Genomic DNA, 52,223 nt, shown 5'->3' on the forward strand with positions numbered 1-52,223 from the left:
TCCCACAGCACGGTGAGCAGGCCGAAGGCCGCCATGAAGGCCAGGCCGGAGAGCTTCACGGCGCAGCCGGCGCCGAGCAGCACCCCGGCCAGCAGCCGCCACGGCCGCCAGCCGAGCCACGGCCCGGTGGCCAGGGCGTGGTAGCCGCGCCGGGCGACGTCGTGCGCCAGGCGCCGCGCGAGCAGCCGCCGGCCGTGGGCGCGGTCCGCCAGGAGCGCGGCGAAGGCGGCGAGGACGAAGAACGAGAGGAAGATGTCCAGCAGCCCGATTCGGGACATCACCAGGTGGTGGCCCTCCACGGCCAGCAGCAGTCCGGCGACGGCGCCCAGGGACACGGAGCGCAGCAGGTGCTGGGCGATCAGGGCGGTCAGGAGCACGGAGAGGGTGCCGGCGACGGCGGCGCTGAACCGCCAGCCCACGCCGTTGTCCGTGCCGAAGGCGAGCATGCCCAGGCCGATCAGCCACTTGCCCAAGGGCGGGTGCACCACGTATGCGGCGGACTCGAGCGGCTCCGCCTCGCCGCGGACGAAGGCGTCGTTCGCGTCGTCCTCCCAGCGGCGTTCGTAGCCGGACTGCAGTAGGGAGTAGGCGTCCTTGGGGTAGTAGGTCTCGTCGAAGATCAGCTGGTCCGGGTGCGCCAGGTTCCAGAATCGCAGGACGCCGGCGAGCCCGGTGACCAGCAGCGGCAGGATCCAGTGCCAGCGCGTCAGGGGCGCGGCGGACACGCCCAGGCGCGCCCGCAGCGCGGCCACGCCGAAGGGGCCGTCGTCGACGGCGGAGGGGCGCAGGGCGCGGGCGGTGGCGGGCACGGGTCAGCCGAGATCGAAGGGCAGGCGGCTGCGGACGGGCCGGGGGAGCAGGCCGGCTGCGCGACGGATCCGATCCTTGTGGGGACGGAGCCGGTACTTGGCCGCGGCCAGCGTGTCGACACGGCGCTCGCGCCAGGCGCGGGCGGCGCCCTTCAGCGGGCTGCGGACCCGGACGTGGTACTTGTCCAGCAGCGGCTCGGGGACGAGCTCCTGGCCGATGTGGAACCGGTCGGCGAAGCGCGCGATGCCCAGCTCCTTGTCCGGGTAGCCCGTGAAGTGCATGACGAAGGCGTCCGTCAGGGAGTCTTCGTAGTAGTGGCCGCGGGAGTTGAGCTGCCGGTGGTCCACGATGCGCACCCGGTCGGCATGGCCGCCCGTCTGGATGGTCCACCACATCTGGTCCTGGTCGCCGTTGGTGAACAGCCCGTCGCGCTCGTCGTCCCACCATCGGCGCACCTCGGACAGGTCCGCGGTCGCGGTGGACTCCACGATCGCCCGCGCGGTCTCGTCATTGCGCAGGAGCATGACGCCGGTGTTGATGCGGGACCAGAACCCGTTGGGCTCCTTCGGTCCCTCGGCGATCACGACGCTGATGCCGTCCCGCTCGGCCTCCGAGATCAGGCGGACGATGTTGTCCGCCTCGAAGTCGGTGAAGAACGCGTCGTCGTCCAGCCACACCAGCCAGTCGTAGAGCGGGAGCAGCCGGCGCAGGATCGAGACCTTGTAGTCGAACTTGGTGACGATGTGCGGGTCGATGCCCGTCTCGAGGCGGTAGTCGAGGCCGTGCTCGCGCGCGTAGACGGCGTGGTTGACGTAGGAGCGCAGGCGGATCTCGTCGCCGCCGGAGGTGAGGCAGATGCGGGGTGCGGCGGACATGGCGATACCTTCCGACGGGACGGGCGGTTGAGGTGCCGGCCGGGCGGTGGCGGCACGCTCCCCATGCTAGGCGGCGGGAGGCACGCCGTAGGCTCGGGGCGTCCGCCTCATCCGTCGAAAGGTCGTCCCATGTCCGAGGGCCGCATCGTCCTGGCCGCCACCCCCATCGGCAACCTCGGGGACGCCTCCGCGCGGCTGCGGGAGCTGCTGGCCGAGGCGGATGTGATCGCCGCCGAGGACACCCGGACCGCCCGCCGGCTGTGCCAGGGGCTGGGCGTCACCCCGCGCGGGCGGCTCGTGGCGCACCACGACCACAACGAGGCCGCCTCGGTGCAGGGCCTGCTGGAGCAGGTCCGTTCCGGCGCCACCGTGGCCGTCGTCTCGGACGCGGGCATGCCGACCGTCTCGGACCCCGGGCATCGGCTCGTGGCCGCCGCGGTGGCCGAGGGACTCGAGGTGACGTGCGCGCCCGGGGCCAGCGCCGTGACCACCGCCCTGGCCCTGTCCGGCCTGCCGACGGACCGCTTCGCCTTCGACGGCTTCATCCCGCGCAAGGACGGGGAGCGGCGTCGGTGGCTCGCCTCCCTGCTCACCGAGGGCCGCACCGTGGTCGCCTTCGAGTCCCCCCAGCGGATCGCGGACGTGCTGGCGGTCGTCGCGGACGTGCTGGGCGCCGACCGGCCGGTGGCGGTGGCCCGCGAGCTGACCAAGCTCCACGAGGAGGTGGTCCGCGGCACCGCTGCCGAGGTGAACGCCTGGGCGCGGGAGCGGGCCGCGGGGGAGGGGATCCGCGGGGAGATCGTGCTCGTGATCGGGCCGGCGTCCCCGGACGCGGCGTCCGCCGGCGGCGCCACGGAGGCGGACGCCGTCGCCGAGGTCGGCGTGCTCGTGGACTCCGGGACGCGCCTGAAGGAGGCCGTGGCCACCGTGGCCGCCGCCCACGGGCTGCGCTCGCGGACCCTGTACCAGGCGGTGCTCGACGCACGGGGGTGAAGCGGCCGGTACACAGTTCCTCACGCGCGGCGCGGCGCCGGTCTCGGTGGCTACGATCACGTGCAGGACGCGCGGCCGCGCGCGGACCGTGCCGCACCGGCACGGAATAGCGCCGCGGGCCGGGCCGTTGACCCGCAGGAGCGAGGGCATCGCCCCCGATCCGATCCGATCCACAGGAAGAGGTGCTCCCATGACCGTGACCCCCGAGCGCGAGAAGGCACTGCTGGACTCGGTCCCCACGGGACTGCTGATCGACGGTGAGTGGCGTGACGCCTCCTCCGGCAAGACCCTGGACGTGCACGACCCGGCCACCGGCAAGGTGCTGGTCTCCATCCAGGACGCGAACTCCGAGGACGCGATGGCCGCGCTCGACGCCGCCGACCGCGCACAGAAGTCCTGGGCCCTCACCGCCCCCCGCGAGCGCGCCGAGATCCTGCGCCGCGGCTTCGAGCTGATCCAGGAGCGCGCCGAGGACTTCGCCCTCCTCATGACCCTGGAGATGGGCAAGCCGCTGGCCGAGGCCCGCGGCGAGGTCGCCTACGGCAACGAGTTCCTGCGCTGGTTCTCGGAGGAGACCGTGCGCCACTACGGCCGCTACTTCACCAGCCCCGAGGGCAAGAACAAGATGCTGGTGCAGCACAAGCCGGTGGGCCCGTCCCTGCTGATCACCCCCTGGAACTTCCCGCTGGCCATGGCCACGCGCAAGGTCGGCCCGGCCATCGCCGCCGGCTGCACCATGGTCCTCAAGCCCGCCAAGCTCACCCCGCTGACCTCGCTGCTGTTCGCGCAGGTCATGCAGGAGGCCGGCCTGCCCAAGGGCGTGCTCAACGTGGTGGCCGGCTCCTCGGCCTCCGCCATCTCCGGTCCGCTCATGAAGGACCGCCGCCTGCGCAAGGTCTCCTTCACCGGCTCCACCCCGGTGGGCGTGCGCCTGATGAAGGACGCCGCCGAGAACGTGCTGCGCACCTCCATGGAGCTGGGCGGCAACGCCCCGTTCATTGTGTTCGAGGACGCGGACCTGGACGCCGCTGTCCAGGGCGCCATGGCCGCCAAGATGCGCAACATGGGCGAGGCCTGCACGGCCGCCAACCGCTTCCTGGTGCACGAGTCCGTGGCGGACGAGTTCACCAAGAAGTTCGCGGCCGCCATGGAGAAGCTCAAGCCGGTGCGCGGCACCGAGCCGGACTCCACCCTCGGCCCGATCGTGGACGAGGGCGCCCGCGAGGACATCCACGCCCTGGTGACCGAGGCCGTCGGCGCCGGCGCCGAGGTGGTCACGGGCGGCGACAAGGTCCCGGGCGACGGCTACTTCTACCAGCCGACCGTGCTGAAGGTGGAGAACGACTGCCCGATCCTCGGCCAGGAGATCTTCGGCCCCGTGGCCCCCGTGACCACGTTCGCCACCGAGGAGGAGGCCATCGACCTGGCCAACTCCTCCGAGTACGGCCTCGCCTCCTACCTGTACACCCGGGACTACAACCGCATGTTCCGCGTCTCCGAGCAGATCGAGTTTGGCCTCGTGGGCTTCAACGCCGGCGTGATCTCCAACGCCTCCGCCCCGTTCGGCGGCGTGAAGCAGTCCGGCCTGGGCCGCGAGGGCGGCGCCGAGGGCATCGAGGAGTACACCACGGTGCAGTACATCGGCATCGCCGACCCATACGCGGCCAAGAAGGACTGACCTGCCGCGCGGGCGCCTGACGCCCGATCCGGCTCGGCCCCGTCACCGTCTCGGTGGCGGGGCCGAGGCGTGCCCGGCGTCCGGCGGGGCTCCCGGGGCAGTGTCCGATGAGCCCGCCCCCGGCCCCTCAGTCGAGCGGCGTGACGGGCCGGGGTCGGGCCGGGGCGCTGCGGAGGGTGCGCAGGGTCGTCAGGACGTCACCGCGTCGGGCCTCGGCGACGGCGGAAGTCACCCTGCTCGAGGAGAGGGCGCGGGGCCCGCGGCGGACGAGGGCGGGCAGCACCCGCCGGCGGCCTGAGACCGTGCCGGCGAGGCGCAGATACGCGTCGGCCACCTTCTCCGGCGCGTGCTCCTCGACGATGGCGTCCCGCATCGACAGGGCCTTGAGAGACCGCAGCTCCGTGGCGAGCTCCTGCGCATCCGGCCACCGCCCCCGGAGGTAGCCCGCAAAGTTGTCCCGGCGCAGAACGGCCAGGTTTTCCGGGGTGACGGTGCCGCTGTACCCCAGGTGGTCGAACGCCACGACCCGACGACCGCAGGCGAGCCCCTCCAGGGCGGAGCGCCCGATCCCGAACACCAGGTCGGCGTCGTCGATCGCGTTCTCCGGATCCGGGCGGGCCGTGTCGCCGCCCAGCACCTCGAGCTCGATGCCCGCCAGCGCGCACGCCTCCCGGATCGTCCCCAGGGCCCGCCCCTGGCGGTTCGACAGGAAGACCGCCTTCCGCACCACGGGGGCAGGTGGGGTGCGGGGGCGGAACCGGTCGACGTCGATGGGATTCCGGATGATCGTCGACCGCCAGGGGATGTGGCCGGCTACGTACTCGGACACGGCCGCATACGCGTCGGCGCCCGGCCGCGCCCATTCCTCCGCCGGCACCACACCGTGGGAGGTCATGATCCTGGTGCGGATGCGTGTGTGGCGCAGGTCCACCATGCAGGGGCCGTGGTTGACCAGCGCGAGGTCGTACGTCGCGCCGGGGTCGAACGGGACGTACTCCGGCGGAAGCTCGCCCGCGCGATGCGAGTGGACGTGCACCTCGTGCTCCGTCGCGAGCGCCCCGTGCATGGTCCGGACCCAGGACTGGGTGCCGCCGGGGTAGGCGAATCCCGCATTCGTCAACAGGATCTTCATGGCCTCGATGTAACCACAGGCCGGAGCGCCCCACACAGGACGCCCCCTAATGTGGAGGCCATGCCCGCCGAGCCCCACGTCGACCAGCCCGCCGCCCTCGCCCCCGAGGCCTACCGCGCCCCGGAGGCCGCCGCGCCCGCGGACGACGACGAGGCGGGCCCCCGCCGCGACGCGCGGGAGGAGAAGTCGGGCCGGAGGCGCCGCCTTGAGTTCCCCCCGGCGCCCGAGCCGCTGCCGGTGCCCGTGGTGGACAACCACACGCACCTGGACTTCCGCGACGGGCTGGTCCGCGTGGACGTGCACCAGGCCATGGACGCGGCCGAGGCGCTCGGCGTCGTGGGCGCCGTCCAGGTGGGCTGCGACGTCGACTCGGCCCGTTTCACCATCCAGGCGATCGAGGCCGAGCCGCGCCTGCTCGGCGCGGTGGCCCTGCACCCCAACGACGCCGCGCGCCTCGCCGAGCGGGGCGCGTTCGAGGAGGCGTTCGCCGTCATCGAGGAGCTGGCCGCCCACCCGCGGGTGCGCGCCGTGGGGGAGACCGGCCTGGACTACTACCGCACGCGCGAGGAGGCGGGGCACGCCGCCCAGCACGAGTCCTTCCGCCGCCATATCCGCCTCGCCCGCGAGCTCGGCAAGGCGCTGCAGATCCACGACCGCGACGCCCACGACGACGTGGTCCGCATCCTGCTCGAGGAGGAGGCCGCCGGCGGCCTGCCCCCGCACGTGGTGTTCCACTGCTTCTCCGGCGGCCCGGACCTGGCCCGCACCTGCGCCGAGCACGGCTGGCTGATGTCCTTCGCCGGGCCCGTCACGTTCAAGGCCAACGACGAGCTGCGCGAGGCCCTGCGAATCGCCCCGGCCGAGCTGCTGCTCGTGGAGACGGACGCGCCCTTCCTCACGCCGCATCCGTATCGGGGCCGCCCCAACGCGCCCTACCTGGTCCCGCTGACCCTGCGGGGCATGGCGGAGACGCGGGGAGACGACGTGGCGGCCCTCGCCCGTGCGGTGAGCGAGAACACCGCCCGGGTGTACGGCTCGTTCTAAGCCGATCCAGACCAGGCCCCTAGGATGGGCGACGTGCTGACCCGACTCCTCAAAGCCCGGCTGCCCGAGGGAACGCAGTACCTGGTGGACCGCCCCATGCGGATCCGCCTCGTGTTCGTGGTCCTCGGATCCGTCCTCGTGGCCGGCCTCGAGATGGTGGCGCTCGCCTCGATCCTCCCGCTGGTCAGCCTGCTGACCTCGGGGGAGCTGGGCTCGCCGGCGCTGGAAGGGCTGCTGGCCCGGTTCGGGGCCGTGACGGTGCCGGAGCAGACGGTGGCCTTCGCCGTCGTGATCGTGCTGGCCTTCCTGCTCAAGGCGATCCTGGTGCTCGCGTTCCGCTGGTGGACCATGGGCTTCACCAATCAGAACCTCATCCGCACGTCCGCCACGCTGCTGCGCTACTACCTGCGGGCCGACTACGGCCTGCACCTGACGCGCACGGTGGGCACGCTGGTGAACAACGTCACCGGCACCTCCAGCATGGCGTACACGGGCGTGGTGAACGCGTCCGTCACGTTCCTCACGGAGGCCGTGACGCTCGTCGCGGTGGCGGTCGTGGTGGGTGTCTCCATGCCGCTGACGGGGCTCGGGATGGCCCTGTACTTCCTCGCCGTCGCCTGGGTGATCAAGGCCGTCATCCGCCGCCCGGCCTCGCGTCTGGGCTGGACCCTGGTGACCACGGGGGAGCGGGCCAACACCGCGGCGCTGCAGGGCCTGGAGAACTACAAGGACGTGAAGATCCGCGGCAACGACTCGGCCTTCATGGAGGAGTACCGGGCCGCCCGCGCGGAGAGCGCCGCAGCCACGCGGCTCAAGATGATCCTCACGATGATGCCGCGCTACGTGCTCGAGGTCGCCTTCGTGGCCGCCATCGCGGCGCTCGTGGCCGTGGCCTTCATCCAGGGTCGCGGCGGGGAGGCGTTCGGCTCGCTCGCGCTGCTCGCGATGGCCGGCTTCCGCGTGCTGCCGTCCATGGCCGCGCTCATGGCCACCACCAACGAGATCCGCACCTCCTGGCCGGCCTTCGAGCGCACGACGGCGGAGCTCGCCGCCGCACAGCCGGTTCTGCAGGCCGCGGACCGGCCCTACGAGCGCCTCGCATTCAAGGAGTCCATCGAGGTGCGGGACGCGTCCTTCACCTACCCGGGCAAGACGGAGCCCGTCCTGCGCGACATCGACCTCACGGTCCCGTTCGGTTCTTCGTACGCGTTCGTGGGTGGCAGCGGTGCCGGCAAGACCACGCTGGTGGACCTGCTCATCGGCTTCCACCACGCCCAGAGCGGCGGCGTGTTCGTGGACGGGGTGGAGCTCGAGGCCAACCCGCGGGGCTGGTGGGACAACGTGGCGTTCGTGCCGCAGTCCGTCACCGTGGTGAACGGCACCGTCCTGCACAACGTGGTGCTGGACCTGGAGGCGGCCGAGACCGCGGACCGTGCCGCCGTGGAGCAGGTGCTGCGGGACGCGCAGCTGGGCGAGTGGCTGGACGCCCTCCCCGAGGGGCTGGACACGGTGGTCGGCGAGGGCGCCGTGGGCGTCTCCGGCGGCCAGCGGCAGCGGCTCGGCATCGCCCGGGCGCTCTACCGGCGCCCGCGGCTGCTCGTGCTGGACGAGGCGACTTCGGCCCTGGACAACCTGACGGAGCGCCGCGTCACCGAGGTGATCGAGTCGCTCAAGGGACGGATCACCGTGCTCGTGGTGGCGCACCGTCTCTCCACCGTGAAGCACTGCGACCAGATCGTCCTGATGGACCAGGGCCGGATCATCGGCCAGGGGACCTTCCGCGGGCTGCAGGAGACCAGCCCGGAGTTCCAGGAGCTCGTGCGGCTCGGCGACCTCTCGGCCTGAGAGCCCACGCCCCGAGCACGGTGCGGGCCTGCCCGCCCTATCGCGTCCGCCGCCCCCGATAGACTCGCCCGCATGGTCCCCACCCCCGACGCCCCAGCCCCCGCCCCGCTCCTGAGCGCCGCGGACGTGCGGCGCATCGCGGCCGAGCTGGACCTGCGCCCCACCAAGCAGTGGGGCCAGAACTTCGTGATCGACCCCAACACCATCCGTCGGATCGTGCAGGCCGCCGGCGTAGGGCCGGACGAGCACGTCCTGGAGATCGGTCCCGGCCTCGGCTCCCTCACCCTCGGCCTGCTGGACGCGGCCGCCGCCGTCACGGCGGTGGAGATCGACCCCGTGACCGCCGAACGGCTGCCGCAGACCGTCCAGGAGTTCCGCCCCGCGTCCGCGGACGCGCTGGCGGTGCTCCACGCGGACGCCCTGCGCATGACGACTGCGGACCTGGACGCCGTCCGCCCCGCCGCCGCCCCGGGAGGGCCCACCGCCCTCGTGGCCAACCTGCCCTACAACGTGGCCGTGCCCGTGCTCCTGCACGCGCTCGCCGAGCTCCCCGGACTGCGGCACGGCCTGGTCATGGTGCAGGAGGAGGTGGCGGACCGCCTCGCCGCCGGCCCCGGCTCCCGCGTGTACGGCGTGCCCTCGGCCAAGGCGGCCTGGTACGCGCAGGTGGACAAGGCCGGCACCATCGGCACCCAGGTGTTCTGGCCCGCCCCGCGCATCCACTCCGGGCTCGTCGCCTTCACCCGCCGCGAGCCGCCGACCTCCGCCGTGTCCCGCGCCGAGACCTTCGCGGTGGTGGACGCCGCCTTCGCCCAGCGGCGCAAGACCCTGCGCGCCGCCCTCGCCGGCTGGGCCGGCTCCCCGCAGGCCGCGGAGGACGCCCTCGTGGCCGCCGGGGTGGACCCCCGCGCCCGCGGCGAGGCCCTGGGCATCGAGGCCTTCGCCCGCATCGCCGAGCACGGCCCGCGCCGCGCGGCCGGGGAGGGCTCGGCATGAGCGAGGCCCGCGCCGGACTTTCCGGCACCGCCCGGCACGTCACCGTGAGCGCCCCCGGCAAGGTGAACCTCTCGCTGCGCGTGGGCCCGCCCGGCGCGGACGGCTACCACCCCGTGGCCACCGTCTACCTGGCCGTCAGCCTGCGGGAGACCGTCACCGCCATCGCGCGCACGGACGGCCGCGTGACCGTGGGCCCCTGCCCTCGGCAGGTCAGCCTCGTGGACGCCCACGACGTCCCGTGGGACGAGCGCAACCTCGCCCACCGGGCCGCCGTCCACCTGCGCACCACGCTCGGCCTGGACGAGGCGACGCACGGCGTCCACCTGGACGTGGCCAAGCAGGTGCCCGTGGCCGGAGGCATGGGCGGCGGGTCCGCCGACGCCGCCGCCGCGCTGCTGGCCTGCAGCGTGCTCTGGGAGACCGGCCACACCCGCTCCGAGCTCGCAGAGCTCGCCGCCCCGCTCGGCGCGGACGTGCCCTTCGCCGTGCTCGGCGGGGCCGCCGTCGGGCTCGGCACCGGCGCCGAGCTGACCCCCGTGGCTGCGCGCACCCCCGTGCACCTCGTGCTCGTGCCGGCGGACGCCGGGCTGTCCACGCCGGTGGTGTTCGGCACCCTGGACGAGCTCCGCCGGGACGGCCACGTCCCCGAGGGCCCGGCCCACCCGGAGGTGAACCAGGAGGTGGTCCGCGCGCTCACCGCCGCCGACCCGCTGGCCCTCGCCACCGCCATGGACAACGACCTGCAGACCCCCGCCGTCGCGCTGTTCCCGGACCTCGGAGACGTCCTGGACCTCGGCCTGGACGAGGGCGCCCTGCGCGGCATGGTCTCCGGCTCCGGCCCCACCCTGCTCTTCGTGGTGCCGGACGAGCACTCCGCCCTCAGCCTGGCCACGGCAGTGGAGGAGCGCACGGGCGTGCGCGCCCTGCCCGTGCACGGCCCGGTGGCCGGCGCGCACGTCCTCTGAGGCCCGGCCGCCCCCGTCGGCGGCCCGCCCGCACCCCCTCTCCCCGCCACCCCGTCCGTCAGCTCCCCGTCCGTCAGCCCCCGTCCCGGAAGGACACCCCGCCCCATGGCCCACCTGCTCGGCGCCGAGAACATCGGCATCGCCTTCGGCACCCGCACCGTCCTCGAGGGGCTGTCCCTCGGCGTGGACGAGGGGGACCGGATCGGCCTGGTCGGCCGCAACGGCGACGGCAAGTCCACCCTCATGCGGATCCTCGCCGGGCTCCAGGAGCCGGACACCGGGCGGGTCACCCGCCGCGGCGGCGTCCGCGTCGGCGTGCTCGACCAGCAGGACCGGCTCGACCCGACGCACACCGTGCGCCAGGCCGTGGTGGGGGACGTCGAGGACCACGTGTGGGCCTCCGACCCCAAGGTCCGGGACGTGCTCGGCGGCCTGCTGGACGGCCTGGACCTCGAGCAGACGGTGGAGGGGCTCTCCGGCGGCCAGCGGCGCCGCGTCGCCCTGGCCCGCCTGCTCGCCGGGGACGACGACGTCCTGTTCCTGGACGAGCCCACCAACCACCTGGACGTGGAGGGCGTCGCCTGGCTGGCCCGGCATCTGAAGGACCGCTGGCGGCCCACGGACGGCGGCCTCGTGGTGGTCACCCACGACCGCTGGTTCCTGGACGAGGTCTGCACCCGCACCTGGGAGGTCCACGACGCCACCGTGGACCCCTTCGACGGCGGCTACGCGGCCTGGATCCTCGCCCGCGCCGAGCGCGCCCGGCAGGCGGCCGTGGTGGAGCAGAAGCGCCAGCAGCTCATGAAGAAGGAGCTGGCGTGGCTGCGCCGCGGGGCCCCAGCGCGCACCTCGAAGCCGAAGTTCCGCATCGAGGCGGCCAACGCGATCATCGCGGACGTGCCCGAGCCCCGCGACTCCGTGTCCCTGGCCAAGACCGCCACCGCGCGCCTCGGCAAGGACGTGCTGGACCTCGAGCACGTCGGCCTGTCCCTGGGGGAGAAGCGGATCCTCGACGACGTCACCCTCCGCCTCGCCCCGGGCGAGCGCCTCGGCGTGGTGGGTGTCAACGGCGCCGGCAAGTCCACCCTGCTGCGCCTGCTCGACGGGCGCCTCGAGCCGGACTCCGGCCGCGTCAAGCGCGGCAAGACCGTGGTGACCGCGACCCTCACCCAGGACGTGAAGGAGCTGGACGAGGTGGCCCACCTGCGGGTCGCCGAGGTGATGGCCCGGGAGGGCTCCGCCTTCCAGGTGGGGGACAAGGAGATGTCCGCCGGCCAGCTGCTGGAGATGCTCGGCTTCGGCACGTCCCGGCAGTGGACTCAGGTCTCCGAGCTCTCGGGCGGCGAGCGCCGGCGCCTGCAGTTGCTGCGCCTGCTCGTGGGCGAGCCCAACGTCCTCATGCTCGACGAGCCGACCAACGACCTGGACACGGACACCCTGGCCGCGGTGGAGGACGTCCTGGACGGCTGGCCCGGCACCCTCGTGGTGGTCTCGCACGACCGCTACCTGCTCGAGCGCGTCACCGACCACCAGGTGGCCCTGCTCGGAGACGGGAAGGTGCGCGGCCTGCCCGGCGGCGTGGACCAGTACCTCGAGCTGCGGGCCGCCATGGACGCGGCGGGCGCCTCCGGCGGCGGGTTCCTCGACGGCGCCGCCCCGGGTCGCGACGGCGGTGCGGGATCCGGTGCCGCCGGTGCGGCCGCGCCGGAGGCGGGGCCGAGCGAGGCGGAGCGCCGCCAGGCGCGCAAGGACATGGCCCGGCTCGAGAAGCAGATGGACCGGCTCCGCGAGCAGCGGGCCGGGCTCGAGTCCCGGATGGCCGAGCTGGGGCAGGCCCAGGACTTCGACGCGCTCACCGCCGCCACCGCGGAGCTCGCCGAGCTGGACGGTCGCCTCGATGCCGCCGAGGAGGAGTGGCTCACCGCCGCCGAGGCCGTCGGCTGACCCGGGAGCGGGTGCCCGCACAGCGAGCGGGGATGACCGTCACAGGGTCCTCTGGGTTGCGCCTATAATCAGACTGTCCGACTGGTAAGTCCGGTCGGCGCGGTCGGAGGAGGGCTGGCCGTCTGGATCAGGAGCGAGGTGCGCCGCGTGCCCAGGAGCCACACCGACCTGCCGGTCACTCCGGCGCTGGGGTCCACGCCGCGCGGGCTCGTCCTCGGGCGGCCGTGGGAGCGGGGCCTTCCGCTGCTCGTGCTCCTCACGGACATCGCGGCCGTCCTCGGTGCGACGTTCCTCTCCGCCGAGCTGCGCTTCGGCGGCGCCCGCATCACCACCCTGCCCGGCGTGGACGTCGTGGACTACGGGATGATCAGCATCGTCCTCAGCGCCGCATGGGTCGTCACCCTCGGCATCCACGGCTCCCGGGACATCCGCATCCTCGGCGTCGGCGCCGAGGAGTACAAGCGGGTAATGCAGGGCACCCTCTACCTGTTCGGCACGGTGGCCATCCTGGCCTTCGTGATCGGGGCGGAGGTCGCCCGTGGCTACGTCGGCCTGGCCCTCCCGCTGGGTCTGGTCCTCCTTCTGCTCGGCCGGTTCCTCACCCGCGGCTGGGTGGCCCGCCGTCGCGCCCGCGGCCTGTTCCGCCGCAGGCTCCTGCTCGTGGGCGGGCCGAAAGCCGTGCAGCACATCTTCCAGGCGCTCGACTCCGAGGCCGGCGCCGGCTACGCCCCCGTCGCGGCCGCGCTGCCCGGGTACCGGGCGCGCGAGGAGGACTTCCTGCCGATCCCCGTCACCACGGACGTGGCCACCGTGGAGGAGCTCGTGGCCCACGTGGAGCACCGGGACATCGAGGCCGTCGTCATCACCTCCGGCCACACCCTCGTCCCCGCAGACGTCCGCCGGCTCGGCTGGGAGCTGCAGGAGCGCGAAATCTCCCTCATCATGGCGCCGGCCCTCGTGGACGTGGCCGGGCCCCGCCTGCACACGCAGCCGCTGGCCGGCCTGCCGCTCATCCACCTCTCCACCCCCCGTCTCTCCGAGGGCAAGGCGTTCGCCAAGCGGGCGTTCGACGTCATCGCGTCGGGTCTGGGTCTGATCGCCATCTCGCCGCTATTGATCGCCGTCGCGATCGCGGTCAAGGCCACAGACCACGGCCCGGTGCTGTTCCGGCAGGAGCGCATCGGCCTCGGTGGCAAGCCCTTCACCATGCTGAAGTTCCGCTCCATGGTGGTGAACGCGGAGGAGATCAAGCAGCGGCTGGTCTCGGACGGCGGGGACGCGGACGTGCTGTTCAAGATGAAGGACGACCCGCGCATCACGAAGGTCGGCAAATTCATCCGCCGCACCAGCATCGACGAGCTGCCCCAGCTCGTGAACGTGCTGCGGGGGGACATGTCCCTCGTGGGCCCGCGTCCGCACCTGCCGCACGAGGTCGAGGCCTACGAGCAGCACGTGCACCGCCGCTTCCTCGTCCAGCCGGGCATCACCGGGCTGTGGCAGGTCTCCGGCCGCTCGGACCTCTCCTGGGAGGAGGCCGTCCGCCTGGACCTCTACTACGTGGAGAACTGGTCCATCCTCGGCGACCTCGTGATCCTCGGCCGCACCGTCAAGGCCGTGACGGCCGCCGACGGCGCCTACTGACCCCGGGCCCGCCGCGGGCCGTGTGGAAGAATGGGCCGTCGTCGCCGCCCCCTTCGGGCCCGGCGCTCCGCCCTGGTGTAATGGCAGCACGCCGGCCTTTGGAGCCGTGCAGTCTAGGTTCGAATCCTAGGGGCGGAACCACGCCCCGTCCCCACCCCTCGAACCCCGTCCCCCAGGTGCAGGAGCCCCCATGTCCCAGCCGTCCGCCCGTCCCTCCGCCGTGATCGTGCTGGCCGCGGGCCAGGGCACGCGCATGAAGTCGACGACGCCGAAGATCATGCACCCCATCGGCGGGCGCTCCCTCGTGGGCCACGCCCTCGCGGCCGCCCACTCGCTGGCGCCGGAGCACCTGGTGGCCGTGGTCCGCCACGAGCGGGACCGCGTGGCGGAGCACATCGAGTCCGTGGCCGAGGGCCTGGGCATCGCCTCCCTGGCGATCGCGGACCAGGACGAGGTGCCCGGCACCGGCCGCGCGGTGGAGCTGGGCCTGGCCGCCCTGCCCGAGGACCTCGAGGGCACCGTGGTGGTCACCTACGGCGACGTCCCGCTGCTCACCCCCGAGACCCTCGAGCGTCTGGTGGCCGCCCACGAGGCGGACGGCAACGCCGTCACCGTCCTCACCGCCGCCCTCGAGGACGCCACCGGCTACGGCCGCATCGTCCGCGACGGCGAGGGCCTCGTGGAGCGCATCATGGAGCACAAGGACGCCCTGGCCCACGCCGAGTCCACCGGGGACTCCTCCTTCGTGGAGATCCGCGAGGTCAACTCCGGCATCTACGCCTTCGACGCCGCCCTGCTGCGCCGCACCCTGCCGGCGATCTCCACGGACAACGTGCAGGGCGAGAAGTACCTCACGGACGTGCTGGGCATGGCCCGCGCCGAGGGCGGCCGCGTGGCCTCCGTGGGCACGGACGACGTGTGGGAGGTGGAGGGCGCCAACGACCGCCGCCAGCTCTCCGACCTCGGCCGCCGCCTCAACGACCGCGTCCTGCGCCACTGGATGAAGGAGGGCGTGACGGTCGTCGACCCCGCCTCCACCTGGGTGGACGTCACCGTCACCCTGGCCTCGGACGTCACCCTCAAGCCCGGCACCCAGCTGCACGGCGCCACGCAGGTGGCCACCGGCGCCGTCGTCGGCCCGGACACCACGCTCACGGACACCCGCGTCGGCGAGCGCGCCGTGGTGAAGCGCACGGACGCCACCGAGGCCGTGATCGGCGCGGACGCCGCCGTGGGCCCCTTCACCTACCTGCGCCCGGGCACCGTGCTCGGCGAGGAGGGCAAGATCGGGGCGTTCTACGAGACCAAGAAGGTCACCATCGGCCGCGGCGCCAAGCTCTCCCACCTCGGCTACGCCGGGGACGCGGAGATCGGCGAGTACACCAACATCGGCTGCGGCAACATCACCGCCAACTACGACGGCGAGAAGAAGCACCGCACGGTGATCGGGGCACACGTGCGCACCGGCTCCAACACGGTGTTCACCGCCCCGGTGACCGTGGGCGACGGCGCCTACACCGGCGCCGGCGCCGTGGTGCGCGAGGACGTCCCCGCCGGTGCCCTGGCGCTGAACGCCGTGAGCCAGCGCACCATCGAGGGCTGGGTGCCGGCCAAGCGGCCCGGCACCTCGTCGGCGCAGGCGGCCCAGGCCGCCGACGCCCAGGGAGACGCCCCGCAGGGCTGACCCCGCGCGCCCTAGGATGGGTGCGAAGACCGGGCCCCGCGAGGCGGCCCGCCGGAGGCCGGCCGCCAGCCGGAGCCGGGCACGGACCGTGAGACCACCGAGGATGAAGAGGACGTCATGACGGAGCTGAGCCGCAGCGAGGACAAGCGACTGGTGCTGGCCACGGGCCGGGCCCACCCGGAGCTCGCGCAGGAGATCGCCGAGGAGCTGGGCACGGAGCTGCTGCCCATGAGCGCGTACGACTTCGCCAACGGCGAGATCTACGTGCGCTCGGGCGAGTCGGTGCGCGGCAAGGACGTCTTCATCATCCAGTCCCACCCGGCGCCGCTGAACAACCACCTCATGGAGCAGCTGATCATGGTGGACTCCATGAAGCGCGCCTCCGCCCGCCGTATCACCGTGGTCTCCCCGTTCTACCCGTACGCCCGCCAGGACAAGAAGGGCCGCGGCCGCGAGCCGATCTCGGCCCGCCTGGTGGCGGACCTCTACAAGACCGCCGGCGCCTCCCGCGTGATGAGCGTGGACCTGCACACCGCGCAGATCCAGGGCTTCTTCGACGGCCCCGTGGACCACCTCTTCGCCATCCCGCTGCTCGCCGACTACATCCGCACCCGGGTGGAGGGCGAGGAGGTCACCGTGGTCTCCCCGGACACCGGCCGCGTGCGCGTGGCGGAGCAGTGGGCGGACCGCCTCGGCGGCGTGCCGCTGGGCTTCGTGCACAAGAGCCGCGACCTCACCGTCCCGAACAAGGCCGAGTCCAAGACCGTGGTCGGGGATGTCGAGGGGCGCGTCTGCGTGCTGATCGACGACATGATCGACACGGGCGGCACGATCGCCGGCGCCGTGCAGATCCTCAAGGAGGCCGGCGCGAAGGACGTCATCATCGCCGCCACGCACGCGGTGTTCTCGGAGCCGGCCGCCCAGCGTCTCGGCGAGTGCGGTGCCCGTGAGGTCGTGGTGACCAACACCCTGCCCATCCCGGAGGAGAAGCGCTTCGAGACCCTCACGGTGCTCTCGATCGCCCCTCTGATCGCCCGCGCGATCCGCGAGGTCTTCGAGGATGGCTCGGTCACCAGCCTGTTCGACGGCGACGCCTGAGCATGGCCGAGCGCGTCGAGCCCGTTCGCGGGGAGGACGGCGACGACGGGTCCGTCGCCGCCCCGGAGCGTCGGCGGTCCCGCCTGCCGGGCTGGGCCTCCGTGCTGCTGAACGTGGTGGTGGCGATCGCCGTCGTCGCCGTGGTGCAGGCCCTGTGGGTGAAGGTCTACTCGGTCCCCTCCGGCTCCATGGAGCAGACCCTCGAGGTGGGGGACCGGATGCTCGTCAACCGGACCGCGTACCCCGACGGCATGGCCGAGGACCAGGACGTGGTGGTGTTCAACGCGAACGAGGACTGGGCGCAGCCCCTGCCGCCGGAGGGGCCCGTGGAGAACGCGGTGCGGACCTTCGGCGACATCACCGGCATCGGCCGCTCGCATGACCAGGCCCTGGTCAAGCGCGTCCTCGGCACCGAGGGGCAGACCGTGGAGTGCTGCACCTCCGAGGGCCGCGTGACCGTGGACGGGCAGCCCCTCGACGAGCCCTACCTCCACAACGACCTGCCGTTCGCCCCCGGCCGGCTGGACTGCGAGTCGGACGTCATGTCCGCGCGCTGCTTCGGCCCGGTCACCGTGCCGGAGGACTCGATGCTCGTGCTGGGCGACCACCGCTCCAACTCCGCCGACTCCGTGATCGGATGCCGCGGCCTCCCCGCCGAGCAGGCGGAGGGCTGCGCCCGCTTCGTCACCCGGGAGGACGTGGTGGGCGAGGTGTTCGTGACCATCTGGCCGCCGAGCAACTGGGGCGGCCACTGAGCCGGGACCCTGACGGGTCCAGGGTGCGTCAGGATCGCAGGGCGTCGGCCTCCGGGCCGGCGCCCTGCGGCGTCGTGACCAGGAGCCCGGCCGACTCCAGGGCCGCCACGGCCTCGGCCACGCGCTCGGCCGCGTCCGCCGGGACGGGACCGTCCTCTGCGAGTCGGGCCACGATCCGCTCCGGCGTGAGCGGCGACTCCAGGGCGAACCACACGGCGGGGCCGATGCCCTCCAGGACGGTGAGCGTGGTCCCGGCCAGCAACACGAGGCGCCCGTCCGTGGCCAGGATCCCGTCCGCCACCGCGGCGCGGCGCACTGCGCCCGGCTCGGCCGCACCCTCGGAGGCTGCAAGCTCCGCGGCGTCGAGGGGCTCCCACGCGGGGTCCACGGGCTGGGGCGCCGCGGCGAGCAGGCCGTCGATCACCGGGCGCAGGTCGTCCGCCTCCGCGTAGACGAGCCGCTGGGCGCCGCCGAGCGCGTCCAGCAGGGAGCAGAGCGCCACGAGCCCGCGCGGCAGCAGCGAGAGCGAGGACGTCTGCGGGACCAGGTGCTGCAGCGCCGTCACCACGTCCATCGGCTCGGCGCGGGCCGGCACCGGGGCGGCGGCCTCCCGGACCCGGTCCAGCACGGCGATCCGGGCGAGCACGGCGTTCGCACGGGTGGGGCCGAGGCCGAGCTCGTCGGGCCCCCGCTGCGTCTTGGGCCGCGATCCGCCCGGCTCGAGCACGGACAGCGGCTTGGGGTACGGCGTGACGGACCGGTCCGCCGGGTCGACGATCGCGGTCTCGTCCGTGAGATAGGCGTAGTGGGGGCCGAGCCGGCGGGTCGCCGTCGTCTTGCCGGTGCCGGAGGCCGCGGCCAGGGCGATCGCCGCCCCCGTGTCCGGGGCGGCCAGGCAGGCGGCGTGGAACATCAGGTGCGTCCCGCGGCCCGCGCCGATGGCGCGGGAGGTGGCCAGGAACACCAGGTCCTCGTGCCACTGCAGCCAGGACCGCGCGGCCTCGGTCTCGCGGCGGGCGTCGACGTCCTCGGTCAGCTCGACCGTCTCCACGCCACAGCGGGACCAGGAGCGCAGCACCTCGTCCCGCTCCTCGCCGGTCAGCCCGCTCACCGTGACGGCGTCGAGGCCCGCGCCGATGCGCAGGGCCTCGCGGACGGGGGCGGCGGAGGGGTCCGGCGGGGCGGCGGGCATGGCTCTCCTGACGGGGCGGGCGGGTCTTCCCGCAGTGTACTGAGCACCGCGCCGACGGCCACGGCCACGGGGGCCACCCCACCGGCCGGCACGGGTCCTCGCAAGACCCTCCCTATACTTGACACAGGTTCTCGGGCGCTGGGCGCGCCCTCCATCCGAGATGAGGGAGCAACCCACATGGCAGCGCAGTCGACCGCGGCGGCCGTCACGGTGGTGATCCCGCACTACGGCGATCCGGCCCCCACCCTCGCCCTCGTCGACCGCCTGCTGGCCGATCCCGGGGACGCGCTGGCCGCCGTCGTGGTCTCGGACGACGCCTCGCCCACCCCGTACCCCGAGGCGCACGATCCGCGCCTGACCGTGGTGCGCCGCGAGCGCAACGGCGGCTTCGGGGCGAACGTCAACACCGGGCTCTCCGAGGTGGACACCGACCTCGCGCTGGTCCTGAACTCGGACGCCCTGATCACGGGGGAGCAGATCGACGCCCTGGTGGCCGCGGCCGCCCCCTTCCAGCCGGCGGTGGTCAGCCCGCAGGTGGTCAACGAGGACGGCTCCCCGCAGTGGTCCGGGCGGCACTTCCCCACGGTGCTGCACCAGGGCGTGGAGTGGCTCACCCCGCTGGCCCGCTTCCGCCATCTGCCCCTGCTCCACGAGGCCGTGGGGCACGACGTCGCAGCGGCCCGGTCCGCCGCGCCCGTGGCCGTGGACTGGGTGATGGGCGCCGTCATGCTCCTGCCGATGGCGCAGGTGCGCGCCGTGGGCGGCTTCGACGAGGAGTACTTCATGAACTCCGAGGAGGTGGACCTGCAGCGCCGGCTGCGGGACCGCGGGGTGGCCTCGATCGTGGTGCCGTCCGTGCGGGTGGAGCACGGGATGCACGGCTCCTCGGATCCGCTGCGCCGCCGCGGCTGGCTGGTGGACTCCCGCTTCCGCTACGCCCGCAAATTCGGCCGCCCGCGCGCCCTCAAGGCCGTGCTCACCGCGGCCACCGGGGTGAACTACGCGGTGAACCGGGTGCGCCAGGCCCGCGGCACGGACGTGGACGCCGCCGCCGTGCTGCGGGACGAGCACGCCCTGATCTGGAAGGGGACTCGGCGATGAGCGGCACGGGCTACACCGTCCCCGCGCGGGGCGCCCGCGGCACCGGTCGGGCGGAGCGTCTGTTCCTGGTGTCCCCGGCGTTCCACGGGTACCACCGGTCGATCGCCCGGGCCTGGGCCGCGCAGGGCTTCGACGTCACGGTCCACTGCTACGACGCCTACGCCACCGTGCCCATGAAGCTACGGAACAAGGCGCTGCTGGAGCTGCCGCAGAAGGCGGGCGTGGACCGCACGGCCGCGCGCGTGGCCTGGGACACCGAGCGCGCCGTGGCCGCCCTGCGGGCCGCACGGCCGGACCGCGTGCTGGTGATCAAGGGCGACTCGCTCGGTGAGGCGTTCTGGTCCGAGGTGGTGGAGGCGGGTCTGCCCCGCTTGCTGTGGCTCTACGACGACCTCTCCCGGCACGACTACTCGCCGGAGTTCCTGCGGGCGATCGGGCCCGTGCTCAGCTACGCCCGCTCGGAGGCCGAGCAGCTCGCGGGGGAGGGCGTGGACGCCCACTACCTGCCCAACGGCTTCGACCCGGACATGGCCCTGCCGTCTTTGCCCCGGCGGGACGAGCTGGTGTTCGTGGGCTCCCGCTACCCCAACCGGGTGGAGCTGCTCACCACGCTCGCCGAGGCTGGTGTCCCGGTGCGCGCCTACGGCCGCCAGTGGAGCCACCACCCCGTGGACCGGCTGCGCACCTGGGAGGTGACCCGGCCCGCCCTGCCCGCCGAGCGGGACATCCCCCTCGAGGAGGCCTACGCAGTGCAGGCCGCGGCCGCCGGCGCCATCAACATCCACGGTCTGCAGGCGGGCCACGCCATGCGCACCTTCGAGGTCCCGGGCATGGGCGGGCTGCAGCTGGTGGACCGCGCCGACGTGGCGGAGTTCTACGAGCCGGGCGAGGAGGTGCTGGTGTTCGAGGACCCCGAGCACCTCGTGGAGCTCGGCCGCCGCGTGGTGGCCGAGCCGTCCTGGGGCGAGCGCATCCGGGAGGCCGGCCGGAGCCGGTCCCACGCCGAGCACACCTTCGCGCACCGCGCCGCCCTGGCCCAGGAGTGGTGGACATGAGCGGGGTGGACGTGAGCGTGGCGGGCAGCGGCGACGTCCCCCTGTTCTGGCGCCCCGAGGACCTGCCCGCCTGGCAGCGGTGGCAGCGCGCCCAGTGGCCCGCGTCGCGTCGCCTCGCGGACACGGCCCGTCGCCTGGCCCGGGCCGGCCGGGGTGCGCTCGCGCCCGGCCGCGGCGCCGCACCGGCCCCCGAGTCCGGGCTGCGCCTGGTGCTGCCCGCCGGGGACGTCCACACGCTCGTGGGCGTCGAGTCCGCCGGTCCGACGCAGCGGGCCGCCCTGGTCGAGCCGGTCCGGGCCCTCGCCACGGGCCGCGCCGGGCAGGCCGCCGACGACGCCGCGCGGACCGCGGCCGGGGTCGGCTGGGTGGTCCCGGCCAACGTCGTGGAGGCCCTGGTGCCGGACCTCCCGGGCTCCGACGCCCTCTCTGTCCACGCGGTGGACGAGGTCCTGGTGGCCGAGCGACTGGGCGGCCTGCGCCGCGTCCTCGTGGCGGGGGAGTACCTGCCCGCCGGCCGCGCCGCCGTGCGCTGGGCCCGGGAGCGCGGCGCCCGCGTGGGCGTCGTGCAGCACGGCCTGCTCGCCGTCTCCACCCCGCCGGTGCCTCGGGATGCTGCGCTGTACGCCTTCACGGACCACGACGCGCACTGGTGGACTCAGGGCCGCACGGACGTGCAGGCCGTCGCGGTGGGCTCCGCGCTGCTCGAGGCGGCCCGCCGCACGGCGTCCCACGCCATCGCGGACGCCGTGCCCCGCGCTGCCGGGCCGGGCGTGTTCCTGGGCCAGCTGCACGGCGCCGAGCTGCCGCGGGCCGACTTCGCCCGCGCGGCGCAGGAGTACGTCCGCGCCACGGGGGCGGCCTATCGGCCCCACCCGGCCGAGCGGGACCGGCTCTCCCTGGCCCAGCACGAGGCCTGGCGGAAGGCGGGCCTGCGGATCGATGCCACGGCGGGACCGTTGGCGAGCACCGCCGGGCCCGTGGCCGCCGTCTTCTCCACCGGGATCCTCGAGGCCGCGCAGGCCGGCAGACCCGCGTGGGCCGTCCACCCAGACCCGCCCGCGTGGCTGGAGGGCTTCTGGGATCGCTACGGCATGAGCCGGTGGCGGCCCGGCCACACCCCGGAGCCCACCCCGCCCCTGGCCTCGCCGAGCGCGGACCCCGCGGCCGCGATCGCCGAACACGTCTGGAAGGAGTCCGCGTGAGCATCCTGTGCGTCATCCCCGTGCGCGGCGGGTCCCGGGGGCTGCCCGGCAAGAACATCCGCCTCCTGGGCGGCCACCCGCTCGTGGCCTGGACCATCCAGGCCGCCCTCGAGGCGGAGGAGGACCTGCACGTGGTGGTCTCCACGGACTCGGCCGAGATCGCCGAGGTCGCCCTCCGCTACGGCGCGGACGTCCCGGGCCTGCGCCCGGCCCACCTGGCGCAGGACTCGACCCCCACCGAGCCGGTGATCGAGCACGTGCTCGCGGCCGAGCGCGCGGCCGGCGTCGAGCCCGAGGGCGTCATGCTCCTGCAGGCCACCAGCCCCCTGCGCCTGCCCGGCACCCTGGACCGCGCCATCGCGCAGTTCCGGGAGACGGGCGTGGACTCGCTCGTCGGCGTCGTCCCGGCGTCCCCGTTCCTGTGGCGCCACGCCGAGGCCCCCGACGGGGAGCCGATCCCGGACTTCGACGTAGCCGGCCGCAAGCGCCGCCAGGACATGGACCGCACGGACCTGCGGTTCCGCGAGAACGGCTCGCTGTACCTGACCCGCCCGTGGGTGTACGACGAACTGCACAACCGCCTGGGCGGGCGGATCGGGATGTTCGAGCTCGACGACCTCGAGGGCGTGGACATCGACACCGAGCTGGACTTCGCCCTCGCCGAGCAGCAGATGGACCAGTACCTGGCGGTGCACAAGGTCCTCCAGCGGGTGCCGGACCGGACTCAGCTCCACGGCACCTCCACCACCACCCTGGGAGACGCCCTGTGATCACCGAACGCCACCTCACCCCCTACCTCGTCTTCCCGGAGGACTCCCTCCTCGTGGCCCTGCAGAAGATGACGGACAACCGCGAGCGGATCGTCTTCGTGGTGGACTCGCACGGCTTCCTGGCCGGCTCGCTCACGGACGGCGACTTCCGCCGGTGGCTTCTGGCCAATCCGGGAGCCTCCCTGGAGGTGGCCGCCGTCGAGGCCGCCAACCGGACGCCCGCCACCGGCCCCGTGGGCGCGTCCCCCGCCGAAGTGCTCGCCGCCCTGCCCGCCGGCGCCCTGCACCTGCCCCTGCTGGACGAGCGAGGCCGACTCGCCGCCCTGGCCATCAACCGGGAGTCCGAGCTGCGCATCGGCGAGCACCGGATCGGCCCCGGCCGCCCGGCCTTCCTGATCGCGGAGATCGGCAACAACCACCAGGGCGATGTGGACCTGGCCCGCCGGCTCGTGGACCTGGCCGTCGAGGCGGGCGCGGACGCCGTGAAGTTCCAGCTGCGGGACATGGACGCCCTGTACCGGCAGTCCGGTGCGGCCACCGCCGGCGAGGACCTGGGCGCGCAGCGCACCCTGGACGAGCTGGCCAAGTTCTCGCTCTCCGCCGAGGACATGGTGCGGGTGTTCGACCACGTCCGGGACGCCGGCGTCGCCCTGATGTGCACCCCGTGGGACGCCCCGTCCATGCGGGTGCTGCGCGAGTACCCGGTGGACGGCGTGAAGATCGCCTCGGCGGACCTGACGAACCACGGGCTGCTGCGGGACGCGGCCGCCTCCGGCCTGCCGATGGTGCTCTCCACCGGCATGTCCCGGGAGGAGGAGATCCGCGAGTCGGTGGCCCTCGTGCGCTCCTTCGGCGTCCCCTTCGCGATGCTGCACGCCCAGTCCACCTACCCTGCCCCCTACAAGGATGTGAACCTGGCCTACCTGGACCGGTTGGCGGAGATCGCGCAGACGCCGGTGGGCTACTCGGGCCACGAGCGCGGCTTCCACGTGGCCCTGGCCGCGGTGGCCCGCGGGGCCTCGATCATCGAGAAGCACTTCACCGTGGACCGCGGGCTCGAGGGCAACGACCACAAGGTCTCCCTCCTGCCGGAGGAGTTCGCGCAGATGGTCCGGCAGACGCGGGACATCGAGGAGTCGATCGGCGTCGGGACCGAGCGCGTGGTCTCCACGGGCGAGGCGATGAACCGCATCAACCTGGCCAAGTCCCTGGTGGTGGCCCGTCCGCTGCAGGCCGGCGCCACGATCACCGAGGCGGACGTGACCGTGAAGTCCCCGGGCCGCGGCCTGCAGCCCAATGAGCTGCCGCGCCTGGTCGGCCGCACGCTGCACCGCGACATGGCCGAGGGCGACTTCTTCTTCGCCGGCGACCTCACGGACACGGTGCCCACCGGGCGCCAGTTCGAGTTCCGGCGCCCCTGGGGTCTGCCGGTGCGCTATCACGACGTCGCGGCGCTGACGAAGGACTGCACCCCGGACTTCCTGGAGTTCCACTTCTCCTACAAGGACCTCGAGATCGACATCGACTCGGTGTTCAGCGAGCCCATGCCGATGGGCTTCACCACCCACCTGCCGGACATCTTCTCCGGCGACTTCCTCGTGGACCTGGCCAGCGACGACGACGCCGTGTGGGAGCGCTCCATCGCCGAAGTGCAGCGCACGATCGACATCACCCGGGACCTGAAGCGCTGGTTCCCGAACGAGGAGGAGCCCATCATGGTCATCACCATGGGCGGCTTCACCCTGGATCGGCACATCGCCCCGGCCGAGCGCCAGGCCAAGTACGACCGCATCGCCGAGGCCGTGAAGCGTCTGGACACCTCCGGCATCCGGATCGCCGCGCAGACGCTGCCGCCGTTTCCGTGGCTGATGGGCGGTCAGCAGTACCACAACCTGTTCATGGACCCGGACGACACCGTGGCGTTCGTGGAGGCCACGGGGGTGCCCCTGTGCCTGGACATCTCCCACTCCAAGCTCTCGGCCACGTTCCTGGGGATCCCTTTCTCGGAGATGGTGGAGAAGCTGGCCCCGCACACCATCCACCTGCACCTCGTGGACGCCACCGGTGTGGACGGGGAGGGACCGCAGATCGGCGAGGGCGACGTCGACTGGCCCGTGCTGTGCGAGCAGCTGGACCGCCTGGCCCCCGGGGTGAGCTTCATCCCGGAGATCTGGCAGGGCCACATCAACAACGGCGAGGGCTTCTGGACGGCCCTGGACCGCCTGGAGCAGTGGCTGTGATCCCCGAGGCCGCGACGACCACCCCGGCCCCGCTGACGCTCTGGGTGGTGCCGGTCGCCGACCTCGGCGGTGTGGCCCGGCACGTCCTCGACGTCGCGCGCGTGGGCCTGCCCGGCCTGCGTCTGGCGGTGCTCTGCCCCGAGGGACCGCTCGCCGAGCGCCTGCGCGAACAGGGCGCGGCGGTGCTCACCGGCGCCTTCGGTCCCGACGCCGGCCTGGCGGCCTCGGTGCGCACCCTGCGGCGCGCGGTGCGCACCCTGCGGCGCGCGGTGCGCACCCTGCGCCCGGCCGCGGTCCACACGCACCTGGCCTACGCCGACCTCGCGGCGTTCACCGCGCTCGGCCCGGGGCGGGCCCGGCGGAGGGCCGGTGCGCCGGCGCTGCTCAGCACCGAGCACGGGATCGCCCCGGACGATGGGCTGTACAACCGCGCCGCGGCGGCCCGGGTGAAGAACGCCGCGCACCGCGCCCGGCTGCGCGGCACGGACCTCGTGATCGCGGTGGCGCAGTCCACCGCGGATGTGCTCCGGCGCAAGTGGGGCACGGGGGCGCCTATCACCGTGGTGCGCAACGGGGTGGATGTGTCCGCGGTGCGGGCCGCAGCCGCGGGGCAGCGGCGCACACCGGGGGAGGGGCTGCGGATCCTCTCCCTGTCTCGGCTGGCGCCCGAGAAGAACCTCGACCGGCTGATCGCCGCGCTGCCCGCCCTGCTGGAGCGGGACCCCGGGACGCGGTTGACGCTGGCCGGCGCTGGCCCCCTGGAGGGGGAGCTGCGCGCCCAGGCCGAGGCGCTCGGTGTCGCGGATGCGGTGGACCTGCCCGGCTTCGTGGAACCGTGGGGGGCCATGGCCGAGCACGACGTGCTGGTGCAGCTCTCCGCGTGGGAGAACCTCAGCTACACCTTGCTCGACGCCGCGGCTGCGGGCCTGCCCGCCGTCGCCACGGACGTGGGCGGCAACGGGGAGATCCTGCCGCCCGAGCGCCTGGTCCACGAGACCACTCCGGCGGCCATCGCCGACGCCGTCATGTGTGCCGCGGTCGAGGGTCCGGGCGAGGTGCGCGTGGGCGATGTGGAGACCATGGCCCGGGCGACCGCCGAGGCGACCCTCGAGGTGCTCGGGCGCCGGGTGGGGAAGACCTCGGGATGACCGGTCGCATCTGGATCCTGGCGAATCAGGGCGAGGTGGGTGGCGGCGAGGTGATGCTGCACCATCTCGCCACGGCGTTGCGCGAGCTGGGGCGGGACGTGGGCGTCGTGGCTCCGGCCCACCCGGCCGAGACCGCCGATCGCCTGGCCGCGGACGGCTTCGACGTGGTCCGCGTGGGTGGGCCCGGACGACTGGGGTATATGCGCGCTCTCCGGGCCTGGGACCGCGGCCGCGGCGACGCCGACGTCGCCTGGTGCAACGGGCTGCTGCCGGCCACGGCGCTGGCCGGCCGGCCGCGCCGGATCGTGCACCTGCACCAGGTGCCCGAGAAGCCGCTTCTGCGCGTGTTCTCCGCCCTGGCGCGTCCCGGCGCACTCGCGGTCCTCGCGCCGTCCCGATTCGCGGCGGACCGCATCCGCGGGGCCCGCGTGCTCCACGACTGGGTCCCGGGTCCGACGACGCCGCAGGCAGGGCGGGCCCGCGATGCCGATGAGCCGGTGACCGTGGGCTTCCTCGGCCGGCTGTCCGAAGACAAGGGCATCGTGACCCTGCTCGAGGCCGTCGCGCTGCTGCGGAAGACCGACCCGGGTGCTTTCAAGTTCCGCGTCGCGGGGGAGAGCCGGTTCGTGGCGGAGGACGAGGCCGAGCGGCTTGCCACCGCCCTGAAGGCGGCCGGTGAGGACGTCCAGGTGCTCGGCTGGCAGGACACCGCCGAGTTCCTGGCTTCCGTGGACGTGCTGGCCGTGCCGTCGCAGTGGGCCGAGGTCTTCGGCCTGGTGACGGCCGAGGCGATGGCCGCGGGCGTTCCGGTGGTGGCCTCCGATGCGGGGGCCGTTCCCGAGGTGGTCGGCAGCGAACACCCCTTCGTTTTCCCGCAGCGGGACGCTGCCGCGCTCGCGGACTGCCTGCAGGCCGTGCGCGCGGGCGATCTGGACGCGGTGGCCCACTCCCAGCAGCGCCGCTGGGCGTCGCTGTTCTCACCCGAGGCCGGCCGCGCCGCCGTCGCCGAGCTCCTGGACGACCTGTCCCTATGACACCTGCGGAGGACTCATGACCGAGACGCCCCTGACCCCCGAGGCCAGCGTGATCGTGCCCAGCCGGGGCGGCGCTCAGCGGTTGCCGCGCCTGATCGGCGCCCTCGCCGCGCAGGAGGACGCCCCGTCATTCGAGGTCCACGTGGTCGTGGACGGGGACGTGGACGGGTCGGAAGCGGTGCTCGCGCAGTTGGCCGCCGAATGCCCGGGCCTGGACCTGAGCTGGACCGTCTTCGGCGAGAACCGCGGACGGGTCGCCGCGCTCAATGCCGGCGCCGACGCGACGTCCGGCCGCATCCTCATCCGCGCCGACGACGACCTGGAGCCCGGGCCGTACTACATCCGGGACCACGTGTCCGCGCACTCGGGCGGGCCTGGCGGAGCGATCGGACTTTACTTGAACGTCCTGGAGCCCACCCCGTATCAGCGCGCCTACGGTGACGCCCAGGACGTCCTGCACCGCGAGCACGCGTATGCGCTGCCGGCGGATCAGCAGTGGCGGCACTGGGCGGGCAACGTGTCCGTCCCCCGTGCCCTGCACGAGCAGATCGGCGGCTACGACCCGGACTACCGCCAGTACGGGTGGGAGGACATCGACTACGGCTACCGGCTGTACGCGGCAGGCTATCCGGTGGTGATCCGTCCCGAGCTGGAGACGCGGCACCACGCTGCCGCCGTGACCACCCACTCGAAGGCGGTGCGGGCCTTGCACGGCACGGCCGCGCGGAACCTGTTCGTGGGCAAGCACGGGGCGGCACCGCTCGGCACCATCGGTGCTCCGCGAGGCGTGTGGGGTGCCGCCGTACGCCTGGTGGCGTGGGGCACCACCGAAGCCACGCTCACGCGCTCCAGTGCGTTGATCGACGCCGTCGCGGACTACCTGCCCCGGGGGCTCGCCCGTCGACTCATCGCCCTCCAGGTGGAGGGTGCGGCCGAGGCCGGACGGGCCCACCCCCACCGTGCGCAACGGGCCATCTGAGGGGAGCACGATGTCGGAACAGACTCCCGCAACGATCGCCATCGCCCACGACTACCTCACCCAGAAGGGCGGGGCGGAGCGGGTGGTGCTCGCCCTGCACCGGATGTGGCCGGACGCGCCCATCTACACGACGTTCTACGACCCCGAGGGCACGTTCCCCGAGTTCAAGGACGCGCGCATCATCACCTCACCCCTGAACCGGGTGGGGCTGCTGCGGAAAGACCCGCGGCGGGCCCTGCCGCTTCTGCCGCTGGCGTCCTCACTGCTGCACGTGAAGGAGCCGGTCGCCGTCGTCTCGACGTCCGGCTGGGCGCACGGCTTCCGCTACGACGGCGCCACACTGGTCTACTGCCACACCCCGGCGCGCTGGGTCTACCTGCTGGACGACTACCTGGGCGAGGGCGGCCGGAACAGCATCAAGGGCCGGATCGCCCGCGCGCTGCGCCCGGGCCTGCAGATGTGGGACCGCGCGGCCGTCCGGCGTCGATCACGCTATGTGGCCAACTCCACGGTGGTGAAGGAGCGGATCGAAGACGTCTACGGGCTCGACGGCGTGGACCTGGTGTTCCCGCCGCACTCCGTGAGCACGGATGGCCCGCATGAGCCGATCCCCGGTGCCGAGCGGCTGGCGGAGGACGGTTTCCTGCTGTCGGTCGCGCGGCTCATGCCGTACAAGCATGTGGACGTGGCGATCGAGGCAGCGGCCCGCGCGGGGTGGCCGCTCGTGGTGATCGGCAAGGGCCCGGAGGAGGCCCGGCTGCGGGCGATGGCGGGGGAGGACGTGGTGTTCGGCCAGGACCTCACCGACGCGCAGCTGCGCTGGGCGTACGCGCACGCGACGGCACTTATCGCCGCGAGCCACGAGGATTTCGGCATCACGCCGCTCGAGGCGAGCGCGTGGGGCGTGCCCACCGTGGCACTGCGGGCCGGCGGTTACCTGGACACCATCGTGGACGGCGTCAACGGGGTATTCGTGGACGAGGCGACGGTGGAGGCGGTGGCCGAGGGGGTGGAGTGTCTGCTGGCGCATGCCTGGGACCGGGCGGCGATGCAGGCGCACGCGGAGCGGTTCTCCGAGGAGGAGTTCGGGCGGCAGATCCGTTCGTTGGTCGCGGAGTTGCCCGACGACTGAGGTCTCAATGGCGCGAGGCGAGCAGCTCCAGCAGGTACCGCCCGTACCCCGACTTCACGAGCGGCTCGGCGCGCTCGCGCAGCTCGTCGTCGGTGAGCAGTCCTTGACGCCAGGCGACCTCCTCGGGCGAGCCGACCTTGAGGCCCTGACGGGACTCGATAGTGCGGATGAAGTTGGACGCGTCGTTCAGGTCGTGGAAGGTGCCGGTGTCCAGCCATGCGGTGCCGCGGGGGAGCACCTCAACGTTGAGTTTGTCGCGTTCCAGATAGGTGCGGTTCACGTCGGTGATCTCGAGTTCACCGCGTGCCGACGGCTTGAGGCTCTTCGCTATCTCGACGACGTCGTTGTCGTAGAAGTAGAGGCCTGGCACTGCGAAGTTGGACTTCGGCTGGGCAGGCTTCTCCTCGAGGGAGACCGCCTTGCCGTGCTCGTTGAACTCCACCACGCCATAGGCCGAGGGGTCCTTGACCCAGTAGCCGAACACGGTGGCTCCGTCGACCCGGGTATGACGGCGCAGCTGCTGGCCCATGCCGGGGCCGTAGAAGATGTTGTCCCCCAGGACGAGCGCGACATGCTCGTCGCCGATGTGGTCTTCCCCAAGGATGAACGCCTGCGCGAGGCCGTCCGGGGAGGGCTGCTGAACGTAGTTGAGCGAGATCCCAAACTGGGAGCCGTCGCCCAGGAGCCGCTGGAACTGCTCGGCGTCGTGCGGGGTGGTGATGACCAGGATGTCGCTGATGCCCGCCAAAATCAGTGTGGACAGCGGGTAGTAGATCATCGGCTTGTCGTAGACCGGCACGAGCTGCTTCGAGATGCCATGGGTGATGGGGTGCAACCGAGAGCCGGTGCCGCCAGCGAGGATGATGCCCTTCATTCGTCGGATTCTAGCCGTGGGATCACCGGCGGCGGAGGCGTCCCCCACAGGCGGTAGCGCAGGTGCCCCTCGAGCAGCCCGACGTTCCAGCCCCAGCCCGAGGCCTGCTCTGTGGTGGCGGTCCCGAGGAGCACGCGCAGCCCCGAGGGCACGTTGCGCAGAAGATTCCGCACGGCCCCGCGCAGACTCACCCCGTGGGGGTCGACCGTCTCCGGGTGGCGAGTCCATAGCTGGATCGCAGTGCGGGCGTAGGAGCGCCGCTGCCGGACGGCGGTGCGCGCGTCGGGCCGCTGGACGTAGTCGATGCGGGCTGAGGGCACGAACACAGTTGGCCAGCCAGCCGTGTCGGCACGCCAGGCCAGGTCAGTTTCATCGTGCCCGCCTGCGAAGGACTCGTCGAATCCGCCGACCGCCCACAGGACGTCGCGATGCAGGCCCATCGACGCGCCCAGCGGGTATGCTGGCCCGCCAAAAATCTCGTGCAGACCCAGGTCCGGGCCGAGGCGGCGGCCGGTCGCGTCGACCGGGGTCGCCGCGCCACCGGCCACGCCGCCGTTGGCCAGGGCCGCGCGCAGCGCGTCGACCCAGCCGGGGTGGACCGCGTCGTCGGCGTCGCAAAAGAGGATCACGTCGTGGCGCGAGGTGGCGGCGCCCGTGTTGCGGGCGTGGTTCGCCCCGGCCCGTTCCTCTGCCGAGACGACGCGCACACGTCCGTCCTGGGCCGCCGCGGCGTCGAGCACGGCCCGTGTGGCGTCGGTGGAGCGGTTGTCCACTAGGACTAGCTCGTCGTCCGGCCGCAGCTGGGTCAGCACAGCACAGATCTGGCGGCTGACTGTGGCGGCGGCGTTGTGGCAGGGGATGACCACACTGACAGCTTTGCTCATCCGTAGACCTCCTCGAGGCGGGCGCGGAAGCGCTGTTCTCCGTATTCCTCGGCCACGGCATGGGCCGTGCGGCGAGCATGGTCATTGGCGGCGTCAGGATCTCGGAGCACCCGGGTGACGGACGCCGCGAAGGCCCGGGGGTCATCGGCCACGAACGCGGCGTCGGCGGGGTGGATGCCCTCGTTTCCCACGGTGGTCGTCACCGTGGGCACTCCGCGGATGAGTGCCTCCACCACCTTGAATTTCACGCCAGCGCCGTAGCGCAAGGGCACGATGACGGCGGCTGCCTCCCGATACACGGGCTCCAGATCGTCCACGAAGCCGAGCACCTCCACGTCGTGAGAGGTCAACTCCTCGACCACGTGGTCACGCAGACCGCCGCCAGCCACGGCCACGCGGACATCCGGCCGGGCCGCGCGGACCTCGGGGAGGATCTCGGTCACGAACCAGTGCATCGCATCCTCGTTCTCCCATCGCGCCATGAAGCCGACGAACAGCAATAGTGGAGTGGACGACACTGAATCTCGCGCCGGCCGCAGGTCACCCGTGATGGCGGGAGGGACCACATGGACCCGGGCGCCCCGGCGCGCGGCCGGGAGCAGCGCGGCGTCCTTGTCACTGAGCACGACGATGTCGTCGGCCGCACGCAGCAGAGCCCGTTCCAAGGCCCGCGCCGCCAGCCGGCGCGTCTCCCACACCGCCTTGCGGGTCGGGCCTTTCTGGAGGTCACGCTGTCGTTCGAAACGCTGGGAGAGGACGTCGTGCAGGGTCACCACGGTGCGAGCACGCGGATTCAACCGACGCAGCGCGGGCAGGAGGAGCGCGTTCTCCTCCCACTGCAGGTCCACCACGTCGGCGTCGGCGATGACACCCCGAACCTCCCGCAGGTCGCGGGGCGAGAGGGCTGGGGAGAGACCGAGGGCACGCTCGAGCCGACCGAGCCGTCGGGGAGACCTGGTCACGAGCCGGTGGGGCGGGACGCCCCCGCGCTCCAGAGCCCGGCGGTTCGCTGGGCCGTCGCCCGTCAGGAGCGTGAGGTCGGCAGACTCCGAGAGGACGTCGACGACGTCGTGGACCAGGCGTTGGCCGGCCGACTCGTGGCGGTCAGCGGAGGGGAGGATCGGGGAGACCATGGCTACACGGCCCCTTCGCCCGCCTGCAATCGGTGCGACACCCTGGGGGGAAGCTCCGCCGACAGGATCGACGACCGCCGACTCGACTGCGGCGAGCACGCTGCGTCCCCAGGCCGTCCAATTCACACGCCGTGATGCGTCGTCGAGCGCCGCCCGCGAAGCGACGTTCACGGCGTCGCCGTCGACTTCACTGAGGACGTGGGCTGCCTGGGCGACCGCGCCTGAGGCGTCCACGAGCCAGCCGGTGACGCCGTCCTGGACGATGGTCTCCACCCCGCCCACGCGCGTGGCCAGCACCGGGAGGCCGGAGACCAGGGCATCGGTCATCACGACGCCGGCGGCGTTGGCAGAGGCCAGGTCCACGAGCACGTGGTGCTCCGCGTAAAGCTCTGCCAGGCGGCCCCGGGGGACGAACCCCTCGTGGCGGACCCAGGACGGCAGCCCGTCCGGGGCTCGGCCCACAACCGTTAGCTCCAGGGGACGGTGCGCACGCGCTCGGTCCACGGCGGCGATCACGTCGTCACCGCGCTTGCGCTCCCAGTCCGCGATCACCGCGATGACCTTGAGTGGGCCGTCCAGGTCGCGCACCATGGGTGCGGGCGGGGCTGGAGTGCCCGGGCCGAAGGGCGCGACGGAGACCCGGGCGGGCGGGACGCCTACGTCGTGGACGAGGCTTTTAGCAGCCCAGTCGGAGGCGACCACGTAATGAGACGTTACCGCCGCGCCGGCTCGCTCCACGGCGAGCCCCTGACGCTCATTCCGTGCGCCGAGCCCCGTAGCCAGGGGGTAGAAGCCTGTGATTGCGGGGAACGTCGCATCCGTGATCTGCACGAGCGGGAGGCCCTCGGGAAGTGCGAGGACGTCTGTCGACCCGGCGATGGCCACGAGCGCGTCCATCACCGGCCCCGTTCGCTCGGCCAGTCGCTCAGCCAGTGCCGAGCTGCGTCGCTGGGCGGTGGCCATCGTATGGGTCGGAAGGCTCCGACGCCCTCGCATGCCCCTCAGTCGGGTGCGCAGCCGTTCCGGCAAGGCATCGGAGACCCCGACAGCAGGAATGAATTCGACGTCCGCGAAGTCCCGCAGCGTCTCGACCATGGGCAGCACGACGCCGGACCATGCCGACGGGTCGGCCGTGTTCCACGGGCTGTACACCCCGATGCGCAGGGCCACAGTGGGACGCCTCCTCGGATGGCGGGACTCTCGACGACTCGAGTCTATGGTCTGAGGGGCACTGGCCCAGTGTCGGGCGCGTGTAGAGTCCGGATCCATCCAGGCCTCCTCTGCTCTTCCAGGACGTGGACTGGACCCGCGACTCGCGAAAGGATCCCGTGAATACGCGCTGCCTCGTCCTGACATCCGGCCGGGCCGCTGACGGCCCCTATGGCGTCGACCGGCTCGCCCAGTTCGGCTACGACCTTACGGAGGTCGAGCCGGCCTCGAACCGCATTCACCGCAAGCTGCGCGACGTCGTTGAGCACCGCTCAGGCCGGCCCATTGACAAGACGGCGCGGTCCGCGTGGATGGCGAGTCGGGCAGACCTCGTCCTGGCGTTCCTCGAGCGGGAGGCGCTTTCAGCCTCCTGGGCGAAGCGGAAGGGCATCCCTCCCTATGCCGGCCGGCCCCTCGTGATGATCGCCTGTTGGCTCGCAGACGAGATCCTGGCGATGACGGCCGCCCAACGGGACGCGGTCGTCCGGCGCTACAGCGGTGTTGACCTCACCCTCGTCCTTTCCCGCAATCAAGTGGGGATTCTGGTCGAGGCTGGGTTCGACCCCGCGCGTGTCGAGGCCGTCACCTTCGGCTATGACCCTGGACAGTTCCCGGTGTCCAATGATGCTCGTAGGTACGGGATCGTCTCCGTGGGGGCCGACCGCGGGAGGGACTTCGGCACCTTGATCGCCGCGATGAACGGCTCGGGGTTGTCTTTGGACCTGTACACCGGCGGAGGGCACGTCCAGCGCGAGACGCTGCCGCCCGAGGTGAAGTTCCACGGAAGGGTGCCGTACGCGGAATATCGGCAACTGATGGCGACGGCCTCGGTAGTGACGATCCCGACCCACGTCCAGGCCTATCCCACCGGTCAGACCGTGGCGCTTGAGGCTGCAGGAACCGGGGCCTGTCTCGTCCTCACCGACACCCCGGCCATGCGGGAGTACTTCACGGACGAGACAGCAGTGTTCGTCCAGCCCGGCGACGTCGAAGGCTGGCGTGATGCGCTGACCACACTGGATGCGGATCCGGTCAGACGCCGTCAGCTTGGCCGCAACGCCGCAGCGCTCGTCTCCGAGCGGTTCACTTACGACGAGATGTGGCGTCAGGTCGACGCGGCCATACGACGGCGGGGATGGGCGCGTCCCGGCGCGGGCGCCGCCGCCTAGGCACACGCCGGGGTGGGCGGGGGAGGCCACGTGCCTGCATCCGGGGTCACGGACCGGTGGGGCCCCACCCGCCAGGTATGTCATCGATCCGACGCCAGTGGTGGCGGAGCTGGGTGGCCATGCCTCCGTCCTGAGCACGCGAGAAGAACCAGGGCGCGGTCACCTCCCGACCAGGGTGGGCGACGTCGCCGATGTATCCGCCCCAATAGGAAAAAGTCGAATTCGGCAGGACCAATCGGCGCGCGTGGATCAGATGTCGAAGATCGTGAGCGACGTCGCCGTCCTGGTAGAGCGTCGTGGCGATCGGGTCGAGGACGCCAGAAAGGTGTTCGCGGCACCATGTCATGCCGTCCGAGATGACGATGATCCGATCGGGACGGCCACCATCGGCAACAGACGCCGCGACAGCGGCCCGGACGTACTCCCTCTGATTCATCCCGTACTCAGCGTTGTATTCGGGAACCGAGTAGTAGTCACCCCGACGGACGTTCACAACTATCGAGTCATCGATGCCGGGGACGTCTTCGGTGAGCGGGCTTCCATGGAGCAGTAGATCTTCGATGAACTGCGCGTCTGGCTCGGGATCGGTGAACTCATTGCGGGGCGCGTCCTGCTGGCCGGACCACGGCATGACCCGCTGATCCGTGAACCGCACCTCCTCGGGGGTGATGAACAATCCCTCGCGAAGGGCCGGGAACAGCCCGACCGTCTTCTCATGCTTTGGATGCAGGAGTACCCGACGCCCAGCGTCGCGATCGTCGTAGGCCCACTTGCCCATGTACAGCAGGTTGCCGAGATTCATCCAGTCGGGCACCCACGCGACGGGGCGTCCGTGACGGACCAGGCGCAAGACGGAGGACTTTGCGTGCCGGAGCATGTTCACAGTCCGAATGCTATCGAGCCGGCGTCCAAGTGACCTGCGAAACCCGCGTCGGCGGCTGGCATGTCTACCCGTGCACAGGCGCGTCCATCCAAGGCGGCCCATCAGACGAAAAACCTTCGGGCAACTTAGCTGTCGATGGCCCTTGCGGATGGCTGCTGCGACGCAACTTTTCAAGATGGCTTCGGCCAGGCAAACGTACCTCTGCGCGACGTGGTCCGCCGAATTCTCCTCCCTCATTGCGGCCCGGAGGTTCCTGGCAGGGTCATATTCAGTCCGAAGAACCCTGGCCACGTGCTGCGGTGTCGGCCACGTGCCGGCCACATGTCCTCCGCAGTCGGACCTCCGCAGTTAGGAGAGATTCTCTTCAGTCGCCATTCCATGGAAGCCCTTATGGTCAAAGCAGAGCACATTGCGTCCCCCGCCAGCGCCTCCACGGTGACCCGCGCGATGCCCACGACGATGTCTGCCCATTGGTACACCTGCTGGGGATCGGCCACTGCAGTCTTATTGCCGACGACGCGGAGTCCCAACCCTGCCAGCGTGCACGCTGCTTCGATGATCTCCCCGCGCTGTCACTGGCGATTGGACACGAATGCGACACGGCGCGGCAGTTCGGGCAGTGCCGTCTCAGAGACAGAGACGTAGGCATCTGCACCGAGAACGGGGATCTCCTCGTCAGGGATGACGCCGTGGCTCGTGAAGATCCGCTCTTCGATCCGTGCGTGCCGCAGAGCCTGCATGCTCGTCCAGTGGTTGATCAGCCCAATGTCGTACCTGGCGCCGGCGTCAAACGGCGCTATCGCGTTTTCAATGCCGTCGCCCGAGTAGACGTGTACCTCGTGGTCTCGTGAGAGGGGGGCGGTGCATCTGGCAGATCCAGGCTTGGGTACCGTCGGGGTAGGCCATGCCGCCGTTGGCGAGGAGGATGCGAAGGCGCATGGGTCGGGGCTTAAGCGAGCCGATTGCCCGCCGCCGGTCGCCCTGGACACCATATTGAACGGACCACTCAGTATCCTGTCATCATGCGCATCCTCGTCACCGGCGGCGCCGGGTTCATCGGCTCGAACTTCGTCCATCACGTCGTGCGCGAGACCGGGCACGACGTCGTCGTCCTGGACAAGCTGACCTACGCCGGCAATCGCGAGAACCTCGCCGGCCTGCCCGAGGACCGCGTCACTCTCGAGGTGGGGGACATCTGCGACGCGGCCCTGGTGGACCGCCTGGTCGCCGAGTCGGACGCCGTCGTGCACTACGCGGCGGAGTCCCACAACGACAATTCGCTGAACGATCCCTCCCCGTTCATCCAGACAAACATCGTCGGAACCTTCGTCCTCCTCGAAGCGGCCCGCAAGCACGGCAAGCGCTTCCACCACGTCTCCACGGACGAGGTCTACGGCGACCTCGAGCTGGACGATCCGGCGAAGTTCACCGAGACCACCCCGTACAACCCCTCCAGCCCCTACTCGGCCTCGAAGGCCGGCTCGGACCACCTGGTGCGCGCGTGGGTCCGCTCCTTCGGCGTGCAGGCCACGCTGAGCAACTGCTCCAACAACTACGGCCCGTACCAGCACATCGAGAAGTTCATCCCGCGCCAGATCACCAACCTGATCGACGGCGTCCGCCCCCGCCTCTACGGCCAGGGCGTCAACGTCCGGGACTGGATCTACACGGAGGACCACTCCTCGGCCGTGCTGCGCATCCTCGAACGCGGCGAGATCGGCCGCACCTACCTGATCGGCTCGGACGGCGAGAAGAACAACAAGGAGATCGTGGAGATCCTCCTCGAGCTCTTCGACCGCCCCGTGGACGACTTCGACCTCGTGGCCGACCGCCCCGGCCACGACCTGCGCTACGCGATCGACAACACCGCCCTGCGCACCGAGCTGGACTGGACGCCCCGGTTCACGGACATCCGCGCCGGCCTCGCCGAGACGGTGGCCTGGTACCGGGAGAACGAGTCCTGGTGGCGGCCGGCCAAGCAGGCCGTCGAGGCCAAGTACGCGGCCGCCGGCCAGTGATCCACCTCCAGTGACCCACCGCCAGTGACGGGAGCGCACGCATGAAGATCACCGAGACCGCCATCCCCGGCCTGCTCGTCATCGACCTGGACGTCCACGGGGACAACCGCGGCTGGTTCAAGGAGAACTGGCAACGCGAGAAGCTCCGGGCCGCCGCGGCCGAGGCGGGCGTCCGCCTGCCGGACCTCGGCCCCGTGCAGAACAACGTGTCCTTCAACGACGCCGTGGGCACCACCCGCGGCATCCACGCCGAGCCCTGGGACAAGTACGTCTCCGTGGCGCACGGGCGCATCTTCGGCGCCTGGGTGGACCTGCGCGAGGGACCGTCCTTCGGCGCCGTCGCCACCGTGGAGCTCGGCCCGGAGAAGGCCGTGTTCGTGCCCCGCGGCGTCGGCAACTCCTACCAGACCCTCGAGCCGGACACCGCCTACACCTACCTCGTCAACGACCACTGGTCCGCTGGCGCGCAGGGCCAATACACGTTCCTCAACCTCGCGGACCCGACGGCGGCCATCGCCTGGCCCATCCCGCTCGAGGACGCCGAGCTCTCGGCCAAGGACCGCGCCCACCCGATGCTCGCGGACGTCACCCCCATGCCGCCCGCCCCGATCCTCGTGCTCGGCGCCGGCGGGCAGCTCGGCCGTGCCCTCGTGGCCCGGGCCGAGGCCGCGGGCATCCCCGTGGAGGCCCACGGCCGCGACACGTGGGACATGACCGATCCGGCGTCCTGGCCGCGCGAGCACTTCCGCGGCCTGCGCGCCGTGGTCAACGCCTCCGCCATGACGGCCGTGGACGCCGCCGAGACCCCGGGGGGCCGCGCCCAGGCATGGGCCGTCAACGCCACCGCCGTGGCCGAGCTGGCCCGCCGCTGCGCGGACGCCCGCGTGCCGCTCGCGCACGTCTCCACGGACTATGTGTTCGACGGCACCCTCCCCGTGGGCCGGGAGCACCCGGTGGACCACCCGCTCGCGCCGCTGGGCGTCTACGGCCAGTCGAAGGCCGCGGGGGAGGCCGCGGTGCGCACCGTGCCGCGGCACTGGATCGTCCGCACCTCCTGGGTGATCGGGGAGGGGCGGAACTTCGTGGCCACCATGGCCTCGCTCGCCAAGCGAGGGATCGACCCGGCCGTCGTCGACGACCAGCACGGCCGACTCACCTTCGCCGAGGACCTCGCCGACGCCCTCCTGCACCTGGTGACCACGCAGGCGCCCGCGGGCACGTTCCACATGACCAACGGCGGGGACGTGGTCACGTGGCACCAGGTGGCCCGGTGGGTGTTCGAGGACACCGGGCACGACGCCGGCCGCGTGCGTCCGGTGACCACGGCCGAGTACCTGGACGGCAAGGAGGGCATCGCCCCCCGACCCGCCAACAGCGCCCTGGACCTCGGGCCGCTGGTCGCCGTCGGCTACCGCGCCCCGGACCAGCGCGCACGGCTGCGGGAGCACCTCGCGCGCGGCTGACCCGGCGCCGGTGGTATCCTCGGGGGGTTGCCCAGGCGAGGGAGTCTCCCACTCCGTGATCGACGAGGCCGCGACCGCGCATGAGGTGAGCCCCGCTCCCCGCGCGTCGCACCCTTCCTGGCCACACCCGCGCCCCCCACCGGGGACGCGGCCGCACACCAGAGGAGGACGCATCATGTCTGACAAGATCAAGGTCACCCGCCGCACCGACTTCGGCAAGGGCGCCGCCCGCCAGGCCCGCCGCGCCGGCCTGATCCCCGCCGTCGTCTACGGCCACGGCCAGGACCCCATCCACCTGCTGCTGCCGGCCCAGGAGACCACCCTGGCCGTCCGCAACCCCAACGCCCTGCTCACCGTGGTGAACGAGGCCGGCGAGGAGCACCTGGTGCTCCCCAAGGACATCCAGCGCCACGCCCTCAAGGACACCGTGGAGCACCTGGACCTCATCGAGGTCCGCCGTGGCGAGAAGGTCGTCGTGGACGTCACCGTGCACGTGGAGGGCGAGGTCGCCAAGGGCAACGACTACGTGCTGGACCACGTCACCGTGCCCGTCGAGGCCGAGGCCACCCACCTGCCCGAGTCCGTCACCATCTCCGTGGAGGGCCGCGAGGCCGGCGAGCACGTGTACGCCACCGACGTGCAGGTCCCGGCCGGCACCACCCTGCAGCTCGAGGACGAGATCGTCATCGCGACCGTCTCCGAGGTCGTGGAGCAGGACCTGGGCGACGAGTCCGTCCAGGAGGAGCAGGCCGCCGAGGGCGAGGCCGCCGAGGGCGAGTCCGAGGGCTCCGAGGACTGATCACGCCATGAGTGCGGGGACCACGCTCATCGTCGGGCTCGGCAATCCCGGGCCCGAGTACGAGCGCACCCGGCACAACGTCGGCCAGATGGTGGCGGATGAGCTCGCCTCCCGCATGGGAGCCGGGTTCACCCGCCACCGGGCCGGCGCCGTGGTGGCCACGGGCCGCCTCGGCATCGGGGGACCGCGGGTGGTGCTCGCGAAATCCACCGGCTACATGAACGTCTCCGGCCGTCCGGTCTCCGCCCTGGCGTCCTTCTACGGGGTGGGCCCCGAGGACCTGGTGGTGGTGCACGACGAGCTGGACATCCCGTTCGACGCCCTGCGCCTCAAGCGCGGCGGCGGCGAGGGCGGCCACAACGGGCTCAAGTCCATCACCGCCTCCCTCGGCACCAAGGACTACGCCCGCGTGCGCGTGGGCATCGGCAGGCCTCCGGGCCGCATGGACGTGGCCGACTTCGTGCTGCGCTCCTTCTCCAAGCCCGAGCAGGACGCCCTGCCCCTGCACGTGGACCGCGCGGCCGACGCCGTCGAGAAGCTCGTCACGGACGGGCTGGAGGCGGCCCAGCAGGCCTTCCACTGAGCCCGGCCTCCGGCCGGGCGGGTCGCGACCTCACCGGTTGACGACAGCAGTCGGCCCCGGCCCCTCGATGGGGCCGGGGCCGACGCGTTGCGGGGGAGGGGGCGGGTCAGGCGCCTGCGGCCCCGCCGTCACGCCCGATCCACGAGGTCAGGGCGCGCGCCTGGCGGTTCACGACCTTGCCGACCATGGGCTCGGCCTTCGCGGCGAGCTTGGAGCCCACGAGCGGGATCTTGCAGGTCACGGTGCCGTCCACGGAGTACTGCGAGCCCTCGCCGGCGGCGGTCAGGCGCTGGGCGCCCTCCGCGGTGGCCTTGGCGGCCGGCACGGTGATGGTGGTGGTGCCCACGCGGGAGCCGTCCGCGGCCGGGGCCTCCCACCGCTCCACCTGCTCCACCTGCAGGGAGGAGCCGATGAACTTCCGGGCCATCTCCGGCAGGCGGTCGGCCGGGGCCGAGCGCACGGTGGTGACGGTCATCGGGCCCTCGGGGGAGCCCTCCACGCGGAAGGAGACCAGGGAGCCGCCGAGCTGCTCCACCACGGACCGGTGGAACTCCTCGGACGCCAGGGCCGCGGCCACGGCGGCCGGCGGGTGCGGGATGGACTGCTGAGCGGAAAAGGCCACGGTGTCTCCTCGGGATCGCGGAACGGCCCGCCCGGCGGGGCGGCCTCGCGGCTCCGCGCCGGTTCGCCGACGGCGATGGGCGTCGATGTCCCACCTTATATGCTGGCCTCCGCGACCCCGGCCGCCCGCTGCGCGCCCGGCCGAGCCGCGAGATCCCTGCGAGAACCCCCTTCTGGAAGGTGCGTCCGCCATGCCGGCACTCTGGGCCGTGGCCCTCATCCTGCTCCTGAGCGGGACGGCCAAGCTCCGCTCGGGCGAGGACGTGCAGGCCACGTTCACGCGTCTGAAGGTGCCCCGTCCGCTCGCGGCCCCCGCCCTGGCCCGCGCGTTCCCGTGGCTCGAGCTGCTGCTCGCCGCGGCGCTCGTGCTCCCGTTCACCGTGCTGCGCCCCGTGGTGGGCCTGGCCGCCGTCGCCCTGTTCGCCTCGTTCCTCGTCCTCGTGGTCCGCGCGAAGGGCGACGGCGTCTCGTGCGGCTGCTTCGGCGAGGCCTCGGCCGCCCCGATCTCCCGGTGGACCGTGGTCCGCAACGTGGTCTTCCTCGCCCTGGCCGTGATGGCCCTGGTGGAGGGGATTGTCTCGCCGGCCGTCCACGGCGCCGGCGTCGCGTGGCTGCCGCTCACCGCCTTCGGCTCGGGCGCGTGGGCGTGGGCGCTGCTCGTGTCCGTGCTGCTCGCCGTCTCCGCCTTCCTCGTGGGCCGCGAGTCCGTGCCGGCCGCGGACCCCGTGCTGGCCTCGGGCCCCGTGGCCGCCACGGGGGCGCACCCGGACATCGTCGCCGGCACGCCCGGCGCGGTCCCCGCGCCGCCCGCCGGCTCCACTGCGGCCGAGGCCGTCGCCGAGGACCCGGACGGGCCGGAGCGTCTGCCGTTCCCGGACGCCCTCGTGATCGAGGACGGCCGCTACACCGGCCTGCACGCCCTCGCCTCCCGGGGCGCCGTGGTGGCCCTGCGCCTCTCCGCGGGCTGCGGCTCGTGCTCCCAGGTGATCGCACGCCTGGACGAGTTCCGCGCGTCGCTCGGCCCCGTGCGCCTCCGGGTGCTCATGCCGCAGCACGAGGCCGGGGCCGCGCCCTCGGCGTCGACCGGCGCCATCCCCGCGGACCTCGTGGCGGACGACCCGAACGGCGCCGCGGCCCGCGGGCTGGGCCTCACCTCCTACCCCATGGCCGTGCTGCTGGGCACCGACCTGCTCACCGCCGGCGGCCCCGTGGGCGGCGCCGACGACGTCCTGGCCTTCCTCGAGGAGATCCGGGACATCATGGCCGCCGAGGCGCCCCCCGCGCCCGCCCCATCCCCCGCATCCGACACCCCGACCCCGGAGGTCCGCGCGTGAGCGCATCGCACACCGTCCCCGTCCTCGCCCCGCTGCTGGCGCGCCTGCGCGCCGAGCGCGCGTTCGAGGCCGCCGCGGCCTCGGCCGCCCGCCCGCTCGAGGCCCGCGGCGCGGAGCTGGAGATCGGGCTGCCCGACGGCGCCCGCGCGCCCCTGATGACCGTCCTCGCCGAGGCCCTCGCCACGGGGCACGGCGCGCATGCCGCCGTCCTCGTGGTCACCGCGACCACCCGCGAGGCCGAGGACCTCGTGACCGACCTGGCCGCCTGGGCCCCCGCCGGTGCCGCCGCGCTGTTCCCGTCCTGGGAGACGCTGCCCCACGAGCGCCTGTCGCCGCGCTCGGACACCGTGGGCGCGCGGCTGGCCGTGCTGCGCCGCCTCGCCCACCCCGAGGAGCACGCGGAGGGTCCGCTGCGCATCGTCGTCGCCCCCGTGCGTGCCGTGCTGCAGCCCCTCGTGGCCGGGCTCGGCGAGCTGAGCCCCGTGACCCTGCGGACGGGGGAGGAACGCGATTTCGACGGTGTGGTGGCCGCACTCGCGGACGCCGCCTACTCCCGCGTGGACATGGTCAGCCGGCGCGGCGAGTTCGCCGTGCGCGGCGGGTTGATCGACGTGTTCCCGCCCACCGAGGACTACCCCGTGCGCATCGAGTTCTTCGGCGACGAGGTGGAGCAGATGCGCTGGTTCTCCGTGGCGGACCAGCGTTCCCTCGAGGACACCACGGAGGACGGCTCGGGCCACCCCACCGAGCTGTACGCGCCCCCGTGCCGCGAGCTGCTCATCACGGACCACGTGCGCCGGCGCGCGGAGGAGCTGATCCCGGCCATGCCCGCCGCCGCGGACATGCTGGACCGGATCGCCGAGGGCGTGGCCGTGGAGGGCATGGAGTCCCTCTCGCCGCTGCTGGCCGAGGCCATGACGTCGCTGCCCCGCATGCTGCCCGCCGGGTCGCTGACCGTCCTCGTGGAGCCCGAGCGGCTGCGCGGCCGCGCCGACGACCTGCTGGCCACCAACGAGGAGTTCCTCCAGGCCGCGTGGGCCGGCGCCGCGCAGGGCGCGACCGCGCCGGTGGACGTCGGCGGAGCGGACCAGTCCGCCGCGGGAGGCTTCCTCACGGTGGCCGAGCTCCGTGCGGCCGCCCTCGAGCAGGACCAGGGCTTCTGGTCCGTCACCGCGCTGGTCTCGGACGATGAGCTGCTGCCCGACGCCGCCACCCTGCGCGCCACCCTCGGCGTCCCGCAGACCTTCTCGGGCGACATCGAGGCCATGCTCGCCCACACCCGCGTCCGGCTCGCGGAGGGGTGGCATGCCGTGGTCCTCACCGACGGCCCCGGCTCCGCCCGCCGTCTCGCCGAGCTCACCACGGAAGCCGGTCTCACGGCCGCTGTGGTGGACGGGCCCCTGCCCGCGGACCTCGCCCCGGGGCGGGTCTCCATCGCGACGGCGCCCGTCGGCTCCGGCTTCACGATCCCAGACGCGCAGATCGCCCTGATCACGGAGCACGACCTCTTCGGCCGGCACCGCACCGCGGGCACGCGCGCCCCCGGGGCGCGGCTGGCCCGGAAGCGGCGCAACGCCGTCGACCCGCTGACCCTGCAGCCCGGTGACCACGTGGTGCATTCCCAGCACGGCATCGCCCGCTTCGTGGAGCTGCAGCGCCGCAAGGTCACCGGCGGCCCGCGCACCGCCCCCGGCGCCGAGGAGTCCTACCGCGAGTACCTCGTGCTCGAGTACGCGCCCTCGAAGCGCGGCGCCCCGGGCGACCGGCTGTTCGTGCCCACCGACCAGCTCGACCTGATCTCCACCTACGTGGGCGGGGAGACGCCGTCGCTGTCCAAGATGGGCGGCTCGGACTGGGCGCAGACCAAGTCCAAGGCCAAGCGCGCCACCCGCGAGATCGCCGGCGAGCTCATCCGCCTGTACTCGGCCCGCATGGCCTCCCGTGGCCACGCCTTCGCCCCGGACACCCCGTGGCAGGGCGAGCTGGAGGAGGCGTTCCCCTTCATCGAGACGCCGGACCAGCTGACCACCATCGAGGACGTCAAGAAGGACATGGAGGCGGCCGTCCCCATGGACCGGCTCGTCTCCGGAGACGTCGGCTTCGGCAAGACGGAGGTGGCCGTGCGCGCCGCGTTCAAGGCCGTGCAGGACGGCAAGCAGGTGGCCGTGCTCGTCCCGACGACGCTGCTCGCCCGCCAGCACCACCAGACGTTCTCCGACCGCTTCGCCGGCTTCCCCGTGAAGGTGGCCGCGCTCTCCCGGTTCCAGACCGCCAAGGAGTCCAAGGAGGTCGTCGAGGGGCTCGCCCACGGTGAGATGGACGTGGTGATCGGCACCCACCGGCTGCTCTCCGACCAGGTGCAGTTCAAGGACCTGGGCCTCGTGATCGTGGACGAGGAGCAGCGCTTCGGCGTGGAGCACAAGGAGGCGCTGAAGAAGATGCGCACCAATGTGGACGTGCTCGCCATGTCCGCCACGCCCATCCCGCGCACCCTGGAGATGTCCCTCACCGGCATCCGCGAGACCTCCACCCTGGCCACCGCCCCGGAGGAGCGCCACCCCGTGCTCACCTCCGTGGGCCCGTACTCGGACCAGCAGGTCACCGCCGCCATCCGCCGCGAGCTGATGCGCGAGGGCCAGGTGTTCTACGTGCACAACCGCGTCACCACCATCGACAAGGTGGCCAAGCGCATCGCCGAGCTGGTGCCGGAGGCGAGGATCGCCGTCGCCCACGGCAAGATGGGCGAGGCCCGGCTCGAGCAGATCATGGTGGACTTCTGGGAGCGGAAGTTCGACGTGCTCGTCTCCACCACGATCATCGAGACCGGCCTGGACATCGCCAACGCCAACACCCTGATCGTGGAGGACGCCCACCGCTACGGCCTCTCCCAGCTGCACCAGCTGCGCGGCCGCGTGGGCCGCGGACGCGAGCGCGCCTACGCCTACTTCCTGTACGACGCCCAGAAGCCCCTCGGCGAGGTCGCCCTCGAGCGCCTCAAGGCCGTGGCCACCCACAACGAGCTCGGCGCCGGCATGCAGCTGGCCATGAAGGACCTCGAGATCCGCGGCGCCGGCAACCTGCTCGGCGGGGAGCAGTCCGGCCACATCGCCGGCGTGGGCTTCGACCTCTACCTGCGGATGGTCGGCGAGGCCGTGGCTGACTTCAAGGGCGAGGAGGACACCGCGCCCGCCGAGGTGAAGGTGGAGCTGCCGGTCAACGCCCACCTGCCGCACGACTACGTGCCGGGGGAGCGGCTGCGCCTGGAGATGTACCGCAACCTCGCCCAGGCCGCGGACGACGCCGCCGTGGACGCCGTGGTGGAGGAGCTCAAGGACCGCTACGGCCCGCTGCCGGAGCCGGTGGAGGCGCTCGTCGCCGTCGCCCGGTTCCGCAACCGGGCGCGGGCCGCGGGCGTCACCGAGGTCATGCTGCTGGGCCAGAACGTGAAGTTCGGCCCCGCCGCGGACCTGCCCGAGTCCCGGCAGATGCGCCTGGCCCGTATGTACAAGGGCGCCCAGGTCAAGCCGGCCCTGAACGGCGTCCTCATCCCGCGTCCCAAGACCAAGCCGGTCATGGGTCAGGACCTCGTGGACGTCCCGCTGCTCGAGTGGGCGCAGCAGGTGATCGACGTGATCTTCGCGCCGGAGGGCTGAGACGGGTCACGCCGTCCGCACGCGGACGACGACGCCGTGCGCCTCGAGCATCTCGAGGAAGACGTGGACGTCGGCCGCGACGTCCTCCGGGGCCAGGCCGAATGCCGCGGCCGTCTCGGAGGCCACGGCCTCCTCGGACAGGGGTGACGGCGGCGCGGCGGTCAGGTCGTCCTCCGGCGTGCGGCCGCCCACGAGGACGTCCCACACGGCGTGGCCTGTGGGGCTGAGCAGCAGCGGGACGCCGTGCTCCAGGTGCATGACGGCGGCGTCGCCGCCGTCGGTCAGAGCCCAGGCGACGCCGGGCGCGACCACCCAGGCGGAGCCGCGCTCCGACGTCGTCCCGGACGTCCAGGGGAGACGGTCAGCGGCCACGCCGCACCCCCCGGGTCCAGGCCCAGCGGGCGAGGGAGGCCATCCGGGTGCGCTGCTCCCGCCGGAGGTCCGCGCGGGTGGGCGCGTGACCCAGGCGCATCTGCAGGTGGGGGCGGTTCACGGGCAGCGTGTGCAGCACGAGGCGGGCGCGCTCCCGCGCGGAGCGGGCCGTGCGCCACCGGGTGCGGAACAGGTCCAGGCCGCTCTCGTCGTGCTGCAGCGCCTCGAACAGGGCGAGGTCGTGGGCGTCCATGCCGTCCGCGTCCTCGCCGGTGGCCACGTGCCAGGCCGCCGTGGCGTGCAGCCGGCGCGCCTCCTGCCGCAGCGCGTCCCACTCGGCCGGGCTGGACGTGTCTCTGATGTGGCGGACGTCGAGGGTGCCCCGGTGCGAGTCCCGCGCGGCGTGGACGATCACCACGAGCCGCTGGTGCACCGGGCCGGGCACGGGGACCGGTCGGCCGGCGATCACATGGATGGCGCGCTCCGCCCACAGGGCGTCGAAGGTGCGGACCGCGTCCGTGCCGAGACCGGGGAACAGGCGGTGCACGTCCACGTAGCCCAGGTGGTCGTGCCACAGGGTGGCGGCGTGCTCGAAGATCGAGCCCTCGGAGAAGCCGGCCACGGGGGCCCAGCCGTGCGAGGCCAGGAGCTCGACCGCGGCGGCGGCGTCCGAGGGGTGGACGAGGAGGTCCACGTCGGAGCTGCTGCGTCGGCCGCGGTAGACGCCGGGCTCGGTGGCGTAGCCCTTCACGTGGAGGCCGCGGAGCTCCGCCTCCTCCATCACGTAGGCGATCCGGGCGTGGCCCAGGCGGACCCGGGCGGCGAGGTCCAGGGACGGCTGCGCCGCCGCGCGCTGGTCCGCCGTCCCCGTCTCGGTCATGGGCCTGAGCCTAATTCAGCGCGAGGCGACACCCTCCAGGACGACGCGACGTGGACCACCACGATTTCGGGTGACTTGTCGGAAGTGGGAGGGGCCGCGACCTCCGACAAGTCACCCGGATCTCGAGAGTGGGAGAGAGCGGCAGCTCGTGGGGGTGGTGGTGTCTGGTGTCTGGTGTCTGGACGCAGGGTGAACACTGTGCCGTCGGGCCACCGCGAAGGCGCGAAACGGCGGGTGTATGCCGTGCTCTGTGACGTGGCTCGCGGTCGATGGATGGCGCGGGGACGGTCCGGCGGCTAGAATTCTGCTTGGAGTAGCACAGCTCGTGCTCATGGACGCGCACTGAACTAAGGCCTCCGACGCCCCGGTGCATGGCCCTCGCCGGGTGCGAACGCCACACCTCAACGCGAAACGAGTGAAGCCCATGCAGCAGAACACCTCATCCCTCTCCCGCCGCAAGGTCACCGCCGGCCTGGCCTGGTCGGTGCCCGCCGTCGCCGCCGTCTCTGCGGCCCCAGCATTCGCCGCGTCCCCGATCTGCCCTGACGTGGTCGAGGTCGGCGAGGTCGTGAAGTTCCCCGGCAACAACAAGAACCCGGGCGACAACGAGAACGGCATCAAGCAGGCCTACGGATTCTGGGTCACGGTCAAGAACGACACGCAGGAGACCGTGACTCTGACCCCGTCGACCGTGACGGTCACGTTCGACAAGAACCCCGAGAAGCCCTTCACCGGCACCTCTTTGCTGTACAACGGCGACCCGACGAAGGGCGGTGTCCTGCTGACGGAAGACCAGCGCACGCTTGCGCCCGGTGAGGAACTGACGATCTTCTACGTCATCAACAACACGGGCAACTCGTCGAACGAGTCCGGCTGCATTGAGGGCACGATCGGTGTGAAGCTGGTCGGGGCCCCGCAGTCGTCGGGCCAGATGTGCCCCTCGGTGCCGGTCCCGAAGGTCTGCTTCGAGGAGACCCCTCCGGCCGAGTGAGGCCGACTGTTCTGTGAGTTCACGAAGGGCCCCGCCTCATCGAGGCGGGGCCCTTCGTCGTGCATGCCGTGCCGAGGAACCCGCAGTGCTGCGATTCGGGTGACTTGTCGGAGGTCGGAGGGCCTATGACCTCCGACAAGTCGCCCGAATCGCGAAGGCAAGGGCGTGAGAGGGGCCCTGCCGTACGGAGTTGGCAGGGCCCTCCGCCTGCGGCGACGGGGCGCGCGGGGTCAGCGACCGGCGTCGGGCTCGGCGGTGGATGAGCCGGCCTCGCCGGACGAGGCCTCCTGGGCATCCCGGGGGGCCTGGTAGTAGGCGTGGTAGTCGTCGCCCTTCGAGGCGTAGCTGCCGCCGTAGTAGTCCGAGCCGACGCCCGAGGCGGGGGTGCCGTTGAGCACCACGCCGAGCACGCGGGCGTTCACGCCGGCCAGCATGTCCCGCGCCACCTCCACGTGCTCCTTGCGCGCCTTGCCGTGGCGCACCACCAGGACGGTGCCGTCCACGGCGGTCGACAGGAGGGTCGAGTCTGTCACCGGCAGCACCGGCGGCGCGTCCACAAGCACCATGTGGGTCTCGGCGAGGGCGGTGAGGAGGTCCCGCATGCGGGCGGAGCCGAGCTGCTCCGAGGGGTTCGGGGGAGTGCGGCCGGCCGGCAGCAGGAGCAGTCCGTGGTCGCCCACCGGGACGAGGACGTCCTGCAGGGCCACGTCGCCGTTGAGCACCTCGGACAGGCCCACGCGGCCGTCCACCCCGAACTGCAGGGCCTGGCGAGGCCGGCGCAGGTCGGCGTCGATGAGGATGACGGGCTGGCCGGACGCGGCCACCGCGAGGGCCAGGCTGCCGATCACGGTGGACTTGCCCTCGCCCGGGTTGGCGCTGGTGAAGGCGATGGTGCGCGGCGGATCGTCCACCGCCGCGAAGCGCAGGTTGGTGCGCAGCTGGCGGACGGCCTCGGCGGCGCGGGGGGAGGGCTCGCCCCGGGGGGCGTCCCGCTCGGCCTTCAGGGTGGCGTCCAGGGGGATGGCGCCGAGCAGACCGGCGCCGCTCGCCACCTGGGCGTCCGTGGTGGTGCGGACGTTGACGTCGAGGATCCGCCGCAGGACGGCGATGACCAGCCCGAGCAGCAGGCCGGCGCCCAGCCCGTAGAGCATGTTGCGCACGTAGTCGGGGCTGGTCGGGCTGGTCGGCGCGAGCGCGTCCTCCATGGCGGTGACCTGCACGTTGGAGGTCGGGTCCAGGCCGTTGGCCGTCTCGGCGGTGGCCACGAGCGCGGAGTTGGCCAGGGCGGCGGCCTGCTCCGGGTCCTCCGACTCGGCGGAGACGGTGATGAGGTTCGAGCCCGGCACGACGGCGGCGCTGAGGCTCGCCCCCGCGGTGTCCAGCCCGCCCTCGGCGATCTTCTCCCGCACCGTGCGGCTGTTGATCAGCGGGATGTAGGACTGGGCCCGGGTCTGTGCGGTCTCCGTGCCCGAGATGGTGGCCTCGCCCTGCACCGTGACGAACCCGGTGGAGGTGGCCGTGTAGAGCGTGGGCTGCAGCAGGGAGTAGACCAGGCCGGCCACCAGGCCCAGGGCGGCGCACCCCAGGATCACCAGGCGGTTCGCGCGCAGCACGCGGAGGAAGTCGATGATGTTCATGGTGTCCCGGGCTCGAAGGGATGCGGCTTAGCTCACTCTAACAAGCAGGACAGCCCGTTCCGCGGTACTCGTCTAGGCTGGTCGGGGGCGGCCAACAGCCGCCGTCGAGGCGCAGAGGAGCGGGCATGGCCGTGCGGCACCAGACACGCGGACCGGTGGACACCGACCCTCGCTACCGCGCCCTCCTCGAGGCGCGGGCTGCGCAGGAGCGTCAGGCCGCCCGCGGCACCGCCGCCTGGTCGAGGGACGACGCGACCGGCCTGCCCCGGGAGCCGCTGCGCATCCCCGAGTTGATCCTCGGCGCGCTCCTGGCCATGGAGGCCTTCGGCGTCCGGCTGGGACCCCTCGGCGTCCCGCTCAACGAGGCCGCCATGCTGCTCCTGCTGTTCCTCGCCCTGTGTCGGCGTTCCCGGCGGGACACCTCCGCCCTGGGGCTCAGCGCCGTGCTGGCGGGCGCGGTGATGGTGTTCCTGGCCGTCGTCTCCGTGAACCAGGGGATCCCCGACATGGAGTGGCTGCGCCGCTGGGTGCGCATCGCCGCGCTGGTCGGCCTCGTCGGGTGCATCGCCGGCGGCCGCCTCGACCTCCGGTCCGTCCTCACCGGACTGCTCGCCGCGATGGTGGCCAACGTGCCGCTCTTCTATGCCGGCGTGGTGCCGGCCCCCTACGGCAGCTTCCTCACGGGCTTCCTCGCGGACAAGAACGTGGCCGGCCTCTACTATGCGGCCATGCCCGTCCTGGCGCTCGCCGTGGTGCGCTCGCGCCGGTGGAAGCTCGCGATCCTGCTCGCCGCGGCCGTGTGCGTGTTCCTCACCGGCTCGCGCACCTCGATGGCCGGTTTCGGCGTCGCCCTGGTGTGGCTCGCCGTCACCCCCCGCCTGGCCGCCGGGCTCCGGGTCGTGCTCCTCGTCGTCCTGGGCTGGGCGGTGGGCTTCGCCGAGGAGAACCTGGCACGCATCGGCATCTTCTCGGATCGCACCGGCACCGACTGGCTGCGCGGCACCATCCAGGAGGCCACCGAGGCGAAGGCGGCGACCACCCCGTGGCATGGCCGGGGGCTCACGGAGGCCTATGTGACCATCGGCAGGGACACCTGGCTCTATCACGACTCCTACGCGGGCCTCTACACGGAGGGCGGCGTCGTGCTGCTGGTCGCGGTCCTCGGCGCCTACGCGTTCTTCGGCCTCCGCCTGTTCAGCACCCGGCTGCGCACCCCCTCCCGCGTGGCCGTGGAGGCGGCGGCCGCCGTCGTCTTCGTGACGGCCACCCAGCTGGGCGAGGTGTTCATCACCATCCCCGGCATGCTCATCGTGGCCGCGGGCGTGAGCCTGTGGCTGCGCGAGCGCGACGCCCCCCTGGAGAGCGAGGTGCGGGAGCGGCGCCGTCGTCAGGTCCTCGCCGCCGCCCGCCGCGGGGCGACGCCCGAGTCCTCGGTGGACCCGGCCGCCCCCGGCCTCGGGTGAGCCCGCACTGACCGCCTGGCCTCAGGCTCGGGTCGGCTCGTCGTCCTCCACGAGGTCCCCGTCCAGCGCCCGGGCGATCTCCCACGCCAGCAGCTCGACGATCGGCCGCGCCGTCTCCACCATCTGGGCGTAGCCCTCCGTCGGGCCGCGGAAGGGATCGGGCAGGTCCGCGTCCGGCTCCTCGCCGCGGCCGATCAGCCGCACCCGCAGGTCCGCCATCGCGTCCACCAGCGCCGCCAGGCCTGCGCCCGGCGGCACGGCCGCCGCGATCTCCTCGCCGTGCTCACCCAGCAGCGTGCCGATGCCGCGAACTGTGAAGGTGCGACGCACGGCCCCGGGGTCCTCGCGCAGCACCTCCTCCAGGTGGTCGTCGGCCGCGGTGATCACGAGGTCCTGGCCCCGCAGCGACGCGGCGGTCAGCTGCTGAGGACGATGCTCGGTGAGGGCGGTGCGCACCCGCCGGCTCGGCGACAGTTCGCGCAGCGGCTCCGGGACGGCGAGCGCCTGGTTGGGGCCCGTGCCCGCGCTGGTCACCACGGCCGTGCCCCGCTCGCCCAGCAGCGCGGCGAGCTGGGCCTGCAGGGTGTGCTGGACGTAGGCGGACCGGCAGATGTTGCCCGTGCAGACCGCCAGCACGCGGACCGTGGGCAGGGGAGCGGGGGCCGGTGCCGGGGCATCGGCGGCCTCGGCACTCTCCGCGGGCCGGGCCGTCTTCGGGTCGGCTGCCGCCTCGGCCGCCGTATCCACCGGCTCCGCCGCCGTGTCCGCGGGCTCCGCCGCCGTGTCCACGGGCTCCGCCGCCGCCGCCGTGCCGTCGGGCCGCGGCGTCGTCGTCGTGCCCCTGCACGGCGTGGACGACCTCGCCGGGGCGATCGCCGCCTTCGACCCCGGTCCCCGACGCCGGCTGGGGATCCTCGTGGACCACCTCGTCCCCGGCTCCAAGG

At 72.7% G+C, this 52,223-nt stretch carries 42 protein-coding genes, 1 tRNA gene and 1 pseudogene; 31 read left to right on the plus strand and 13 right to left on the minus strand.

Annotated elements, in window-relative coordinates; translation table 11 throughout:
* Both NWP10_RS00320 and NWP10_RS00325 read right to left on the minus strand, forming a co-directional pair.
* The coding region (locus tag NWP10_RS00320; protein WP_258299457.1) for a phospholipid carrier-dependent glycosyltransferase at positions 1-809 on the minus strand (809 nt) is incomplete at its 3' end.
* A 3-nt stretch (positions 810-812) separates the two neighbouring features.
* Complete coding sequence (locus NWP10_RS00325; protein WP_258299458.1) at positions 813-1,685, minus strand: hypothetical protein; 873 nt, start codon at positions 1,683-1,685, stop codon at positions 813-815.
* 129 nt (positions 1,686-1,814) lie between these two features.
* Between NWP10_RS00325 and rsmI the strand changes: the two genes are divergently transcribed.
* Together rsmI and NWP10_RS00335 are read left to right on the plus strand one after the other, a co-directional pair.
* A complete protein-coding gene (rsmI, locus tag NWP10_RS00330) occupies positions 1,815-2,678 on the plus strand; it encodes a 16S rRNA (cytidine(1402)-2'-O)-methyltransferase (RefSeq protein WP_248195135.1) in 864 nt (287 codons plus the stop codon).
* Between the two features lie 190 nt (positions 2,679-2,868).
* On the plus strand, positions 2,869-4,356 hold the full coding sequence (locus NWP10_RS00335) for an NAD-dependent succinate-semialdehyde dehydrogenase (protein WP_258299459.1): 1,488 nt from the start codon (positions 2,869-2,871) through the stop codon (positions 4,354-4,356).
* 127 nt (positions 4,357-4,483) lie between these two features.
* Here NWP10_RS00335 and NWP10_RS00340 read toward each other — a convergent pair whose 3' ends face one another.
* Complete coding sequence (locus NWP10_RS00340) at positions 4,484-5,488, minus strand: hypothetical protein (RefSeq protein WP_258299460.1); 1,005 nt, start codon at positions 5,486-5,488, stop codon at positions 4,484-4,486.
* A gap of 60 nt (positions 5,489-5,548) precedes the next feature.
* Here NWP10_RS00340 and NWP10_RS00345 point away from each other — a divergent pair, with 60 nt between their 5' ends.
* The 10 genes from NWP10_RS00345 to lepB all read left to right on the plus strand — a co-directional run bounded on the left by NWP10_RS00345 (position 5,549) and on the right by lepB (position 17,460).
* Positions 5,549-6,532, plus strand: a complete 984-nt coding sequence (locus NWP10_RS00345) for a TatD family hydrolase (protein ID WP_258299461.1) — start codon at positions 5,549-5,551, stop codon at positions 6,530-6,532.
* Between the two features lie 24 nt (positions 6,533-6,556).
* On the plus strand, positions 6,557-8,377 hold the full coding sequence (locus NWP10_RS00350; RefSeq protein WP_258299462.1) for an ABC transporter ATP-binding protein: 1,821 nt from the start codon (positions 6,557-6,559) through the stop codon (positions 8,375-8,377).
* Between the two features lie 72 nt (positions 8,378-8,449).
* A complete protein-coding gene (gene rsmA, locus NWP10_RS00355) occupies positions 8,450-9,373 on the plus strand; it encodes a 16S rRNA (adenine(1518)-N(6)/adenine(1519)-N(6))-dimethyltransferase RsmA (protein WP_258299463.1) in 924 nt (307 codons plus the stop codon).
* Positions 9,370-10,338 (plus strand): 4-(cytidine 5'-diphospho)-2-C-methyl-D-erythritol kinase, encoded by a 969-nt coding sequence (locus tag NWP10_RS00360; RefSeq protein ID WP_248195125.1) that lies wholly within the window; start codon positions 9,370-9,372, stop codon positions 10,336-10,338. The genes rsmA and NWP10_RS00360 overlap by 4 nt, the downstream gene beginning before the upstream one ends.
* 105 nt (positions 10,339-10,443) lie before the next feature.
* On the plus strand, positions 10,444-12,282 hold the full coding sequence (locus tag NWP10_RS00365) for an ABC-F family ATP-binding cassette domain-containing protein (RefSeq protein WP_258299465.1): 1,839 nt from the start codon (positions 10,444-10,446) through the stop codon (positions 12,280-12,282).
* A gap of 147 nt (positions 12,283-12,429) precedes the next feature.
* Complete coding sequence (locus NWP10_RS00370; protein WP_258299466.1) at positions 12,430-13,923, plus strand: sugar transferase; 1,494 nt, start codon at positions 12,430-12,432, stop codon at positions 13,921-13,923.
* 66 nt (positions 13,924-13,989) lie between these two features.
* Positions 13,990-14,064 (plus strand) — tRNA-Gln (locus NWP10_RS00375).
* Between the two features lie 49 nt (positions 14,065-14,113).
* On the plus strand, positions 14,114-15,607 hold the full coding sequence (glmU, locus tag NWP10_RS00380; RefSeq protein ID WP_258299467.1) for a bifunctional UDP-N-acetylglucosamine diphosphorylase/glucosamine-1-phosphate N-acetyltransferase GlmU: 1,494 nt from the start codon (positions 14,114-14,116) through the stop codon (positions 15,605-15,607).
* A gap of 117 nt (positions 15,608-15,724) precedes the next feature.
* Positions 15,725-16,705 (plus strand): ribose-phosphate diphosphokinase, encoded by a 981-nt coding sequence (locus tag NWP10_RS00385; protein ID WP_158492200.1) that lies wholly within the window; start codon positions 15,725-15,727, stop codon positions 16,703-16,705.
* Between the two features lie 2 nt (positions 16,706-16,707).
* On the plus strand, positions 16,708-17,460 hold the full coding sequence (gene lepB / locus NWP10_RS00390; RefSeq protein WP_258299468.1) for a signal peptidase I: 753 nt from the start codon (positions 16,708-16,710) through the stop codon (positions 17,458-17,460).
* 28 nt (positions 17,461-17,488) lie between these two features.
* On the opposite strand, the gene NWP10_RS00395 is transcribed toward lepB, so the two are convergent.
* Positions 17,489-18,652 carry a hypothetical protein gene (locus NWP10_RS00395; protein WP_258299469.1) on the minus strand — a complete coding sequence of 388 codons (1,164 nt, stop codon included), beginning with the start codon at positions 18,650-18,652 and terminating at the stop codon, positions 17,489-17,491.
* A gap of 177 nt (positions 18,653-18,829) precedes the next feature.
* Here NWP10_RS00395 and NWP10_RS00400 point away from each other — a divergent pair, with 177 nt between their 5' ends.
* The 9 genes from NWP10_RS00400 to NWP10_RS00440 are packed head-to-tail and all read left to right on the plus strand — an operon-like array spanning position 18,830 to position 29,313.
* Positions 18,830-19,753, plus strand: a complete 924-nt coding sequence (locus tag NWP10_RS00400; RefSeq protein WP_158495068.1) for a glycosyltransferase family 2 protein — start codon at positions 18,830-18,832, stop codon at positions 19,751-19,753.
* Positions 19,750-20,808: a glycosyltransferase gene (locus NWP10_RS00405; protein ID WP_258299470.1), complete on the plus strand. Its 1,059-nt coding sequence runs from the start codon at positions 19,750-19,752 to the stop codon at positions 20,806-20,808. Before NWP10_RS00400 ends, NWP10_RS00405 begins: the two co-directional genes overlap by 4 nt.
* Positions 20,805-22,010: an RNA-binding protein gene (locus NWP10_RS00410; RefSeq protein ID WP_258299471.1), complete on the plus strand. Its 1,206-nt coding sequence runs from the start codon at positions 20,805-20,807 to the stop codon at positions 22,008-22,010. Before NWP10_RS00405 ends, NWP10_RS00410 begins: the two co-directional genes overlap by 4 nt.
* Positions 22,007-22,780: a cytidylyltransferase domain-containing protein gene (locus NWP10_RS00415; protein WP_258299472.1), complete on the plus strand. Its 774-nt coding sequence runs from the start codon at positions 22,007-22,009 to the stop codon at positions 22,778-22,780. The genes NWP10_RS00410 and NWP10_RS00415 overlap by 4 nt, the downstream gene beginning before the upstream one ends.
* Entirely contained in the window at positions 22,777-25,020 is a 2,244-nt protein-coding gene (locus NWP10_RS00420) for an N-acetylneuraminate synthase family protein (RefSeq protein ID WP_258299473.1), read from the plus strand. The genes NWP10_RS00415 and NWP10_RS00420 overlap by 4 nt, the downstream gene beginning before the upstream one ends.
* Positions 25,011-26,168 (plus strand): glycosyltransferase, encoded by a 1,158-nt coding sequence (locus NWP10_RS00425; protein WP_258299474.1) that lies wholly within the window; start codon positions 25,011-25,013, stop codon positions 26,166-26,168. Before NWP10_RS00420 ends, NWP10_RS00425 begins: the two co-directional genes overlap by 10 nt.
* Positions 26,165-27,202: a glycosyltransferase gene (locus NWP10_RS00430; RefSeq protein ID WP_258299475.1), complete on the plus strand. Its 1,038-nt coding sequence runs from the start codon at positions 26,165-26,167 to the stop codon at positions 27,200-27,202. The genes NWP10_RS00425 and NWP10_RS00430 overlap by 4 nt, the downstream gene beginning before the upstream one ends.
* Before the next feature lie 16 nt (positions 27,203-27,218).
* The gene (locus NWP10_RS00435; protein WP_258299476.1) at positions 27,219-28,181 is read left to right on the plus strand and encodes a glycosyltransferase family 2 protein; all 963 of its coding nucleotides are present in this window, start codon (positions 27,219-27,221) and stop codon (positions 28,179-28,181) included.
* A gap of 10 nt (positions 28,182-28,191) precedes the next feature.
* Positions 28,192-29,313 (plus strand): glycosyltransferase, encoded by a 1,122-nt coding sequence (locus NWP10_RS00440; RefSeq protein WP_258299477.1) that lies wholly within the window; start codon positions 28,192-28,194, stop codon positions 29,311-29,313.
* Between the two features lie 4 nt (positions 29,314-29,317).
* Here NWP10_RS00440 and rfbA read toward each other — a convergent pair whose 3' ends face one another.
* The 3 genes from rfbA to NWP10_RS00455 are packed head-to-tail and all read right to left on the minus strand — an operon-like array spanning position 29,318 to position 33,374.
* Positions 29,318-30,187, minus strand: coding sequence for a glucose-1-phosphate thymidylyltransferase RfbA (gene rfbA, locus NWP10_RS00445; RefSeq protein WP_258299478.1), 870 nt, complete (start codon positions 30,185-30,187; stop codon positions 29,318-29,320).
* On the minus strand, positions 30,184-31,071 hold the full coding sequence (locus NWP10_RS00450; protein ID WP_258299479.1) for a glycosyltransferase family 2 protein: 888 nt from the start codon (positions 31,069-31,071) through the stop codon (positions 30,184-30,186). The genes rfbA and NWP10_RS00450 overlap by 4 nt, the downstream gene beginning before the upstream one ends.
* Complete coding sequence (locus tag NWP10_RS00455) at positions 31,068-33,374, minus strand: glycosyltransferase (RefSeq protein WP_258299480.1); 2,307 nt, start codon at positions 33,372-33,374, stop codon at positions 31,068-31,070. Before NWP10_RS00455 ends, NWP10_RS00450 begins: the two co-directional genes overlap by 4 nt.
* Before the next feature lie 158 nt (positions 33,375-33,532).
* Between NWP10_RS00455 and NWP10_RS00460 the strand changes: the two genes are divergently transcribed.
* Positions 33,533-34,582, plus strand: coding sequence for a glycosyltransferase family 4 protein (locus NWP10_RS00460; RefSeq protein ID WP_258299481.1), 1,050 nt, complete (start codon positions 33,533-33,535; stop codon positions 34,580-34,582).
* 46 nt (positions 34,583-34,628) lie between these two features.
* On the opposite strand, the gene NWP10_RS00465 is transcribed toward NWP10_RS00460, so the two are convergent.
* Complete coding sequence (locus NWP10_RS00465; protein WP_258299497.1) at positions 34,629-35,459, minus strand: alpha-1,2-fucosyltransferase; 831 nt, start codon at positions 35,457-35,459, stop codon at positions 34,629-34,631.
* A 1,028-nt stretch (positions 35,460-36,487) separates the two neighbouring features.
* Here NWP10_RS00465 and rfbB point away from each other — a divergent pair.
* The 4 genes from rfbB to pth all read left to right on the plus strand — a co-directional run bounded on the left by rfbB (position 36,488) and on the right by pth (position 40,328).
* Complete coding sequence (rfbB, locus tag NWP10_RS00470; protein WP_258299482.1) at positions 36,488-37,483, plus strand: dTDP-glucose 4,6-dehydratase; 996 nt, start codon at positions 36,488-36,490, stop codon at positions 37,481-37,483.
* A 41-nt stretch (positions 37,484-37,524) separates the two neighbouring features.
* Positions 37,525-38,946 carry a sugar nucleotide-binding protein gene (locus tag NWP10_RS00475; protein WP_258299483.1) on the plus strand — a complete coding sequence of 474 codons (1,422 nt, stop codon included), beginning with the start codon at positions 37,525-37,527 and terminating at the stop codon, positions 38,944-38,946.
* Positions 38,947-39,121: 175 nt separating this feature from the next.
* The gene (locus NWP10_RS00480) at positions 39,122-39,745 is read left to right on the plus strand and encodes a 50S ribosomal protein L25/general stress protein Ctc (protein WP_258299485.1); all 624 of its coding nucleotides are present in this window, start codon (positions 39,122-39,124) and stop codon (positions 39,743-39,745) included.
* 7 nt (positions 39,746-39,752) lie between these two features.
* Positions 39,753-40,328 carry an aminoacyl-tRNA hydrolase gene (gene pth, locus NWP10_RS00485; RefSeq protein ID WP_158495049.1) on the plus strand — a complete coding sequence of 192 codons (576 nt, stop codon included), beginning with the start codon at positions 39,753-39,755 and terminating at the stop codon, positions 40,326-40,328.
* A 106-nt stretch (positions 40,329-40,434) separates the two neighbouring features.
* Here the strand turns inward: pth and NWP10_RS00490 are convergent, their stop codons facing one another.
* Positions 40,435-40,950, minus strand: a complete 516-nt coding sequence (locus NWP10_RS00490; RefSeq protein ID WP_158495048.1) for a DUF2505 domain-containing protein — start codon at positions 40,948-40,950, stop codon at positions 40,435-40,437.
* A 190-nt stretch (positions 40,951-41,140) separates the two neighbouring features.
* Between NWP10_RS00490 and NWP10_RS00495 the strand changes: the two genes are divergently transcribed.
* On the plus strand, positions 41,141-42,283 hold the full coding sequence (locus NWP10_RS00495) for a MauE/DoxX family redox-associated membrane protein (RefSeq protein WP_258299487.1): 1,143 nt from the start codon (positions 41,141-41,143) through the stop codon (positions 42,281-42,283).
* On the plus strand, positions 42,280-45,936 hold the full coding sequence (mfd, locus tag NWP10_RS00500; RefSeq protein ID WP_258299489.1) for a transcription-repair coupling factor: 3,657 nt from the start codon (positions 42,280-42,282) through the stop codon (positions 45,934-45,936). The genes NWP10_RS00495 and mfd overlap by 4 nt, the downstream gene beginning before the upstream one ends.
* A 6-nt stretch (positions 45,937-45,942) precedes the next feature.
* On the opposite strand, the gene NWP10_RS00505 is transcribed toward mfd, so the two are convergent.
* Together NWP10_RS00505 and NWP10_RS00510 are read right to left on the minus strand one after the other, a co-directional pair.
* Positions 45,943-46,308, minus strand: a complete 366-nt coding sequence (locus tag NWP10_RS00505) for a PqqD family protein (RefSeq protein WP_258299490.1) — start codon at positions 46,306-46,308, stop codon at positions 45,943-45,945.
* Positions 46,298-47,188, minus strand: coding sequence for a nucleotidyltransferase family protein (locus NWP10_RS00510; RefSeq protein WP_258299491.1), 891 nt, complete (start codon positions 47,186-47,188; stop codon positions 46,298-46,300). Before NWP10_RS00510 ends, NWP10_RS00505 begins: the two co-directional genes overlap by 11 nt.
* 424 nt (positions 47,189-47,612) lie before the next feature.
* Here NWP10_RS00510 and NWP10_RS00515 point away from each other — a divergent pair, with 424 nt between their 5' ends.
* Positions 47,613-48,179, plus strand: coding sequence for a hypothetical protein (locus NWP10_RS00515; protein ID WP_258299492.1), 567 nt, complete (start codon positions 47,613-47,615; stop codon positions 48,177-48,179).
* A 230-nt stretch (positions 48,180-48,409) separates the two neighbouring features.
* Here the strand turns inward: NWP10_RS00515 and NWP10_RS00520 are convergent, their stop codons facing one another.
* Positions 48,410-49,816, minus strand: coding sequence for a polysaccharide biosynthesis tyrosine autokinase (locus tag NWP10_RS00520; protein ID WP_258299493.1), 1,407 nt, complete (start codon positions 49,814-49,816; stop codon positions 48,410-48,412).
* Positions 49,817-49,971: 155 nt separating this feature from the next.
* On the opposite strand from NWP10_RS00520, the gene NWP10_RS00525 reads away from it, so the two are divergent.
* The gene (locus NWP10_RS00525) at positions 49,972-51,279 is read left to right on the plus strand and encodes a hypothetical protein (RefSeq protein WP_258299494.1); all 1,308 of its coding nucleotides are present in this window, start codon (positions 49,972-49,974) and stop codon (positions 51,277-51,279) included.
* Positions 51,280-51,300: 21 nt separating this feature from the next.
* On the opposite strand, the gene NWP10_RS00530 is transcribed toward NWP10_RS00525, so the two are convergent.
* On the minus strand, positions 51,301-52,026 hold the full coding sequence (locus NWP10_RS00530; RefSeq protein ID WP_258299496.1) for a low molecular weight phosphatase family protein: 726 nt from the start codon (positions 52,024-52,026) through the stop codon (positions 51,301-51,303).
* Between the two features lie 76 nt (positions 52,027-52,102).
* On the opposite strand from NWP10_RS00530, the pseudogene NWP10_RS00535 reads away from it, so the two are divergent.
* Positions 52,103-52,223 (plus strand): annotated as a pseudogene (locus NWP10_RS00535) (DUF3097 family protein); the annotation flags it as partial.

This window comes from Micrococcus sp. HG099, assembly GCF_024723355.1.
Taxonomy (GTDB): domain Bacteria; phylum Actinomycetota; class Actinomycetes; order Actinomycetales; family Micrococcaceae; genus Micrococcus; species Micrococcus endophyticus.

Excerpts from the sequence above, each read along its gene's own strand:
- NWP10_RS00395 (WP_258299469.1), bottom strand. The coding sequence starts at position 18,652 with ATGCCCGCCGCCCCGCCGGACCCCTCCGCCGCCCCCGTCCGCGAGGCC.
- NWP10_RS00405 (WP_258299470.1), top strand. The coding sequence starts at position 19,750 with ATGAGCGGCACGGGCTACACCGTCCCCGCGCGGGGCGCCCGCGGCACC.
- NWP10_RS00335 (WP_258299459.1), top strand. The coding sequence starts at position 2,869 with ATGACCGTGACCCCCGAGCGCGAGAAGGCACTGCTGGACTCGGTCCCC.
- NWP10_RS00410 (WP_258299471.1), top strand. The coding sequence starts at position 20,805 with ATGAGCGGGGTGGACGTGAGCGTGGCGGGCAGCGGCGACGTCCCCCTG.
- rsmA (WP_258299463.1), top strand. The coding sequence starts at position 8,450 with ATGGTCCCCACCCCCGACGCCCCAGCCCCCGCCCCGCTCCTGAGCGCC.
- NWP10_RS00510 (WP_258299491.1), bottom strand. The coding sequence starts at position 47,188 with ATGACCGAGACGGGGACGGCGGACCAGCGCGCGGCGGCGCAGCCGTCC.
- glmU (WP_258299467.1), top strand. The coding sequence starts at position 14,114 with ATGTCCCAGCCGTCCGCCCGTCCCTCCGCCGTGATCGTGCTGGCCGCG.
- NWP10_RS00385 (WP_158492200.1), top strand. The coding sequence starts at position 15,725 with ATGACGGAGCTGAGCCGCAGCGAGGACAAGCGACTGGTGCTGGCCACG.
- NWP10_RS00520 (WP_258299493.1), bottom strand. The coding sequence starts at position 49,816 with ATGAACATCATCGACTTCCTCCGCGTGCTGCGCGCGAACCGCCTGGTG.
- NWP10_RS00495 (WP_258299487.1), top strand. The coding sequence starts at position 41,141 with ATGCCGGCACTCTGGGCCGTGGCCCTCATCCTGCTCCTGAGCGGGACG.
- NWP10_RS00360 (WP_248195125.1), top strand. The coding sequence starts at position 9,370 with ATGAGCGAGGCCCGCGCCGGACTTTCCGGCACCGCCCGGCACGTCACC.
- NWP10_RS00365 (WP_258299465.1), top strand. The coding sequence starts at position 10,444 with ATGGCCCACCTGCTCGGCGCCGAGAACATCGGCATCGCCTTCGGCACC.
- NWP10_RS00440 (WP_258299477.1), top strand. The coding sequence starts at position 28,192 with ATGTCGGAACAGACTCCCGCAACGATCGCCATCGCCCACGACTACCTC.
- NWP10_RS00325 (WP_258299458.1), bottom strand. The coding sequence starts at position 1,685 with ATGTCCGCCGCACCCCGCATCTGCCTCACCTCCGGCGGCGACGAGATC.
- lepB (WP_258299468.1), top strand. The coding sequence starts at position 16,708 with ATGGCCGAGCGCGTCGAGCCCGTTCGCGGGGAGGACGGCGACGACGGG.
- NWP10_RS00465 (WP_258299497.1), bottom strand. The coding sequence starts at position 35,459 with ATGCTCCGGCACGCAAAGTCCTCCGTCTTGCGCCTGGTCCGTCACGGA.
- NWP10_RS00515 (WP_258299492.1), top strand. The coding sequence starts at position 47,613 with ATGCAGCAGAACACCTCATCCCTCTCCCGCCGCAAGGTCACCGCCGGC.
- NWP10_RS00400 (WP_158495068.1), top strand. The coding sequence starts at position 18,830 with ATGGCAGCGCAGTCGACCGCGGCGGCCGTCACGGTGGTGATCCCGCAC.
- NWP10_RS00345 (WP_258299461.1), top strand. The coding sequence starts at position 5,549 with ATGCCCGCCGAGCCCCACGTCGACCAGCCCGCCGCCCTCGCCCCCGAG.
- NWP10_RS00340 (WP_258299460.1), bottom strand. The coding sequence starts at position 5,488 with ATGAAGATCCTGTTGACGAATGCGGGATTCGCCTACCCCGGCGGCACC.
- NWP10_RS00430 (WP_258299475.1), top strand. The coding sequence starts at position 26,165 with ATGACCGGTCGCATCTGGATCCTGGCGAATCAGGGCGAGGTGGGTGGC.
- rfbB (WP_258299482.1), top strand. The coding sequence starts at position 36,488 with ATGCGCATCCTCGTCACCGGCGGCGCCGGGTTCATCGGCTCGAACTTC.
- rfbA (WP_258299478.1), bottom strand. The coding sequence starts at position 30,187 with ATGAAGGGCATCATCCTCGCTGGCGGCACCGGCTCTCGGTTGCACCCC.
- NWP10_RS00475 (WP_258299483.1), top strand. The coding sequence starts at position 37,525 with ATGAAGATCACCGAGACCGCCATCCCCGGCCTGCTCGTCATCGACCTG.
- rsmI (WP_248195135.1), top strand. The coding sequence starts at position 1,815 with ATGTCCGAGGGCCGCATCGTCCTGGCCGCCACCCCCATCGGCAACCTC.
- pth (WP_158495049.1), top strand. The coding sequence starts at position 39,753 with ATGAGTGCGGGGACCACGCTCATCGTCGGGCTCGGCAATCCCGGGCCC.
- NWP10_RS00350 (WP_258299462.1), top strand. The coding sequence starts at position 6,557 with ATGGGCGACGTGCTGACCCGACTCCTCAAAGCCCGGCTGCCCGAGGGA.
- NWP10_RS00480 (WP_258299485.1), top strand. The coding sequence starts at position 39,122 with ATGTCTGACAAGATCAAGGTCACCCGCCGCACCGACTTCGGCAAGGGC.
- NWP10_RS00450 (WP_258299479.1), bottom strand. The coding sequence starts at position 31,071 with ATGAGCAAAGCTGTCAGTGTGGTCATCCCCTGCCACAACGCCGCCGCC.
- NWP10_RS00435 (WP_258299476.1), top strand. The coding sequence starts at position 27,219 with ATGACCGAGACGCCCCTGACCCCCGAGGCCAGCGTGATCGTGCCCAGC.